The following is a 57,671-nucleotide window of genomic DNA, read 5'->3' on the forward strand; positions in this document are numbered from 1 at the left end:
TTCCATGTACCGGCAACCACACATGTACTGCATGATGTATCACTGTCAGTATATAAAGGTGAATTTGTTACCATAATGGGAAAATCCGGCTGCGGTAAGTCGACTTTGTTGTACCTGTTATCCACCCTGGATACTGACTATGAAGGTACCGTCACAATAAATGGTGTGCAGGTAACCGGATTGAATGAGAACGCAATGGCCGTCTTCAGGAACGCACATATCGGCTTTGTTTTCCAGTTCCATTTTCTCCTCCCGGAATTTACCGCCCTTGAAAATGTGATGTTGCCTGCATTGAAACTCGGAAAATCAGATGAAGAAACGGTCTGTGAACGTGCCATGCACAGGTTGCGGCAAATGGATATGCATGAACACGCAAATAAATTGTCGGGCAGGTTATCCGGAGGTCAGCAACAAAGGGTGGCAATTGCGAGGGCTTTGATCAATGATCCAATGATTATAATGGCTGATGAACCGACAGGCAACCTGGATTCTGCCAACACAGGTATCATCTTCGATATCTTTAGTCAATTGGTGCAGGAGGGCAACACAATAATTACAGTTACCCACGATCATGATTTTGCGAAGAAAAGTAATCGGATTCTCCAGATGGCTGATGGCAGGATCCTGTCTTAAAAAAGTGGTCCCGTCCAAACACGCGACGGGACCATGACCAGACCAACAACAACTATTTGACTGAAATCTGCTTTGTCAAACCTGTCTTTTTGGCCACTTCGGTTTTAGGCAGTGTTATCCGTAACACGCCATCATCATAGACTGCTTCAATTTTGTCTTTGATCACTTCTTCCGGCAATGTGAAGCTGCGACTGAAGGATGTATAGCTGTACTCTTTACGGGTATAACGTTCATCTCTGTCTTCTTTCTTTTCTTCTTTTTCGCAACTTATTGTCAGCATATTATCTTCAACGCTGATGTTGAAGTCACTTTTCTTCAGACCGGGCGCTGCCACTGACACTTCAAAATGATTTTTATTTTCCACAATATTAACCGCAGGGGTTGTTATTGATTTACCCAAGCCTGGCCAATCATTCCAGGGTCTGAAAAAATCATCAAAAAATGCGGGGAACAGTTCTCCACGCCTGATTAATTCTTTTGGTGTCATATGAATTTCAATTTTAAGGTTGTGGATATTATGTCATCCCGAATATAGTTACACAATAAGCCCCCGGCTATGTCCAGTATCAACCCGGGAAATGAGATTGATCAATAAAAAATATTCTTTTCTTTTTTACATTTTTCTATTTGATTTTTCGATTTTCACTAGATTTGTATAAGCGCTTATATAAATAAAACCAATCCCTTGTCATTTTACCAGAATACCGGCGTCCTCGTGTTTGGCAGTCGTCTGCGCCGGCTTAGTGAATCCTTTCTCGCCGATGTAAACCGTACCTATCGCCATCTTGGTATCCGGTTTGATGCCGCCTGGTTCCCAATCTTTTATATGCTTTCCCGCAAAGTGGCCGTTTCCATCCGGGAGATCTCGGAGGAACTGGAAGTATCGCATTCCGCAGCCAGCCAGCTCATCAGCAAACTGCAGGAAAAAGGCCTGATCCGGTCGGTTACCGATAAATCGGACGCACGCAAGAAAAAAGTAACGTTTACATCAAAAGGCCAGAAGCTGCTCGAGCAGGTGCTGCCGGTTTGGGAGGCTTTGCAGAAGGCTATGGATGAAATGTTCCGTGACCTGCCGCAGGGAAAACTACTGATGGGAGCCATCAGCGAAACAGAACAGGCGTTCCTGGACTCAAGTATTTTCAACAGAATAGAAAAACATCTTAAATGAGCTATATTTTCCAATATGGAATTGACCACCTGACTGTGGGAACTGCACTGGATATCTGCACCGGTCGCATAAAGGCGGAACTGGGTAAAGAATCCACTGTGAAAGTATTAGCTAGTGAAGCTGCTGTTGCAAAGATAGTCGCCGATAATCGAACCGTCTATGGTGTGAATACCGGCTTCGGTATTCTCGCAAATACGTCCATTTCAGAAGAAGATACCCGCACGCTTCAATATAAGATCCTCCAGAGCCATAGTGTAGGCGTGGGTGATCCCATTTCGCCTGAACTCTCTAAGCTTATGCTCATTACAAAAGTTCATGCGCTGGCCCGGGGTTATTCAGGTGTGCAGTTGTCAACCCTGCAACGGCTTTGCTGGCACATTGACAATAATGTGATTCCGGTTGTCCCCGAAAAAGGAAGTGTTGGCGCAAGCGGTGATCTTGCACCTTTATCACACCTGTGCCTGCCATTAATCGGGTTGGGAGAGGTTTACCTCCATGGCCGCAGGGTACCCACCGCTGAGGCACATCTTGAATATGGAATTGAACCGGTAATGCTCGGGCCAAAAGAAGGCCTCGCATTAATCAACGGAACACAGTTCATCCTGGCACATGCGGTGAAAGCCGTCGAGAGGCTGCTAAATTGTCTCGACGCCGCCGATATCATCGGTGCAATGAGCCTGGAAGCACTGACTGGTACCAAAGCCCCCTTTGATGCACGGCTCCATTCACTAAGGCCCTTTGTGGGTAACAGTCTCGTCGCCCAACGCCTCAGGCTCTTACTTGAGAACTCAGCGATTATGCAGAGCCATATCGACTGTGGTCGCGTGCAGGATCCCTATTCTCTCCGTTGTATGCCGCAGGTACATGGGGCATCCCGGAATGCGTGGCTTCACCTGAAAGAACTGACAGAAACGGAACTCAATTCAGTTACTGATAACCCCATCGTATTTGACGCCGATTATACGGTGAGCGGGGGAAACTTCCATGGTCAGCCGCTTGCACTGCCACTCGATTACAATTGTTTCGCCGCTGCGGAAATTGGAAATATTTCAGATCGTCGCTGTTACCTGTTGCTGGAAGGGAAATGGGGACTGCCATTGTTACTAATGAACAATGTTGGCCTCAACAGCGGATTCATGATCCCTCAATACACGACTGCAGCGCTGGTTACGGAAAACAAGACATTGTGTTTCCCTGCGAGTGCAGACAGCATTCCCACCTCGCTGGGACAGGAGGATCATGTCAGCATGGGCAGTATCAGCGGACGGAAATTGAACAGGGTTATCGACAACCTGGAATATATTCTCGGCATAGAACTGATGAGTGCAAGCCAGGCAATTGAATTCAGGCGGCCATTGAGAAGCAGCCCGATCCTCGAATTTGCACATGAGCATGTACGTAAACATGTCGGCTTTGCTAATGAAGACCGCATTTTTGCCCGTGATATCGACATGCTCACAGCCATCATCCGCGACGGATCGCTGGTGAAAAATGTCCGGAACTTTGCCAGCGGATCCGGGATAAAACTCAATGAAGGATTTGAAAATTTTCAACTATAAAGTAATCAATTATTAACATGGAAACCATTACCAACAGGCGTTATGATGCCGTGAAGTACAAGACACCGGTGGGACCGGAGCGCAGTTGTAAAGGCTGGGTGCAGGAGGCCGCGCTTCGCATGCTGCTCAATAACCTGAATCCTGATGTAGCGGAAAGGCCGGACGACCTGATCGTATATGGAGGAAGGGGCAAAGCGGTCCGCAACTTTGAGTCGCTGGACCTCATCATCAAAGCACTGAAGAATCTTGAAAATAATGAATCGCTGCTCATCCAGAGCGGGAAGCCGGTTGGTATTCTGCGGACGCACGAAGATGCGCCGCGCATCCTGATCTCCAATTCGCAGCTCGTGCCGAAATGGGCCACCTGGGAACATTTTGACGAGCTGGAGAAAAAAGGCCTGATGATGTATGGTCAGATGACCGCGGGATCGTGGATTTATATAGGATCACAGGGTATTGTGCAGGGCACCTACGAAACATATGCTGCCGCTGCTGATAAACACTTCAATGGTACACTGAAAGGAACGCTCAATGTTACAGCTGGTCTCGGTGGAATGGGCGGCGCACAACCGTTGGCAATCACCATGAATGAGGGCGTTGCACTGATCGCAGAAGTGGAGGAATGGCGGATCGACAAACGACTGGAGACCCGTTACCTCGATGAGAAGATGACAGATATTGATGCTGCCATCGACCGCGCACTCGAAGCACGTGCGAAAGGCGAGGTGCTGAGTATTGGGGTTTTATGTAATGCTGTTCACCTGCTTGAACGGCTCATTTCCCGCAACGTGGTTCCGGACACGCTGACTGACCAGACCTCGGCACACGACCCGCTGATCGGTTATATTCCTCATACATTAACTGTCGGACAGGCGAATGTGTTGCGTCATGATCATCCTGATCAGTATCTCAAACACAGTTATAACAGTATGACCCTGCATGTAGAGCACATGCTTACACTGCAGAAAATGGGTGCGATAACATTTGACTACGGGAATAATATCCGTGCCCGCGCCCAGGAACATGGCTTACAGAATGCATTTGATTTTCCGGGCTTTGTTCCGGCGTATATTCGTCCACTCTTTTGCGAAGGCAAAGGGCCATTCCGCTGGGCGGCACTTAGCGGTGATCCGGCAGATATCGCAGTAACAGACGAACTCATTGCAGGTATGTTCCCGGAGAATAAGAGCCTGCAACGCTGGCTGAAACTGGCGAAAGAGAAAATTGCGTTCCAGGGACTGCCGGCTAGGATCTGCTGGCTTGGACAGGGTGAACGGGAGAAAGCCGGACTCGCTTTCAATGAATTGGTGCGTACGGGGAAAGTGAAAGCGCCGATTGTAATTGGCCGTGATCACCTCGACACCGGGTCAGTTGCGAGCCCGAACCGCGAAACGGAAGCAATGCTCGACGGCAGCGATGCTGTCGCTGACTGGCCCTTGCTGAACGCCCTGGTGAATACGGCAGGCGGCGCTTCGTGGGTAAGCCTGCATCATGGAGGTGGTGTAGGTATGGGATATAGTATTCATGCAGGAATGGTGATCGTCGCCGACGGAACGGAAGCAGCCGAAGCCAGGCTGGCACGGGTGTTGCGCAATGATCCCGGTATGGGCGTAATCCGCCATGCAGACGCGGGTTACGATATTGCAAAGGATACAGCCCGCCAACATCGTTTAGACCTGACCGATAGGTTGGGTAAGTAGAATAATAAAGCAGTCTGAAACAATGATCAATAGCATCAACGACTTTCACAGGATTTTTTTTATCGGAATCGCAGGTACCGGGATGAGTGCCATTGCACAATACCTCAACGGCACAGGCAAATCCGTTAGCGGGAGTGACCGTTATTTCAAAAATGGTGAGCCCAATGAGACCCGGCAGAAGCTGGAAGTGGAGGGCATCCTTTGCTTTGAGCAGGACGGAACCGGGATCAATGAAAAAACAAACCTGGTCGTTGTGTCTGCAGCTGTTGAGGAAACAGTACCGGAAGTGCAGAAAGCCAGGCAGCTGAATATTCCCATTATAAAAAGGAGTGAATTGCTGGCGCTGATTGCGAAAAGCCGCAAAACGATCGCTGTTGGCGGAACATCCGGTAAGTCGACAACCAGCGCCATGCTGTTTGATATACTACAGTTTGCCGGCATGGAGCCGAGCATTATCAGCGGTGCCGGGCTTGTAAGCATCATCAGGGAAGGAAAGATCGGGAATGCAAAAGTCGGGAACGGCGAGTTGCTGGTAATAGAAGCGGATGAAAGCGATGGATCGATAGTTCAGTACTATCCCGAGACGGGCTTGCTACTGAATGTTGACAAAGACCATAAGGAGATCGATGTGTTGATGGATGTGTTCCAAACTTTTAAAAATAACAGCAGCCGGTTTGTTGTAAACCAGTCCCACCCGCTTGCTGCCTCATTGTCACAGGAGCTTACGCAGGACTTCTGTCACCACGACCATTGTGCCGCAGGATATGTAGCACGTGATTTCCGGCAGTCAGGACTTGCTATAACCTTTTCCATCAATCACGTTCCTTTTGAACTGAGCGTGGTGGGACGACACAATATGGAGAATGCACTTGCAGCCAGTACTATTGCGAACCAGGTGGGAGTAGACCTTGCAACATGTGCGGATGCCCTGCAGCGTTATGAGGGAATTTATCGTCGCCACCAGGTAATGGGAAATAAAAATGGTGTATGGCTGATTGATGATTATGCACACAACCCGGCCAAATGTGCGGCCAGTATCGAAGCTTGCCAGCCGATAGCACCGAAAGTGATCGCCTGGTTCCAGCCGCACGGGTATGGCCCGACCCGATTCCTGAGGAATGATTTCGTTGAAGAGATCAGCCGTGTGTTGCGCCCGCAGGATGAGATCTGGATGAGCGAAATATTTTATGCCGGCGGTACTGCAACAAAAGATATTTCGGCGAATGACTTGATCCAGGACATAAGGGCAAAAGGTAAGAATGCATTCTTCGTTGAAAACAGGAACGAATTATTACAACACTTGCGGTCACACCTGACCGAAAACTGCGTTTTGCTGCTGATGGGAGCACGTGATCCTGGTCTTGAGGCATTTGCAACCAGTGTCTGGAATGAATTATAACTATGGCCACTCTTTTTACCAATATTTCGGCGCTGGCAGGGACTTACGATGCCGGTGAAGGTCTCGGGGGACCGCTTCGCAGTGACGCACTGGCTACACTTCCCATAATGCAGAACGCATTCCTGCTTGTGGAATCCGGCCGCATTGTGTCCTTCGGCCCAATGGATTTAGTTCCAGTTGGCATTCCTGACCATGACATCATTGACGCCGATGGCCGGATCATTCTCCCGGCCTGGTGCGACAGTCATACCCACCTGGTATTCGGTGCCAGCCGTGAGAACGAATTCATTGATAAAATCAAGGGCCTCAGCTATGCGGAGATTGCTGCCAAAGGTGGCGGGATCCTGAACTCGGCTGCCCGGTTAAATGGCATGTCGGAAGACGAGTTGTTCCGGTTGGCTGTTGAAAGATTGCATGAAGCTGCCCGCCTTGGTACCGGGGCAATTGAGATCAAAAGCGGATATGGGTTAACGGTAGAAGGTGAGCTGAAGATGCTGCGGGTGATTAAAAAACTGAAACAAAAATCGGCACTTTCAATAAAAGCAACTTTTCTTGGAGCCCACGCATTTCCGCCGGAATACCGCGACAACCACGAAGGCTACCTGCGACTGATAGAAGAGGACATGCTACCTGTGATCGCCCGGGAACAACTGGCAGACTATATCGATGTTTTTTGTGAGCACGGATTTTTTTCACCCCAGGAAACTGAGCGGATCTGCCTGGCAGGTGCCCGGTATGGATTACGACCGAAGATCCATGCCAACCAACTAAATCTTTCGGGCGGTGTGCAAACCGGCGTAAAAATGAATGCGCTTTCCGTAGATCACCTGGAGACTATGGATGAGGATGCCATCCGTAGCCTGGCTGGTTCAAATACTATCGGCACATTGTTGCCAACAGCCGCATTTTTCCTGCGGATGCCCTTCCAGCCTGCACGTCAACTGATCGACGCTGGCTGTGCGATCGCGATTGCAACCGATTTCAATCCCGGTTCGTCACCGAGCTTCAATATGAATCTTGTTATGGCCATGAGTTGTATCCAGATGAAAATGCTACCGGAAGAAGCGATAAACGCTGCTACGATCAATGGCGCCTATGCGATGGGACTTGAAGCCGAGCATGGCTGTATCCGTGTAGGCAATCATGCAAATCTCATCCTGACCCACCGGATTCCTTCGCTGGCCTACCTGCCATATGCGTTCGGAACAAACCTCGTGGAAACCGTAATGATCAAAGGTGAATTTATCTGAATTGGTTATATTCATTCTTAAATTCAACGATCGTGGCCATACCCCATTTCAGGTTTTATAATAAGCAGGACATACTTTACTTAACCCGTTTACGCCGGTTTGAAACCAAACTGGGCGAGCGGGTAGAGGTACTGACAGGACCCGACCAGTTCGAGGAAGAATTGCGAAATTCGCCTGTACAGTTTGTTTTATTCGGCATCCCGGAAGATATTGGTATAAAGGCAAACTATGGTAAAGGTGGTGCAGACTCTGCCTGGCTTCCATTTCTTTCCGCATTCCTGAATCTCCAGAGCAGTGATTTTCTTACAGGAGAAGAGGTGATGTTACTGGGGCACTTCGATTTCGGCGACCTGCAGTACCTGATAGAAAACCACGCCCAGGGCGAAGAGGAAAAAATAGAAGCGTACCGGCACGCCGTTCAGCAAATAGACGAGGAAGTGGAGTTTGTTGCCAAGCAGATCGTTGCCGCGGGTAAAATTCCCATTGCCATCGGCGGTGGTCACAACAATGCCTACCCGCTGATCAAAGGCAGCGCAAAAGGCCTGCTCAAAAACGGCAAGATCCCGATCGCCCAGATTAATGCCATCAACCTGGATGCCCACACTGATTTTCGTCCTGTCGAAGGGCGACACAGCGGTAACGGCTTCCGCTATGCAGAAGAGGATGGCTATCTTCAGAAATATTGTGTGATCGGCGTTCAGGAAAACTACCTGCAACAGAATGTTTGGTTGGATTTTGTCAACAATCCATTCCTCGACATGATCACTTTTGAAGACATCTTTATTCACGAAAAACGCAACTTCATACAGGCAGTATCCCATGCCACCAGCTTTACAGAGGATGGTTATTGCGGGATCGAGCTGGATCTCGATGTTGTGGAAAATGTACTGACCAGTGCTGTTACGCCGTCGGGTATCTCAACCCTCCAGGCACGCCAGTATATTACCATGGCCGCCAACCACACCCAACCGGCATACCTGCACATCTGCGAAGGCGCTGCCCAACTTTCCGATGGCCGCAAATGCGATACGACGGGAAAACTGATCAGCTACCTCGTAACTGATTTCCTGAAGATGGAAACATTCGCAAAATGATAGAGAGATAAATGATTGGGATGCTGACTATCTTCCACAGTGAAAGGGAATTACTCAGCTCTGCATGAACTGGCATAGTTTTCACGCGTTAACAAACTAAAGGAGGTCAATATGCCGAAAATTGAAAAGTTTGCGGAAGAGGCCCACCGGTTTTATAACAAGGTAGCCAAAGAGTGTGGCACCCCACAGGATGTAAAACACGCAAGCCGGGTAACGAGAGCCGTCCTGCATACTTTGCGGGACCGGATTTCAATCGAAGAATCCATGCACGTAATTGCTAACCTGCCCATGATCCTCAAAGGAGTTTATGTAGACGGTTGGAAGATCAACAGGAAGGATAACCGCATTGAAACATTAGATCAGTTCCTTGACCAGGTACGCGAACACACCAGCGGTGATCCCAGCCGCGATTTCGGCAGCCAGCAGAAGGCCCGGAACACAGTGAAGGCGGTTCTCCATGTCTTACGAAAATATATCGATGATGGCGAACTTCGGCACATCCAACAGCAACTGCCTCCCGGCGTTGCAATTCTTTTTGACGAGTCTTAATTTTCCCGGGTCCTTAAAATTGGCCACGTGAAAACCGGAATCCCAGGTTTACATAATTTTTCAGCACATTACTTTGATCCGAATACATGAACGAGAATTCCAGCGGACCGATAGGAGAGTCGATCCCTAACGTTAAGCCATACCCGCTGAGCAGGTTGTTGTTGAAATCGTCAAACTCTTCCTTAAGAAAAGAATGGTACATCAGGTTGAAAGTGGCTGCGGCATAAAGGCTGCCGGTGAACTGGTAACGGTAATTGATACCTCCCTTGAGGAGGCTGTTGGCGCGGACAGATGCATCCTGCAACCCGGTAAATGATACCTGGTTACGCATGATGGGTAACATGCCTCCAACGAGAAAGTCATGGAAAAGAAATTGCGTCGTGTTGAAATTTGCGGCGCCTTCGCCCGTGATGGTAAGGTGATGACGCGGGTGTAATTGGACAACCTTCCGCGCCTGAATGCGAAGGCGGAAGAATGATTTGAAGTCAATTCCCAGCGAATCAATGTTGAGTATGGGAACCCCGCCGGATTTAAAGACCGCATCGGGGTTCTGGCCGAAGATATATGATGGTTCAATCATTACATATGAGCCTCTGCGAGGGAGGAAGAGCCGGTCATGTGAATTGTATTCATATTTCGCGTATGCCTGGAAATACAGGTTGCGGCCGTCAATGTCCTGTACTGAAATTGTCCTTGGCTTGAGAGAGACCCGCTCTATATGAATCCCTGCAGACGTAGCAGACCTTCGCTTAAAAGCAAATTGCAGCCTGGAATCAAGATAATAGCTGCTTTCACGATACACGCCGAAGGGCCTGTAATCCTGAGACAGGGAAAATTCCTGTCTTTCAAGATACATTTCGGAGATCCAGGCCAGTGGCACCTTGTTCATGCCGAAAAGCTGTGTATGCTCCAGCCGTAGCCGCGGATTTTCTGAGAGGCCCACTGTCACTGACGTCCGGGTTGCCTTGCCAATGAAATCACGGGCACTGATATTCGCGATCAGCATGAAGTTGCTGAGCGTGTTGTAATTGATTGCAAACTTCGCGGCAACCGGTGCATTTTCAATCGCGACAAGTTTCATGTCTGCTTCACCTGGAGATACTGGTTCAAGCTGGTAATAGATCCGGTTGAAATAACGAGTTCCATATGCCTGGCGGATCGCTTCTTCCATCTCCTTTACTGAATACGCTTCACCTTCCTTTAGTCCAAGCATCTTTCTTAAAAACGCATTGCTTATAAACTTCAGGCTGTCGCTCAGGATGTTCCTGATCGTGATCTTCTTTTCAATGGCGGGAAACGTTAACTGTTTGGATGGCCCGTAAATAGCGTTAAGCGAATCAGCCAGTCGTTTGAAATAAGGGTAGTATTCCTGTCCCTTAGCCAGGCCAATTTCGATCAGTGAATCGCTGTTGCTGAAGCTCCCCGCAGAATAATTGTCAACGGGGTGATTGATATAGTAATCGCAGAGTGCGATCTCCTGTTTATTTAACTCAGCTTCTTTGAAGAATGCGATCTGCGTAAGAATCTGGATAGGGGAAGTGATCTTTTCTGCCGCAAGCAAACCCGAACTTACACTGCTGCCGATGACAATGTCCGCGCCCATATTTCTTACATCGCTCACCGGGAAGTTACGAATGAGTCCACCATCAACAAGCTTGCGGTTGCCCGAACTAACTGCCGTGAACACGGATGGAATTGCCATACTCGCCCGTACAGCAGAAACCAGGTCACCTTTATCAAGCACTACCGCTTCACCTGTTGCCAGGTCCGTTGCGATACATTTAAAGGGCCGGCTGAGTTTGGAGAAATCGGTGATGCCATACGCGGGAATATACAGCTCGTTGAACTTGAGCCAGAGTTCCTCGGCTTCCAGCAGTCCAAGCGGCAGCGAGAATTTGCGGTTTAGCATGGGCAACTCAAGGGCGTAGCGACCATATTCCGGCTTTTCTTCCATAATGAACGCCTGCAGGGAAGAACGATTACTCAGTAGCTGGTTCCAGTCGAGGCTCCTTGCGATCTGAAGAATGGAATCGCCTGAATATCCCACGGCATACAGGCTGCCGACGATAGCGCCCATGGACGTACCGGTAACATAATCGACATGTAAACCTGCAGAATCAATAGCTTTCAGGATCCCGATATGGGCGAGGCCCTTTGCACCGCCTCCACTTAAAGTGAGCCCGATCTTTGGCCGCGGATTTTGTTGCGGGTAAGCGGTTATAGCGGTCAAAAGGAGTAGGATAAGTAAACCAGGGGTAACTATTTTCCAACCATTCATACCCGATGAAGTTACTCTATTTCGCTTTCCATTTCCATTATCTTTTCAAAAACGGTCTCATACTGCTTGTTGAGTTCGGCCAGTTCTGAAGCCTGTTTCTTATAGGCGGATTCAGCTTCAGTAAAGCGCGACTTGTCAGAATATGTCGCCGGATCTGCAAGTGACGCTTCGAGGGCAGCAGCTTTTTCTTTTGCTTTCGCTATCTTTTCTTCGATCTGGCTGAACTGTTTTTGCAGGCGCTGCAGTTCCTTCCTCAACTCTTTATTGATCGGCTGGTTATTCGCAGGTTTTTGTTCTGGTGCAGGGGCTGGAGCTGCGGGAACAGGTGTTGCTGCCGGTGAAGGGCTCGCCTGGGATGCCGCCTGAGTTGTTACCTGCTTTTCAGCCTTTGCCGCCTGTTTTGCCATCCTTTCTTTCCAGGCAACCCACTCTGCATATGTGCCTTTGAATTCCTTTATTTTATGATCCTCAATTTCCCAGATCTTGTTCGCTGCTTTCGAAATGAAATACCTGTCGTGACTTACAAGGATAAAACTTCCTTCGTACTTATTCAGCGCTTCCACCAGCAGCTCAACTGAGTGCATGTCCAGGTGGTTCGTAGGTTCGTCCAGCATCAGGAAGTTGGCTTTGCTTACTATAGTCTTCGCCAGTGCCACACGGGCTTTTTCCCCTCCGCTGAGAACCTTGATCTTTTTGTCTGTATCATCACCGCTGAAAAGGAAACAACCCAGTAACGTACGTAACTCCTGCTCTGTCTTCTGGCTGCCGGCGGTTTTCATTTCATCGAGCAAAGTATTGTTTACGTTCAGCGCTTCGAGCTGGTGCTGGGCGTAGAAACTTTCTTCAACGTTATGTCCCCACTTCCTGTCGCCATCAAATGACTCGACGTCGGCAATGATCCGGAGCAGGGTTGATTTTCCTTTGCCGTTTGCACCAATGAGAGCGATCTTATCACCGCGCTCAATTTCTGCAGAAGTGTGCTCAACAATAATATTATCGCCGAATTTTTTGGTGATATCTTTTAATTCTACCAGGATCTTTCCCGGTGTTTTATCAATCCTGAAATTGATCTTGATATTTGGTCGCTCGATTTCCACTTCTTCAATCCGGTCCAGCTTGTCGAGACGTTTCATGGCACTCTGTGCCTGTGCGGCCTTTGTGGCTTTGGCCCGGAACCTTTCAATGAAACGTTCCTGCTGGCGGATATAATCCTGCTGGTTCTCGAAGGCGCGCTGCTGCAATTCTACCCGCATTGCCTTCTCCGTTTCGTAAAACTCATAATTACCGTTGTAGAAGTGAAGTTGCTTCTGGTAAACTTCCACAACCTTAGTGATCATTCGATTCAGGAAAAACTTATCATGACTTACAATTACCACCGAGCCCTTGTAATGCTGCAGGTATTTTTCAAGCCATTCGATTGACGGCAGATCAAGGTGGTTGGTAGGTTCATCGAGCAGCAACAGGTCCGGCTGCTGCAGGATCATCTTTGCCAGCAGTACGCGCATCCGCCATCCGCCGCTGAATTCGCGGTAAGGACGGGAAAGATCCTGTTGCGCAAAGCCGAGTCCGTGAAGCACTTCTTCGGTGCGGTGATGGATTTCGTATCCGCCTAGTGTTTCCAGCTCGTGTAATTTGTCCGAATATTCGTGCAGGATCTTTTCATCCCCGGTGGCTTCCAGTTCCTTTCCCAGTTTTTCTATCTCAACTTCAAGCTGCTGTACCCTTTCAAAAGCACTGAGCGCCACTTCGAGAATGGAGTTATTGGTGTCAAAGCTGAGCAGGTCCTGATGCAGGTAGCCGATGCTCGTTCCACGGCTTTTTTCCACAGTTCCCGCAGAAGGCAGGTATTCTCCCACCAGCACTTTCAGGAGTGTGGATTTTCCTGTACCATTGTAACCGATCAGCCCGATCCTTTCATTGGGCTGAATATGCCAGGTCGCTTCGGACACAATGGTGCGGGCGCCAAACTCGAATGTAACGTTCTGTAATCCTACTAACATGGGGCGCAAAGTTAAATTAAAAGCGCGATTGATACGATATTTGCGAACCTGGCCGATACCTTTTTGTTAAAGGAATCCGAATGCTTATGATCATGCGAAAGTTGAAACGATCCTGGACGATGGTCTTCCTGCTGGGACTGGTTTTCGCAGGAAATGACCTGGAAGCACAACAACGATTCACATTAAGCGGATATATAAAAGACTCACTTTCAGGTGAAAACCTGATAGGGGCGAGCATAGCCGTGAACGGGAAGGGAAAAGGGGTATATAGCAATAATTACGGGTATTTTTCCATTACCCTGCCTGAAGGGCCTTATGATATCACCATTACATACACAGGCTATGAAACCATGAAATATTCGGTTGCACTCGACCGTGATCTTGTCAGCAACCAGTTCCTGCGCCCTAGAATGACCACCAACGAAGAAGTAGTAGTGTATGCCAAACGCAAGGATGGCAATGTCCGTAATGCCCAGATGGGCAAGTTTGACCTGAGTATCAGCCAGGTAAAATCGTTGCCTGTCGTTTTCGGGGAAGTGGACATCCTGAAGACGCTTCAGCTCCTTCCCGGTGTCCGCAATGCCGGTGAAGGAAATGCCGGCTTTTACGTGCGTGGTGGCGGCCCCGATCAGAACCTGATCATGCTCGATGATGCCGTGGTGTATAACACAGGGCACCTGTTTGGTTTCTTTTCCATTTTCAATTCGGATGCCATTAAAAATGTGTCACTGATCAAGGGAGGAATGCCGGCGCAATACGGCGGTCGCGTATCTTCTGTGCTGGACATTGCCATGAAGGATGGAAATTCAAATAAGTTCGAAGCGGAAGGAGGGATTGGCACTATTTCATCACGACTTTCAATACAGGGACCGATTAAAAAGGACAAAGCTTCATTTATTGTCTCGGCACGCCGTACCTACATTGATGTGCTCATGAAACCTTTCGTTCCGAAATCCAGTTCCTTTTACGGTTCCGGTTATTATTTTTACGATCTTAATACAAAGGTCAACTATAAATTTTCCGATAAAGACAGGATCTACCTCAGCGGTTATTTTGGACGCGACGTATTTACCTTCAAAAATAACCAGCGCTCTTTCAGTGCCAATATCCCCTGGGGCAATGCTACGGCGACATTACGCTGGAACCACCTCTTTCATCGCAAGCTTTTCTCCAATACAACGCTCGTCTTCAATAACTATAACTTTGCATTCAATGGAACACAGAATAACCTGAGCTTCAACGTTAGTTCGGGGATCAAAGACCTTACGGCGAAATTTGATATGGATTATTATCCCGCTCCACGCCACAAAATCCGTTTTGGTGCTCTTTATACCTATCATACATTTAAGCCGAACCTTGTTTCGGGAGGCTCTGATTCAATCGATTTCAAGCCCAACAATGCCCAACGCAAATATGCCCGGGAGACCGGAATTTATATCCAGGACGACTGGGAGATCAGTGACAGGTTCCAACTGGGTGCTGGCTTACGCTACAGCGGTTTCACGCAGGTGGGCAGGTACACCGTATTTGAACGCGACGCAGACGGTAATAAGCTAGACAGCATCGTATATGATAAAGGGGAGAAAGTAAAACGATATGGCGGACTGGAACCGCGGGCGACCTTGCGGTTCAGCATTAATGAAAGCAGCTCACTGAAGGCATCGGTTACGCGCAATTACCAATACATCCATCTGGTTACCAATGCAGGATCAACATTACCTACTGACCTTTGGGAGCCAAGCACCCTGCGAGTAAAGCCCCAGGCTGCATGGCAGTATGCTGCGGGCTATTTCAGGAATTTCCATGATAACCAGTTTGAAACATCCATTGAGCTGTATTATAAAAAAATGGATAACCAGATCGAATATCGTGAGGGTTATACCCCTTCGTTGAAAGACCCTGAAGAAGAGTTTGTCTTTGGTGACGGCTGGAGTTACGGAACGGAGTTGTTTGTGCGGAAGAATACCGGTCGGCTGACCGGATGGATTGGATACACGCTCAGCTGGACCTGGCGCAAGTTTCCTGACCTCAACGACGGGGACCGTTACCCGGCGCGATACGACCGGCGCCACGACATGAGTGTAGTGGCCATGTATGAACTCAATCCCAAATGGAAGCTTTCCTCCGTTTTCGTGTATGGTACAGGAAATGCCATGACCCTCCCTGAAAGATTCTATATCGTTAACGGGGTCCTGACCCAGGAATACAGCCGGATCAATCATTACCGCATGCCTGCCTACCACCGGCTTGATTTCGCAGCCACCTACACGCCGGTTCCCAAAAAGCAACGCCGCCTGAAGAGCAGCTGGGTATTCAGCATTTACAACGTGTACAGCAGGATGAACCCTTATTTTATCTATTATGACCAGACGGGAAGTGCATACCAGGGAACTTTGAAAGTGGAAGCTCTGCAGGTTTCGTTATTCCCGATTATTCCAAGTGTGACGTGGAATTTTAAATTCTAGGGCAGTTTTAAATCTTTACTTACCTCTCGGCTCATACCTGAATCGCACAGCAGCGTTTTTCTTATCGGAAGCCGAAAGACGCAACTCGTGTCGCCTGCGACCCGCAGTAACAAGCAGGAGGGCGGTATTGGGCGGAATGCTACCCAGGTTATCGGCATACATGACGAGCTCATAATCGGTTTGCGGAAAGGCCTTCACTTCAAGAGTGAGCGGTTTATCGGTTAACCGCTGGCGGTACAGCAGCAGTTTATCATTAAGAAAAATGGTAACCGTATCATTGTCGATCTCGGCATTGTCATATATATCAAGCCGGATGGTGGATGTGTCGAGTGAAAGAGTTGTGACCACTTCTGTTTCGCGTTGGGCAAGTTTAAGGTTGTGCTGGATCCTCGCCAGTTCGGCTGGTTGCTCTATATCGATTGGGAAGTCGGTTGTTGGCACCCGGTAGAGGGTTATTTTGCCTGGCGGGCAGGTCTTCTTACTGTCGCTTTCAAAGCCCTTCCACTCACCGGTAAGGGCCTCACGGCCATTCTCCTTTGACCAGGTGAGATCGTAAGTCTTTGTACAGGGGACACAATCAGTCGGAATATTCACCTGCAATACCTGGTCTTCAATCAGGACCATTCTCCTGGTTTGCAGGTTATATCTTCCGTTGAAGTGGTGCTTTACGAATCGGCTTCGGTCATAGAAGTCGTATGAACTGCCCTGCATTGTGTTGCCGGAGCTGTTAAGCTGAATTTCCAGGTTATATATGGGAAAACAACCGCCCGTTTCCTGGGTAAGTGTTCCTCGCCAGATGCCAGTCAGATCCTGTGCCAGGCTAACCAGGTTCAGGAAAAGTGCGGCAGAAAAAAGAATGATCCTCATGCAATGGTTTATGAGATCAATTTACTGTATCACGGCAATACAAAACCGAAAAAGTGGTGAACGGCTATTTGGGCTTCTCGTATTTGAATACGACCACCGCGTTCTTTTGCTCATTTGATGTTATGCGGGCTTCAAATTGCTGGTTACCGGCTTTTACTACCATCAGCGAAGTATTCGGTGGAATCTCCCCGAGATTCTCTGCAACCATTACCAGCTCCTGGTAGTCATTATCATCATCCAGTTGGATGGTCAGGGTAATCGGTGACAGGGAAAGCATCTTCTTATATACGACCTGTTTTTTATTCAGGTAAACGGAAACAGTATCCTTATCAATAGTGCCATTGTCGTAAAGGCTTACAGTTATTTCGCGGGTATTGACCGTGAAAACTTTAACGATCTCATTTTCGCGGTTCTTTAATACCGGCGGTATGACCAGTGGCTGTGTGGGTCGTTTGATTTCGCGGTTGGAATCTTCAACCTTTGGCTTCTCAACTACTTTCGGCTCAATTGGACGGGTCGATTCTGCAACAGGGGAATCCGGCTTTTTGGCGGGGGGCTGGGTTTGTGGACTTTTTTTAACACCTGGTTTTGGAGTTGCAGGGGTACGTACCGGCGGTTTGCCGGAAGCAAGCGGTTTCTTCTTTTCCTTTTCGCGTTCCACGAGGAAAGGTTCTTTGAAGAAATCAGATGTAGGCACTTTGCGCAGGAAAACAGTTCCACGTCCGCAGTCGGAAGAGTCACTTGTGTTCATACTGATATATGTTCCTTCCAGGAATTCTTCGTTTCCGTTTTTCGCATACTGCAGGAAACAGGTCATAATACAGGCATCGCTACCCGCACGCATACGTACTTCGACGATTTTCAGTTCTTCAAGTATTACTTTTTTTGTTCCTGTATGGATTGTGCCGCGTGCATCGGCTTTCCCGAAGAACTCAGTAGTTTTATAAGAATAGGTGACCCCTTTGAATTCCTTACCCCGGTGGTCGATCTGTACCTCAAATTTATAACGGTCATCAATATTCATCAGTTGCATCATCCGGTTGTTGGAACGGAATTGTCCCCTCCAGATCCCGGTCAGGTCCTGGGCTTGGGTGTTCAAAGCCAGTATCGAAAGTAAAAGAAGTAAAGCCGTCCTCATGATCCGCAAGTTATCGATTCAATTTACAGAAAAAGGAATCGCAAATTCGTACCGCTCAACCAGTTATTCTGGCAATTGTTCGTTAATTTTGGCCCCCAGTTTAAAAACAACATGATCAAAATAAGTTTTCCAGACGGAGCACAGCGCGAATACGCGCCGGGTACCACAGCACTCGACATTGCAAAGTCCATCAGCGAAGGACTCGCCAGGAAAGTATTGGCGGCATCTGTAAACGGGCAGGTTTGGGATCTCACCCGCCCAATCTATGGAGATGCGCAGGTAAAGCTGCTGACGTGGGATCAGAAGGACGCCAAGTCAACTTTCTGGCATTCTACAGCCCACCTTATGGCAGAAGCCATCGAGTCATTGTTCCCCGGGGTGAAGTTCTGGGTCGGTCCCCCGGTTGAAAATGGCTTCTATTACGATATCGATCTCGGTGATAAACACATTTCCGAAGATGACCTGCGCAAGCTTGAAGTTAAGATGGCTGAGCTGGCGAAGCAGAATAATGCCTACGTAAGAAAAGAAGTGCCGAAGGCGGAAGCCATTTCCTACTTTAAGGAAAAAGGCGATGAATACAAACTTGACCTTCTTCAGAACCTTGAGGATGGCAACATCACTTTTTATACGCAGGGAGCTTTTACTGACCTGTGCCGCGGACCTCATATTCCACATACGGGTTTCATCAAGGCAATTAAGCTTACAAATATTGCCGGTGCATACTGGAAGGGTGATGAAAAAAATAAGATGCTCACCCGGGTCTACGGGGTAAGTTTTCCGTCACAAAAGGAGCTTGACGAATACCTTCAGATGCTGGAAGAGGCAAAGAAAAGGGATCACCGTAAACTTGGAAAGGAACTGGGTATTTACACTATGGACGATGATGTTGGCCAGGGCTTGATTTTGTGGATGCCCAATGGTACCGTCATTATCGAGGAACTCGAGAAACTGGCAAAGGAAACAGAAGAAGAAGCTGGTTATCATCGCGTGGTTACACCGCATATCGCCAAGGAGAGCATGTACCTTACGAGCGGTCACCTTCCTTACTATGCTGACAGCATGTACCCACCGATGGAACTGGAAGGAGAGAAGTATTACCTGCGGGCGATGAACTGTCCGCACCACCATAAGATCTTTGCAGCAGAACCAAAAAGTTATCGCGATCTTCCCTATCGGATCGCAGAGTATGGAACTGTTTATCGTTACGAACAGAGCGGGGAGTTGTTCGGATTGATGCGTGTCCGTTGCCTGCATATGAATGATGCCCACATCTACTGTACCCGCGAACAGTTTGAACAGGAATTCAGGGCTGTGAACGAAATGTACCTGAAGTATTTTAAAATCTTTGGGGTCGGCAAATATGTAATGCGCCTCAGCCTGCATTCCCCTGATAAACTTGGTAAAAAATACGTGAATGAGCCCGAGCTTTGGAAAGAGACGGAGGCCATGGTGCGCCAGGTGCTGATCGATTCTAATATCCCATACGTTGAGGTAATGGACGAAGCTGCATTTTATGGTCCGAAAATTGACGTTCAGATCTACAGCGTGATCGGCCGTGAATTTACACTGGCTACCAACCAGGTCGATTTTTCACAGGGAAGAAGCTTTAAGCTTCAGTATGCAACCGCGGATAACCAGTCCGAGACTCCACTGATCATTCACCGCGCTCCTTTGGGAACGCATGAACGCTTTATCGGGTTCCTGCTCGAACATTATGCAGGAAAGTTACCTGTATGGCTGGCGCCTCAGCAGGTGAAGATTTTACCGATAAGTGATAAATTCATGGACTATGCCCTGGACGTTCAGAAGAAGCTCAGGTCTGCCCGGGTCCGGGTTTCGATCGACGATCGGAATGAAAAAATCGGCAAGAAGATCAGGGATACCGAACTGCTGAAAGTGCCTTATATGCTGGTTGTGGGCGAAAAAGAGATGAATGAAGGTAAGATCGCCGTCCGCAGGCAGGGCAAGGGTGACCTTGGGGCAATACCCGTGGACGAGTTTGTACAGGTGATTTCACGGGAAATTACAGAACGCAGCAGCGGAGATTAAAATAATTTAATATTTTCGGGTTGTAATTGTATAATTAAAATAACTAAATGGCATTTCCACCAAGACCTCATAGAGGGGCTTTTAATCCAAGGTTCAGGAAAGAACAGCAACAGGAACACAGGACTAACCAAATGATCCGCGTACCCCAGGTACGATTGGTTGGCGACAATGTAGAAGTAGGTATTTATTCGATCCAGGAGGCGCAGAGAATGGCGCAGGATCAGGGATTGGATCTAGTGGAGATTTCTCCGAATGCAGATCCCCCGGTTTGTAAAATCATAGATTATAATAAATTCCTATACGAGAAGAAGAAGAAGGATAAGGAGATGAAGGCGAAAGCCAAGGCTTCCGAAGTAAAGGAAATCCGTTTCACTCCGAATACAGATGATCATGACTTTAACTTCAAGGCGAAACATGCCGAGGAGTTTTTGAGAGAAGGCAATAAAGTAAAAGCTTACGTTCAGTTCCGCGGAAGGGCGATCCAGTTCAAGGACAGGGGTGAGTTATTGTTGCTGAAATTTGCCGAGCGGCTTTCAGAATTCGGTGTCCTCGAGGGCATGCCGAAAATGGAAGGCAAAAGAATGCTGGCCATCTGGGCACCTAAAAGCCAGAAAAAGAAAAAGGAAAATTCTGCAGAATAATTTTAAACCCGCCGCATGGCGGGTTTTTTAATGCTGGTTTAGCCGTATAATTCCAGATTTTAATGTGGGTAATATATATTTGAACATTCAAATTATGAACAGCCCCAACAGCTTTGGAAGGGTGGTGCTGAACTTTATCCTGTTATTGCAGCTGATGCAACTGCAGGCCCAAACCACAAATCCTGAACCCGTACGTTTCAAAACTGCCGTGCCATTAAAAGCATTGCAGCTTAATCCTATTGGATCCCTAAACGCCGAACCGCTTAATGCGAGATCACAAGGCGAATCTGTTTATTTGTTTCTTCGCTTCCAGCGCATTCCCGGTTCCGGCCAGCGCAAGGCCCTGCTGGATCGTGGAATCAGGCTTTTAGAATATGTTCCCGAGAATACTTACCTGGCTTCGGTGACCGGATACTGGTCCATCGAGCAACTTCGTTCGGTTGGTATTTCTGCTACCATTCCATTAAACAGGTCTTTTAAGAGAGATGTTGAAGGTTCTCCATCCCATACAGTCATTTCAGCGAAACGTGCAACAACTGCACACCTAACTACTTATCATCTCAAACTTTCAATGACGGACTCTTTCCAGTCAAAAGCGGTTCTTACCCGTGCATTGAAATCGGTTCAGACAGGCTGGAGTATAAGGTCATTCGTTGCACCGCAAATTGTCGAAATAGACTTGTCACCGCAGGCCCTTGAAATATTACTCGATGAGCCATTCGTCCTGTATTCAATGGAAGTGCCGCCATTATTCGCACTGAACAGTGATTCGCGGGATATACATAATAGTGACATCCTTCAGACAGGATCCGCCGATATACCCGCATTAAGTGGGGAAGGAGTAGTGCTGGGTATCGGTGATGCCGGGACCATCTACCATATAGATCACGGGTATAACGGCGAAGGACAGTTGTATAACAGCGATTACCACGCCACCCATGTGGCCGGAACCCTTGCCGGAAAAGGGATCCGTAACCCCGTTAACCGTGGTCATGCATACAAGTCACCATTGTTGGTGGAAAGCTTCAATAACATTATTTATAGAACGCAGGAATACTATACGCAAAAAAGGATGGTGCTGACCAACAACTCATATGGCACCAGCAGTTCCTGTGTACCATATTCAGGTATTTATTCGTCGATGTGTTACCAGGCGGACTTCCAGTTGCTGCAATACCCCAACCTCATGCATGTATTTGCGGCAGGAAACAGCGGGGGACTAACCTGCGGGGACTTCCCACCGGGGTACCGGGCAATTAATAACGCCTACCAGGCGGCGAAAAACGTACTTACAGTCGGCGCTACTTCGAAAGATGGTACCAGCAATCCTTTTTCAAAAGGTCCTGTCCAGGATGGCAGGATCAAACCTGAAATAACCGCGATAGGAGTTGGCGTGATCTCAACTGTTCCCGGGAATAATTATGGCACCAACCAGGGAACCAGTATGTCGAGTCCCCAGGTAACCGGAGCAATGGCTTTGTTGTATGAAAGGTACAGGCAACTTAATAATGGCCAGGATATGCCTGGCGACCTGATAAAAGCGGTTGTCTGCAATACCGCGACAGATATCGGGAATAAAGGTGTCGATTTTGCCAACGGATTCGGATGGCTCAATTCACAGCGCGCCCTGGATTTGATAAACAGGCGTTCATGGTTCCAGGGTAACGTGGAGCAGGATAAGGAACAATCTTTTGAAATTATACTTGAAAGACAGGTGCATGATTTCAGGATCATGTTGTACTGGCATGATCAACCCGCATCATTTTATACTTACCAGAACCTGGTAAATGATCTTGATATTACCGTTGAATTGCCTGATGGGCGTATTTATGAACCCATGGTGCTCGATACCAGCGCGGCAGGGCTGCTGAACCCTGCACAAATGGGCAGGGACCGTATCAATAATATTGAACAGGTGGTAGTTGAAAATGGTCAGCCGGGCAAGTATAAAGTAAAAGTAAAAGGTTATAAGGTTCCATTTGGTCCCCAGGCTTTCCGCGTGGTTTACCATTGGCTTGAGCCAGGGTTGAAATTATTGCAGCCAACAGGAGGGGAGTTATGGAAACCTTCAGAAAAAAGAGGTATTACCTGGACAGATGCCGGTCGTGACGGGGATTCATACGAATTCAGCTATTCGGCAGACAATGGTACCAATTGGACCGCAATTCCTGGAGGTACCAGTTTAGCAAACAGGCAGGAGTGGACAGTTCCCAATATCTATACTACAGAGGGGCGGATCAGGATTAAAAACACGGGAACGGGAGAAGAAAAGATTTCAGGCACATTCAGCATCTTGCCTGAGATCGCATTTACCGTGTCGACGCCTTGTATGGAACGGGTTCAGGTTCGATGGCCTCGTCCAGCTTCGATCGACTCATTTGCCGTGCTGCGATATTTGAACGGGAAATATAATGTGGAAGCCATTACCAAAGACACATTCGCCCTTGTATCCGGCCTGGTGCGTGGACCTGATTACTGGTTCACAGTGCAACCCATCAAGAATGGGGTAACAGGTGAACGCAGTGTGGCGCGGGTTATTAAAACGTCAACCTCAGCATGTGCTGTCACCGGCCTGAACGGTGATCTTGCGATCCTGGCCCTGCCCTCACCGGTTTCCGGAAGGCAGTTCACCACAACTCAGATTTCAGGTCAGCAACAGGTATCTGTTCAGCTTCGGAATAACGGCGCTGTTTCATTCAATGATTCCATTTTCCTGGACCTCTTTAGAAATGGTGCCCTGGTTGGAAAGGATACATTACGCAGGACTTTTACCGCTCGCAGCCAGTTTGAGTGGAAAACAAAAATATTCCAGGCGCTTGAACCCGGTGAGGAAGCGTTACTGACAGTTTCTGTTTCAAAAAAGAATGATAATGTTGACAGCAACAATACCATCAGCTTTCTATGGCGAAATCTTGCGAATCCTCCTATCGCAATACCCTATACGCAGAACTTTGATCAGATAGTGGATACTGCTTATGGACGTTTGGGTTTCTGGGGCGTGAAAGGTGCAAGTGAGTGGGATATAAATCAACAAACGCCGCCGGTGCAGGTGACAGCAAAAAAAGAGAATGGAATTGCCGGTTTATTCCAATCAACCAATGTCAGGGGACAAAAAGCTGAGTTCATCGGAACGTTCAATCTGTCGGCTGTTGATCCTGACAGCATCTTGTATATGGATGTAAAAACGAACATGGGCAGCATGGTCCAGGTTGCCGTACGCGGAAACGATAGTACCGCAAATTGGATCCCACTCGGATTCACAGAGAATATTCCATTATACCTTTTCCTGATGTATTCGAGACAGGAAGCAGGACCCGGTTTCCAGGTCAGGTTACAATACAGTAACCTTGCGCCGGGGGAAGAAAATTGCCTGCTATCCGGGATAAGTTTTTACCGGAAACCTGCAGATGTAATGCTCGCGGACGCCGTTATGGACAAGGCGACTGTAACTGGTGGTGACAGTGTGGTGTTTATTCTCACCCCTGCCAACAACCTGAATGAAACAGTGAAGGATGTAAATGTAGGATTGAGCTTTTCAGATGGCAGGACAACCATCCACCGGTTAGATTCACTTGCCGCGTGGGATGCACAGGAAGTGCGCCTGGTAGTAAGTACCGAAGGATGGACCGAACACTTAAACACGGTTAAGGCTTGGGTAAGCGCACCAATGGACGATTATCATGGAGACGATTCGTTACTGCTTGGAGATATTGCCTATTCGCCCCGCGTGATGCAGTTTCCCTACCTGCAGGGATTTGAACAGGGTACCGGTGGATGGTATGCATCGCCTTTGCTCGCACTTGCATCGCAACTGGATAGCGCAAACAATCCATTTAAGCCGGCAAACGGAAAAGAGTTCTGGGGAGTCCGAAGATCGATCAGCAATGGCGAGTTTGTGGAAACGGCAAATACACATGGATTGGTAAGCCCGGTGTTTGAAACGGAGAAGCTCGATTCGCCCCACATTTCGATGAGCCTGAACAGGCAGCTCTGCACCGGCATGGATTCTGTCTACATCCTGGTTTCACCGGATACGGGCAGGAGTTGGCTGCCATATTTCCCGTTAAACAACACTACAAACTGGTACGATGCCAATGGTGGCGGTTATCCATGGATCGGATGTGTAAACAACGGATGGCAGGTGGTTTCAACCCCGCTACCTAAAGGGTGGCCCACAGTGCAGGTGATGATCATGACGATTCCGGTAAATCCGGGCTGGAATGAAGGTCCGCGGCCAGTTTCAGGAGTGCTGGTAGACGATATTCACATTTTTGATTACCAAAACCCTGTTTTTGAAGGCAACGTGGGATGGCAGTTATCCGGCACAACATTGGCCAATGACTGGACACCCCTGGTTTCGGGTAATCAGATTGCGGCCGCGATAAGCGGTAACCCGGGGCAGCCATTCGGGTTTACCGTAAATATGTTGTCACCAGGCTCAACTTTCAAGGGCAACCCAGTTTTGAATAAGAGTTATGTTTTTAACAGTAGTAATTCCTCTGCTTCGGGAACCGCAAGGCTGTATTTCACACACCGTGAAGCTATGGCGTTACTGCGGGCAAATATTTGCGATACCTGCCATTCCGCAATTACTCCATACGATTTTTCAGTTTTCCGGTATAAAGGAAAAAGCCGGACAGTGAATGGGACGCTGGCTGATAACCTGGCGGGTTCGGACGAAGTATGGACGCCCGAATCATTTGACCTGGTACCTTATGCATCGGGATATTATGCGGAAGTCCCGGTTACAGCCTACGGTGAGTTTTATATAGGGCTTGACCGGAATAGAGGTGGGTTTGAGTTTACAGCAACGAAGCAAACTGGTGCTGAAGCCGTCTACCTTGACTGGTCTGTATCCGATGCTGCTGGCGTTGCCATGTATTATATCGAAAGGGCTGTAGCTGCCGATGGTCAGCCACTTATGTTTGAAGAGATCGGAAGCCAGAAGTCGGAAAACGGGAAAGCGGGCTATCGCTTGCGGGATCAGCGAATTGTCACTGGTAAAACCTACCACTATCGTTTGCGGATTGTTTCTTTCAATGGTGATGTGACATTTTCGGCCATCCGTACGATAAGTTTTGCGGCTGAGATCCGGGTTATCGCTTATCCCAACCCCTCACTCTCAGGTCAGTTCCAGCTTGGGCTGGAAAATTTGCAGGGAAAAGCCGTGGATCTGCGACTGTTTGACCAGGCGGGAAGATTTGTCTGGGGACGGAAAGTGGATGCAGCCAGCCAGCGCCAGGAATTGACAGTGCCGACAGGCGGATCCAGGTTGTCAGCAGGGGTGTATTTGCTTCAAATTGAATCGGAAGGGCAAAAAAAGACGATCCGGTTGGTAGTTTCGGGAAACTGACATACCTTTGCGCTCCTTAAATTATCGAAAAGAAGTTTAGGGATTGCCCAAACGGCTCCATAAGTTCCCGCCTGTGCGGGGCGCCAGCAGGGCGTAACTATTGATAGTTATCAAAAATGCCAAAGGTTAAAACCAATTCAAGCGCGAAGAAGCGCTTCAAGGTGACCGCTACCGGTAAGATCACTCACCAGAAATCGTTCAAGCGTCACATCCTCACCAAGAAGTCAACCAAACGTAAACGAGCATTGCGCAAAGACGGCGTAGTTGCGGAAGCAAACATGCATTTCGTAAAACGCCTCCTGGGTCTTAAGTAATTCATTTCAAAACAACTTAAACTTATTTAGCATATGCCACGTTCAGTTAATGCCGTTGCTTCAAGGGCACGCAGAAAAAGAATCTTAAAACAGGCTAAAGGTTACTATGGCAAACGTAAAAACGTTTACACAGTAGCGAAGAATATTGTTGAAAAGGGTATGACCTACAGCTATGTAGGCCGTAAACTGAAAAAGCGCGAATACCGTGCGCTCTGGATCGCCCGTATCAACGCAGCAGTTCGCGAAGAAGGTCTGACATACTCCGTTTTCATTCACAAACTGAATGAGAAGGGAATCGGTCTGGATCGTAAAGTCCTGGCAGATCTGGCCATGAACAATCCTGCTTCTTTCAAAGCACTGGTTGCTTCAGTAAAATAATGACAACTACTGAAGGAAATATATATAGCCGGCCCCCATTTGTGGGCCGGCTTTTATTTTGATTTAAGTGTTGAAGCAGCGTCAAAATTCTTTGGCCTTAATTTCATGATTTTCTTATAGGTTTGTAAGATTTTATAAGATTATATAGCATCACCCAACTAACCACGTGTACAAATAGATGAACAATACGTACTACGACCTGGTAGACCAAACCTTCAATTTCCCACAGGAAGGTTTTGAGGTAAAAGACGGTTACCTTCAGTTTAATGGCCTGAACATAAAGGCACTGATCGACAAGTATGGAACCCCGATGAAGCTGACCTATTTACCTAAGATAGGAATGCAGATCAACAAGGCGAAACAGATGTTTGCCAATGCTTTTAAAAAGCACAAGTATGAGGGCGAATATTTCTACTGTTATTGTACAAAAAGCTCGCATTTCTCATTTGTAGTGGAAGAGGCCCTCAAGCACAACATCCACCTGGAGACTTCCTACGCATATGACATCGAGATCATCAAAAAGCTGTATGCGAAGAAGAAGATCAACAAAGAAACATTTATCATCTGTAACGGTTTCAAGCAGAAGCCCTATACCAAACGGATTGCGGGCCTGATTAACAACGGGTTTAAAAATGTAATCCCGGTACTCGACAATGTGAACGAACTGGACGACTACCGGAAATCCGTTCGTGCGCCTTTCAAACTCGGGATCCGTGTGGCTGCAGAAGAAGAACCAAGTTTTCCCTTCTATACATCACGACTGGGTATCAGGGCGAAAGATATACTCGAATTTTACGTAGACCAGATCGAAGGTTATGAGAATAAGTTCCAGCTTAAAATGCTGCACATCTTTCTCAACAAAGGTATTAAGGATGACATCTATTACTGGTCTGAGCTCAATAAGGTAATCAACCTTTACTGCCAGCTCAAGAAGATCTGCCCGGAACTTGATTCAATCAATATAGGTGGCGGATTCCCCATCAAGCATTCGCTTGGTTTTGAATATGACTACCAGTTCATGATCAACGAGATCGTTGGAAACATCAAAAGTGCATGTAAGAAAGCACGTGTACCTATGCCGAATATTTATACGGAATTCGGCTCGTACACTGTAGGTGAGAGCATGGCGCACATTTATTCTGTTATTGCACAGAAAACACAGAACGAAAGGGAGATCTGGTACATGATCGATTCATCATTCATTACCACCCTACCGGACACCTGGGGAATAGGTGAGCGATTCCTGCTTTTGCCAGTAAACAAATGGGATGAGGAGTACCAACGGGTTGTATTGGGTGGCATCACCTGCGACAGCCACGATTATTATGACTCCGAAGAGCACATCAATGAAGTATTCCTGCCAAAGGTGAATGGTGGTGTAGAGCCTCTATACCTCGGATTTTTTCACACTGGAGCCTACCAGGACCAGATCAGTGGCTATGGAGGCATAAAACACTGTATGATTCCCTCACCCAAACATATAATCGTGGGGCATGACAAGAACGGGAAACTGGTTGACTGGGTATATGCCAAAGAGCAGACAGCGCAGAGCATGCTGAAAATCCTTGGCTACCACTAACCGGGAAGCGAAATAGTTAATGAAAAGGCGGTCCTGGATACAGGGCCGCTTTAACTTTTTTATATGGTGGGAAATTGCTATTTTGATAATATTACCACATTTCGTCACCACTCCGGGGAATAAGTACTTATAATCTACTTCTACGCACAATAGCAAATAGGGCAAATATTCATCATACAGCTATGAAACACTTTGGCTTATTCTTTGCGTACCTTACACCAACAAAACGACTATGAGAAGGATTATTCTTCTGTCCCTGGCATTACTCCCTGTAACAGTGATGGCTCAACGCTGGCACATTACAGGATTTGGCGGCGTTTCGAACTACCAGGGCGACCTTCAGGAAAAAAGGCTTACCACACAACAGTCGCACGGTTCTTTTGGTCTTGGTGCACAATATGATTTCAGCGCGAGGTTTTCCGTGCGCGGCGGTTTTGTTTACGGACGAATCAGTGGCGATGATAAGGTGAATAATGACGAATTATTAAGACAGAGAAATCTCAACTTTTCTTCTCAATTGCTCGAAGGAAACTTACTGGCTGAATTCAGGCTTTTTGACCTTGATGAAAAATGGTTTACCCCATACGTCTTTGCAGGGATCGGGGTATTTGGATACGATCCGTATACATTTGATACAGCTGGACATAAAATTTACCTGCAGCCGCTTGGTACGGAAGGGCAGGGGCTGGATGCATATCCCGACCGTAAGCTATATAGCCGCGTGCAGGTGGCGTTACCGTTTGGTGCAGGAATCAAGTTCAGGGTTACAGAAAGGGTGACTCTCGGCTATGAAATTGGCCTGAGAAAAACATTTACGGATTACCTGGATGACCTTAGTACAACTTATGTGGATGAGGCGACCCTTCTCGCCGGCAGTGGAGCAAAAGCAGTGGAACTTGCCTTCCGTGGTGACGAATTAAAAGATGTCACACTTGCTTACCCTGAAGATGGAACCATCCGGGGCGGCGATAAAGTAAAAGACTGGTATTATTTCCAGGGAATCACCATAGGATTCAGGCTCTTTAATTCTTCCGGCCAGGAAGGAAGAATCCGTTCGGGAAGACAACTGGATTGTCCGAGGTTTTAAACAAGCATCCGCTAGTTCTGTTTTACATTTGTATTACAGAATCAGCATTATGGCATACAAAAACCAGCAGGAATTTATAGCAGCATTGGAAAAGGCGGGAGAACTGATCCGTATCACTTCTTATGTTGACCCTCACCTCGAAATAGCAGAAATTACAGATCGTATCAGCAAATCAGGCAATGGTGGAAAAGCATTGCTGTTTGAGAATACCGGCTATGCATTTCCCGTTCTCATGAATGCCTACGGCAGTGAGAAAAGAATGTGCATGGCATTGGGAGTAGAGAAACTGGATGACGTTTCGCGCGAAATTGAATCTCTTTTCAAAATGCTTACGCGACCGAAGGAAAGTATCCTTGACAAACTTAACATGTTGCCGAAGCTTGGTCAGTTTGCCAGCTGGATGCCCAAGGTACGAAGCGGTCGCGGCGAATGCCAGGAGATCATCCAGCGCGAGCCGGACATCACAAAATTACCTGTGATCACCTGTTGGCCCAAAGATGGCGGCCCGTTTGTAACCCTGCCTATTATCCACACCAAGGATCCAAATACCATGATCCGGAATGTAGGCATGTACAGGATGCAGGTTTTCGGTCCTGCTTTAACGGGAATGCACTGGCACAAGCACAAGGTTAGTGCGAAACACTTTGCCGAATACAAAAAAGCAGGAAAGCGCATGCCCGTTGCCGTGGCACTCGGCGGCGACCCCGTATATGCCTACTCCGCAACTGCACCGCTACCGGAAAATGTAGACGAATACATGCTCGCAGGTTTTTTGCGCAAGAAAAAAGTCGAACTGGTAAAATGTATCACGCAGCCTGACATTGAAGTGCCGGCCGATGCCGATTTTATCATTGAAGGATATGTTGAACCGTCAGATGAACTGATTTGGGAAGGCCCATTCGGTGACCACACGGGTTATTACTCCCTGCCTGACTGGTATCCCCGCTTTCACATCACCTGTATAACCCATAGAAAAAATCCCGTTTACCCTGCAACTATCGTTGGAATTCCGCCACAGGAAGATGCCTGGCTGGGTAAGGCTACTGAACGGATTTTCCTCGCACCGATTAAAATGACGATGGTCCCGGAGATCATTGACATGGACATGCCGGTGGAAGGCGTATTTCACAACCTGGTCATTACCCAGATCCGGAAAGATTATGCGGGCCAGGGACAAAAGGTAATGAATGCCATGTGGGGTGCGGGACAAATGATGTTTAACAAGATCCTGGTACTGGCAGATGAAGGAGTACGTATACAGGATTATGAATCACTGGCCAGGTACGTTTTCCACAACCTGGATGTTGCCAATGATGTAGTGTTCAGCACAGGACCGATGGATGTGCTGGATCACAGCTGCAGTAAGATGGGATTCGGTGGAAAGATGTTCATAGATGGATCAGCAAAGCTTGAAGAGGAGAAAGATGAAGCCAATCACTTTTCCGGACAGCCGGCTATCAATTTAGTTGAAGCGGATTTTTCCGGCTTCCCTGAAATTTCAAATGTAAACCTCTCGCTTCTCAGTAAAGAGATTCCCTGCATCATCATCGCGGTTAACAAAGACAGGGCTGGACATGTACGCAAGCTGCACCAGCAGGTTTGCCGTTCAGTACCCGGAATGGAAGGGGTGAAGATGGCACTTTATGTGGAGCATACTGTTGATCCCGGCAATTTACCGGTGGCCCTGTGGCGATTTTGTAACAACCTCGATCCGAAACGTGACCAGTTTCTCTTCAGTATGCCTTCCCGTTCAGAAAAAGGGAAGAACTTTAACTGCCTGGGACTGGACGGTACTATTAAAACGAAAGAGTTCGATAATTTCCATCGTGACTGGCCAAATATTATTGTAGCGGCCGATGAAACTATTGAAGCGGTTGATAATAAATGGGGAAACCTTGGACTGGGGCCTCTTATTCCATCACCCTCCCTATCATTTAAGGAACAGGTCTATGGCAATGAAGCTGTAGTGCAATAAATAATTTATGCGATTATACCTTACTGTTATAGTACTGACTTTTTGCTGCGGACTTAGTGCACAGCAACCAGACGAGTCCCACAGTTTATTGTGGGAAATTACTGGCAAGGGGCTAAAGCAGCCTTCTTACCTGTTTGGAACCATGCACATCCTTTGTGCGGAAGATGCGCAGTTGAGTGACAGCCTGCAATTCAGTATTGAACAGTCGGGACTGGTTTATTTTGAGGTGGACATGGATAACACAGCAGAATTGCTTGGGATTTTCAAGCACATCAGGATGAACAACAATAAAAAGCTCAGTGATCTGCTGACGACAGCAGAGTACCAGCGGGTGCAAAGGTATTTCATGGAGAACCGTTCAATTTTGCCACTGAGCATGATGGAAAGATTCAAGCCATACTTTATTGCCGCCATGCTGAGCGAATCGAAAATGCCTTGTGAAACCAGGAATGGCATGGAGGAAGTTATTATGAGGTTTGTAAAGAAGCAGCAGAAAGAAATACTTGGATTGGAAACGATCGCATTCCAGGCAAGTGTGTTTGACAGTATTCCCTATGAGGAACAGGCGAAGGAACTGCTAAAGGCTATCGACAGTGCAGGTAAGCAGGATACTATGACGGTGAAAATGCTTGAAGTGTACCGGCAGCAGGACCTTGAAGCAATTGAAAAACTGACACAGCAGGAGGATGGAGGCGTTGGTGCCTATCTTGATCTCTTCCTTTTCGGACGTAACGCAAAGTGGATTCCCGTTATTGACAGTGCTGTTCAGCACGGTACAGTACTGGTTGCGGTGGGGGCGGCACATTTGCCGGGAGAGAAAGGTGTGATTGCCTTGCTGCGACGATCAGGTTATACACTCCGGCCCATGAGGCATGAAGTCAATCGAAAGACCTTATAAGTTTTTCGGGTATAGGCGAGATTCAAAATTGAAGAACAAAAGTGCGTTCAACTGCGATATAATCGTAGCGCGACGCACTTTTGCCTTTGAAGTTGTGTTTTGAACTTCAGGTTATAGTTAGATTCTTTCCAGGGAGCTGAAGAAGAAATCGCCTTCGATAAGTGCGTTCTCATCGCTGTCGCTTCCATGTACAGCGTTCTCACCAACGGATGCAGCAAACTGTTTGCGGATAGTACCTTCGTCTGCTTTAGCCGGATCGGTTGCGCCGATCAGGGTGCGGAATGAGTTTACAGCATTTTCCTTTTCGAGAATGGCAGCAATAACCGGTCCGCTGCTCATGAATTCTACCAATTCACCATAGAAAGGACGCTCCTTGTGAACGGCATAGAATTCTCCCGCCTTGGTTTCACTTAACCGGGTCATTTTTAAAGCCACAATACGGTACCCTTCCTTGATAATACGGTCAAGAATGGCGCCTGCATGCCCGCTTTTCATGGCATCGGGTTTAATCATTGTAAATGTTCTGTTGCTCATATACTTGCTGTTTGGGGCGCAAAGGTATTCAAATTTTACTACATTTGCCACCGCCTTTATGCAGCCTATTCAACATATCTTCCCCCAGCTGGGTATTCCCAGGAAAGTGATCATTACCACCCATCAGAAACCTGATCCGGATGCCATGGGGTCATCCCTCGGCCTCTATCATCTGCTGGTGCGGCTTGGCCACAACGTTACCGTTATATCGCCTACAAACTGGGCCAACTTCCTTGACTGGATGCCAGGTTGTGAAAAAGTACTCAACTACGAGATTACACGGGAAAAATCAGAAGCGCTTATACGTGCCGCCGACTGGATCTTTTGCCTGGATTTCAATACGCTTATCCGGACTAAAAGCCTCGCACCAGTTATTAAGAAAGCGACAGCTACTAAAATACTTATCGACCACCACCAGGAGCCCGATGTGGACACCTTTGATTACGGTATCAGCATTACTGCTAAAAGCAGCACCTGCGAAATGGTGTATGATTTTATCAACGACAGCGGTCATGGCCATGATATCTGCGTCGATATGGCAGCCTGCCTTTATGCCGGGCTGATAGGAGATACCGGGTCATTCCGCTTTCCATCAGCTTCCGCAAACGTGCATAAAATGGCTGCGCGGTTAAAAGAAACTGGCATGAATCATACTAAGGTTCATGAGAATATATATGATAATTTCCTTGAAAACAGGCTGCGGTTTATCGGGCATGTACTGAGTAACAGGATGGAAGTTTTCTATGAATTCAATACTGCGTTGATATTCGTACCCAAATCTGACCTTCTTAAATATGACATTAAGACGGGTGATACAGAGGGACTGGTGAATTATCCCCTCAGTATCCAGGGCATAAAAATGGCTGCAATAGTTATTGATCGCGATGAGGAAAGAAAATGGAGCTTCCGGAGTAAAGGTAATGTGGATGTCAATACCTTTGCCCGTCGCTATTTTGAGGGTGGTGGCCACTTCAACGCAGCTGGTGGGCGCAGTAGTGCTTCACTGGAGGAAACGGTCCGCACTTTCCGTAAAGTATTAAAAGAAAACGCATCAGAATTTCAACTGGTATAAACAAATGACAAAGTCCACTTTATTTTCAACAGCAATTGCTGCCATCATGATGGCCGCCTGTGGTAGTGCCGACTACAGCAAGACCCCAAGCGGCATAACTTACAAAATAGTAGAAAAAGGCAGCGGCCCCCAGGTAAAACTCGGTCAGTTCCTCAAAGTTCACTATACGCAGAAAGTCAACGATTCTATCCTTGGAACCTCTCATGGAGGCGTACCTGCTTTTGCCCGGGTTGACAGTGTGGGTGCGGTTTATAACCCCGCAGAGGTTTTCCGGTTCGTTCACAAGGGTGACAGTGTTGTTGTGGTTCAGGAAGTGGACAGCTTGCTGAAGCAGAACCCGATGGGACTTCCTCCCTTCATGAAAAAAGGTGATAAACTGTACCTGACCTTCAGGGTTGTGGATGTACTGGAAAATGAGCAGCAGGTTCAGCAGGAGCAACAAAAGGAAATGGCTGGCCAGGAAGGTCGCGACCAGGCGGCACTCGATGCTTACCTGAAAAAGAACAACATCAAAGCTGAAAAGGTGGGTAAGGGAACTTATGTTTCTGTTCAAACTCCCGGCGAAGGTGTTGCAGCGGATTCAGGAAAATATGTGTCTGTTAAATACCGCGGTAAATTATTGTCTGGAAAAGAGTTCGAATCAACCATGGAGCCCGGAAAGGATCCTATAGGTTTTGTGCTCGGTCAGGGACAGGTAATTCCAGGCTGGGATGAGGGTCTGAAGAAATTTGCAAAAGGCGGAAAGGGAACTTTGTATATTCCAGGATTCCTGGCGTACGGAATGCGTCCTGGACCCGGCGGACAGCAGAACGAAGCCCTGGTCTTCGATATTGAAATGGTGGATATAGCTGATAAGGCACCGGAAGCTAAACAGAATCCAATGATGAAACCTGTGGATTCCGTGAGGGCACACCCGTCACACTAAGAGATTTACTAGTTTTACATACACACATGAGAAGAGCCGCTGGCAGCCGAAAGGCTGCCAGCTTTGTTTTATACCTGTTTATTTCAGTTTGTCCAGGAGCTTAATAGTATCTGCAGCCTCCTGCACGTCGTGAACCCGGAGTATATGTGCTCCGTGCATCAGTCCAACCGTATTGAGAACTGTTGTTCCGATCAATGCATCGGCCGACTGCCGGCCTAGTGTTTTAGTGATCATCGATTTCCGTGAAACACCCAGTAATACAGGGGTATCCAGTAGTTTCAGCAGTTCCAGTTGCTTTAAAACTTCAAAATTCTGATCTATAGTTTTAGCAAACCCGATGCCCGGATCAATGATCACATCACGGATGCCCGCTTTATTACAGGTGTCCAGTCTTTCCTTGAAATACTCTGCTAACTCTGTCATTATATCATTATAGGTAGTCATGGTATGCATGGTCTGTGGTGTTCCTTTCATATGCATACAGACGAAGGGTACGCCCAGTAGTGCGACCGTTGCGATCATTTTGTCGTCGAGCCAGCCACCGCTGATATCATTGACAATAGAAGCACCTTCGTGTACCGCGTTCAAAGCTACCTGGTGATGAAAAGTGTCTATGGAAATGATTGCCTGGGGAAAGTGACCATGCAATGCGGGTAAGATGGTTGAAAGACGTGACCATTCCGCATCGGCATCAAGGTAGTCACTTCCGGGTCTCGTACTTTGCGCGCCTATGTCGAGTATCGTTGCACCGGCATCTAGCATCTGCCCGGCTTTAAGAATTACGTCATTTTCGTCCTGGTGCCTGCTCGAAGAATAAAAAGAATCGGGTGTAATATTGATAATGCCCATCACAACCGGTTGGGCAAGACTTAGCAGACGGCCTTTGCAATTCAGCGTGAACATACAGTTGAATCCTTATTTTTGAAGATTAAAGATGCTATTTTTCTGAAACAGTATGACGACAACCATTCAGCAATACGAGAAAACGATCGGGTTTTGCAGGGAAATTTTTTTGAACAAGACAAAGGATTATGGCACATCCTGGCGGGTATACCGTCCCATCTCAATTGCAGACCAGATATATATTAAAGCCAAAAGGATCCGGACCATCCAGGAAAACCGGAAACAATTGATCGGCGACAGTATCCAGTCCGAATTCATGGGGATCCTTAATTACGCTGTTATCGGGCTTATCCAGCTTGAACTTCCGGCTGGTGCCCCGGATGAGCTGGATTTTGAAACCGTACGTGAGTGGTATGACCGGGAAGTCAATGTGACAAGAGAGCTGATGCTGCAGAAGAACCACGATTATGGCGAAGCCTGGCGCGACCTTAGCCAGGAAAGTTTCACGGACCTTATTCTTTCAAAACTCATGCGTATCAGGCAGATCCTGGCAAATGAAGGGAAAACCCTGGTAAGCGAAGGCATTGATGCGAATTACAGGGATATTTTCAACTATGCTGCGTTTGCGCTTATCATGATTAAAGAGCGGGAAGCCGCCTGATTGTGACAGCAAGTATTTTAAAGTAAATATACAAATGTGAAAACACTATTAGTAGCATGCAGGTGGGTCGTTGGACTGCTGTTTATTTTTTCCGGCCTGGTTAAAGCAAATGATCCGCTTGGCCTTAGTTATAAAATGCAGGAGTTTTTCGAAGTGTGGGGATGGCATGCCCTGAATGACTATACCCTTGCGTTTTCAATCCTGATGATCGCATTTGAAATAATTGCTGGTGTGGCAGTAATAATCGGGTGGCAGATGCGATTATTCAGCTGGCTGTTGCTGGGGTTGATCGTTTTCTTCACCTTCCTAACAGGATATGCGCTTCTTTCCGGGAAAATTAAAGCCTGTGGCTGCTTTGGCGATTGTATTCCGTTAACACCCACGCATTCGTTTATTAAAGATCTCGTATTGCTTGGCCTGATCCTGCTTTTGTTTGCCAATCGAAACAGGATGCAAACGGCGACGGCCAGCCGAACCAGCATTTTATTGCTTGCCGCTTCTATTTTATTCAGCTTTGGGTTTCAATGGTACGTCCTGCGTCATCTTCCGGTAGTGGATTGTCTTCCTTATAAGAAAGGTAAACTGATTTCGGAACAGATGAAGATCCCGGCAGGTGCTATTCCCGACAGCTCAATCATTACATTCGTTTACAACAGGCAGGGACAGGATGTAGAATTTACTGCAGACAAATTCCCTGATGATTTCGATGATGCTACTTACAAATTTGTAAAACGGTACGACAAGCTTATCAGGAAAGGAAATGCCGAACCACCGATCAAGGATTTTGTATTGCTCTCGCCCGGTGGCTCCGATACAACGCAGGCCATACTGGCGCAGAAGGGTGAACAGGTATGGGTTTTTATCCGGGATCTTCCAGGCAACGAAACCGATGATGTTAAAAAGGTCTTGTCGCAACTCAAGGCCGTTTCCGGTAACAGGAATATTCCACTTTACGTGATTACACCGGTTGCCGAAAAAGTTATGACATCACTGAGCGCCGATCTGTCGGGTACAACAGTATTCCGTAGCGATGCAGTTGCTGTAAAAACAGCTGCGCGGCATGATGTTACTATTTACCACATCAGCAATGGTGCGGTTGAAGATAAATGGTCATTGCCCGATGCTTCCGGTGCACTCCGGGAATTATCAAGATAAAACCTAACTGCTTGTTTCGTTTTTTCATCCAAAAATTTATTTACAGCATTCTCGTGCTATTGGGAGTTGTTGTACTGGTCTTTGTGTTGTTTCAGGGGTTTGGTGATCCGTCCCGGCTCGTGATGGGACAGAGAGCTGACCAGGCTACGCAGGAAAACATCCGTCGCGACCTTCACCTCGACCAACCGCGATGGAAGCAGTTTGTGTTATACCTGAATGATATTTCCCCGATCGCTATACATTCCGCTGAAGAGATCAGGAGCAAAAAATTGAAAGGAGTTTTTTTTGGAACAGCGAAGGTGAAAGCGGGGTTGAAGCTTCCATATTTGCGGCGATCCTATCAGAGCAGGAGGGATGTGGGAACGGTCATAATGGAAGCCCTGCCCGGTACACTGATGCTTGCATTTGCAGCAATGGTACTTGCAACAGTCGCAGGAATCCTGCTTGGAATTCTTGCCGCTCTATATAAAGGAACCTGGGTCGATACGAGTGCCATCTTCGGAAGTATTTTGGGGATCTCGGCACCCTCTTTTTTTATGGCAATTGCTATAGCCTACCTTTTTGGCTTCGTGTGGAGCAATTATACAGGGTTGCATATGACCGGTAGCTGGTTCGATCTGTCAACTACTACGGGCAAACCTTATCTCACCCTATCTAACCTGGTTCTGCCTGCCATTACACTGGGTATTCGTCCGCTTGCCATTATCGCCCAGCTTACAAGGGCTTCTTTACTTGATGTTGTCGGGCAGGATTATATCCGGACTGCAATCGCAAAAGGACTTCCATCACACAAAGTGATTGGCAAGCATGCCCTCCGGAATGCCCTTAATCCTGTAGTTACTGCTATTACCGGCTGGTTTGCAGAGCTCCTGGCAGGAGCATTTTTTGTCGAATATATTTTTGGCTGGAAAGGCATTGGTAAACTTACAGTCGACGCGCTTGAAAAACTTGATTTCCCCGTTGTAATGGGTTCTGTTCTTGTTTCAGCCTGTTTCTTTGTGCTGGTCAACTTCCTGGCAGACATGCTATACGGCATTATTGATCCTCGTGCCAGGCGTGCCTGAAATCATTTATTTTCAAACCAGGCAACCCTGCTGACACCCTCAACGTATATTATTTCAGTACGATTACCCAGCTGAAAATTAAGCGTTTGTATTAAGCGGGAAAAAATGTTTGAAACAAATAATTCTTTTGTTGGACACGAGTCCCGGGCTGCCTTTAAACAGCTCTACCTGCAGTTACGACAACAGGAGCAAAGATTGTATTCCGACGATGAGCTAAGGGAACTGCCAGATATCCATAGCGGACACATACATTACCATGAATGGAAAATCCGCCGGCAATCATCATTAAGGCTGGCTAAATACCTCATGCGAAAAAAATCTCCCATACAGATTCTCGAGATCGGTTGCGGTAACGGATGGCTTGCCGCCAGGCTCGCAGGCATTGAAGGAAGTACAGTTACAGCCATTGATATAAATGGAGAAGAGATCAGGCAGGCGAAACGGGTATTCCATAAGACAAATCTCGATTTCCGCGAAATGGATTTTGACCCCGAGGGGTTTCCCGGTACAGCTTTCGATATAGTGGTGTTTGCTGCTTCACTACAGTATTTTTCCCCATTGAAATCAATCCTGGACAACGTGCTGAAATGCATGGCGGACGACGGAGAAATTCATATTCTCGACACCCATTTCTACAAAGCGTCGGAATTAGCTGATGCTGCAAACCGGTCATGTAATTACTATACCGGGCGGGGTTATCCTGCCATGGCTGAATACTACTTTCACCACCAGATACAAGAACTGGATGGACTCAATTATAAGATAATGTACAACCCGCAAAATCTGTTAAACAGGTTGTTTGTCAGGAATCCGTTTTATTGGATCTGCGTTTATCAATGACCCATGAAGAAAATATTATTTACTCATTCATACTCATTGTGGTTTGATCCCAAACAAATGGCGATCGGCCATCCGTACCCGCCTCTCGGTACACTATATGCTGCAGCTCTGATGAGGCAAAATGGGTATGGAGTTTCCTTGTATGACGTTATGTTCGCCCGGGATACGGAAGATCTGGTTCACCAGGTAAGGGATTATCAACCCGACTTCTTTGTGATTTACGACGATGGGTTTAATTACCTGACAAAAATGTGTCTCACCAACATGCGTGAGCTGGCTTTCCGGATGATCAAACTGGCACGGCTCAATAACTGCACAGTAATTGTATGCAGCTCCGATTCTACTGACCACTATGCCGAATACCTTGCAGAAGGGGCTGATTTTATTATTTTGGGGGAAGGGGAGCTGACGTTATTGGAACTGGTTAATGAACTTGCCGGTTTCAATGCGGAACCCGGTACGATTAATGGGATTGCACACAGGTTCAATGGCCGAGTAACGACAACGCCAAAGCGCCCGGTTTTACGTGAACTGGATAGATTACCGCTTCCGGCGTGGGACCTCGTCCAAATGGAAAGATACCGTGAGACCTGGATAAAGAGCAGTGGCTATTTCTCCCTGAATATGAATACTACACGTGGCTGTCCATATAAATGCAACTGGTGTGCGAAACCAATTTATGGTAACCGGTACAACTCGCGGAGTCCGCAACATGTGGTATGGGAAATGAAAATGCTCCGGGAGATGTATGGGGTTGAGCACATATGGTTCTGCGATGATATCTTCGGACTCAAGCCCGGATGGGTTAAGGAATTCTCGATACTGTTACGGGAAGAACAATTGCGTATCCCATTTAAAATCCAGGCACGTGCAGATCTGATGATTGACGAGGAAATGGTAAGAGCACTAGCTTCTGCAGGTTGTGATAACGTCTGGATCGGAGCTGAAAGTGGTTCACAGAAAGTGCTTGATGCGATGGATAAAGGAATTACAATCGATCAGATCCGGACGGCAACCCCACTCATGAAGAAATATGGGATAAAGCCTTCGTTCTTCATACAATTCGGGTATCCGGGTGAAACAAAAGAGGACATCTGGTTGACCATCGACCTGATCAACGAACTTCTTCCTGCTGAAATCGGGATTTCTGTTTCTTATCCACTGCCGGGAACCGGATTTTATGAAAGGGTAAGGGAGGAATTAAAGTTAAAGGCTAACTGGACTGACTCAGATGAAATGGCGCTGATGTTCACAAATACATATCCGCCGGCCTATTATAAACAGCTGCATACTTATGTTCACCAGAATTACCATACCCACCTGGCTAAGAACAGCATTCGCAACCTGCTAAGGAATCCGCTGCGTGCTTCTGCCGTCAAATTGAAATCGGCATGCTCATTCCTGTATTATGCACCTCTCACTTACATGCAAAAAATTAAACTGAACCGGCTGGAAAAGGCCATTTGAATGAAAGCAGAAACAAATACATACGAGCAACTTGCAGCCGCAGCATTCGACAACCAGTCGGAAGTTTTTGATCAGATTTATGGAAGGGATAAAATCATCGCATACAAAAGGCAAAGAGTACATAATCACCTGTTACAATACCTGCAACCCGGTAGTACCGTACTGGAACTTAATTGTGGAACTGGCGAAGATGCGATCTTCCTGGGGCAACTTGGTTGTAAGGTACATGCGACAGATATAGCCCCGGGTATGTTACGCCGCCTTCAGCAGAAGGTCGACGCGTTAAACCTGAATGAAACCGTTACCAGTGAAACCTGTTCATTCGGTCAATTACAGCAGTTAAACAACGAAGGACCATATGATCATATCTTTTCAAACTTTGCGGGTCTGAATTGTACGTCCGACCTGGACAAAGTGCTTGGTTCATTCTCCGGGCTCCTGAAGCCCGGTGGGAAAGTGACCCTTGTTTTACTTCCCCGTTTCTGTTTGTGGGAAAGCCTACTGGTATTCAAAGGAAAGTTCAGAACAGCATTCCGCAGATTTTTCAGTACCCGGGGGAGAGAAGCCCATGTGGAAGGAATACATTTCAGGTGCTGGTATTATAACCCTTCATATGTCCGGACCTGCCTGAAAGAAAACTTCGTCCATTTATCCACTGAAGGGTTGTGTACCCTAGTTCCTCCTTCCTATATACTGGGATTCGCTGACCATTACCCCCAACTGTTCGGCTTCCTCAAACAGGCGGAAAACAGGCTCAGGTATTTGTGGCCATGGAAGTTTGTCGGGGATTACTACATCATTTCATTTGTAAAGAAGGGAGGGTAGTCCCTTTGTCATGCCTGGACTGCTCAATTAAGGAAAAGACCTTTTCCTGATAGGCTTTTATGAACCTGACCTGGAAATTCATTGGATCAGGCTTTGCAACATGTTTGCTGGCAGCCATACTCATGATGTTCCCTTTTACATTCCGCTTTTTCTGAATGGTCTTCCGGTTCCACCGCTTCGCAGTTATGCGCATCAGTGATGCTTCCAGCCAGTTACCAAAAGCATTATTGAGCAGCCATTCCATGAGTTTTTTAAATACATGCCCACGAAGTTTTTTAGTTGCGGAAAGACCAATGAACTTATTTGGAAGATAGGCTTTAGCCCATGAATTTGCAGCATAGAATTCTTCGAATGCGTCGCGTCCCTGCAATGGGATCAGTGTGGCTACCTCAATTGCAGTATAAATGTTCTTTTCCACAATTTCAAGCTGATGTTCGTCAACATAGTAATTCATGCAGTAATAATGTTGCCTGTTAACAAGGAACGTCAGCTTCTTAAAGCAATGCATAAGAGTGCGCGCAATCCAGATCCTGTCTTTTTTTGTGATAATGAACAGGTCAATGTCGGAGTTGGCATCGGCGAAGTTTTTGGAGAGTGATCCAGAAATACCCACACCACGCACATATGGAAATAATATCAGCAATTTACCTACCCGCTTTGCAATCTTCAGCATTTCAATTGCTTTTCTATTTCCTTCCTTCCTGGTCGATGCTACCTCTGTATTGGCTCTGAGTGAATAATAATCGCCAATCCTGAAAATCAGCCTGCTTGTACAGAGCTGGTCAAGTTCTTCTGTAAATTCAGTAGAATCATATCTGTTTTCAAGGAAGGAAAAGACCTCGTTGGATGTCAGCGGGTATTCAAACATATCGAAATAGGCGAGGGTCGCCAGGATATTTTCCTTTAAGCGTATCATGAGGCAGGATTGGTGATTTTAAATTTGAGGTCTGAATAGATAAGCAATGAAAAAAAGATGCTATAGAAATAAATACCCTTATCCCTGTCAATTATGTTTTCGGAGAAGCAGACTGTTGCTATAATAAAAAGAAAGGCAAACAACAGGAGATCTTTCTCTTTTAATGACACTTTGAAACCATAATACAGTGTAGCAAGAAATATAAGCAATCCTGTAATGCCGAACTTTAGAAACATGCTTATAAACTGGTTGTGTGCATTTAAGTCTGACATATAGGAATGAAAGTATTTACTTCGGAAATAGCCTTCTTTTAATACTGTGATCTCAGAGCCTGAACCATAGCCTATAACAGGTGAATTTGCAGCAATTTTCAAAGCAAGGTTCCATCGTGCCAGCCTCGTGTCAGTTACCTCTGTAGAGGATTCCTTGCTTAGGTCTTTTTCCAGTTCAGTGACATATCGGTGTTTGAAATTGTTGAACCCGTAAATGACGCCAATTACCAGCAATGAAAGTGGGATGATAAAGAGTGCAAACCTGATGCGCCTGCTATAACTGAGTAAAAAGAACGGTACTCCCAGGTTTATGATCAGGAACAGGGCGATAAACACGGCCCTGGATCCCAACTGGATAATACCGGCAGTCAGAATAACACAGCAAATCAGATAGAAAAAGCGAAGCCGGGGCTTCTTTTCCTTAATTACGAGACCGAGAAGGAAGACCAGTCCCGCAGCGATCTGCATTGCCAGGTAAGTAGCATGCATACCAATTGGTTGGGAAAAGTTATGATTGATGAAAGAGGGCGTGAATAGGGTGTAAGGGCTGAGGTGGTAATAGATGATTACTACAATAGCGTACAGGTAGAGATAAGTTATTACCAGGACGCAGGCGAGAGAAAATGCCAGGAAGAAATGGTTTCGGTATTTTTTCAGGTCAAGCGGGTTCAGGCAAAAGGTCAAAGGTGCAAGCAGGATCGAGACCTGCATACCAACTTCCTTGAATGCTTCGGGTCTGTTTAATGAATACAGGGTTCCGAGCAGTGTGAGAAAGAATACTGAGGATAAGAATAGGTTGCTAATAGAAAATACGGGCCTGGAGTTACTTTTTTTCAGGTGGATGAGGGTATGTATAATCAGGCTTATGAATATAACATGACTATAAAACATGTCAAATGGCAGACTGAGTAACAGCAACAATACATGGTAATAACTTATTTTATTCGCCACGTTATCTTCTATGATTAGCAATGACTTCATTACGCTGGTTGTTATAGCATTCAAGGATGAAATTTTCATACTCGTTTATTACTTTTTCCCAATTGAACAGGAATTGGATCTTGTGAAGATTATTCTGTATCATCTTGCGTTCATTATCTTCACGACGCACTGTTTCCACTAGCCTACGCACATCAGAAGAATCGTCAAAGTAGAAGGCATCACTATTCAGCACGGATTTGTTGAAAGGGTTGTTGTGGGCAGCAATCAGTGCTTCACTGGCCATTGCTTCCAGCAGAGACGGGTTGGTACCGCCTACACTATGCCCGTGAAAATACAGGTATGAGTTATTCTGAAGGGCACGGACAACCGAGTTATCGAAGTTTGCGCCTTCAAATTGAATCCTTTCGTCATTCCTGAATTTATGTGTAATGAATTTGCCAAACCTGCTATCAGTGCTGCCCAGTACTTTGAATTTCTTGTCGCTAGTGCTGTTATTAAATCCATCCAAAATAACTTCTATATTGTTTTCCGGTTCCATTCTCGCCATCAGGAGAAAGTAATCTTTGTCGGGTACCGCGTTGGTAGCCGACTTTCTTTCCACATCGGAAAACAAGTCGGCTCCATAGGGGATATACCTGCTGTCTACATTGTATTTGTCTTTCAGGTATGACCTGATAACCAGCGAATCTGAAATAAAGTACTGGCTGTATTTCACGGCAAGTTTTTCTGCATACCTGAGAAACCTCTGAACTGGCATGGAATATTTGGCGCGTTTCCATTCCAGTCCATCCATGTTGTTAATCGTCACGCTTTTTTTGGGATACAATCTGCCCCAGACGGAACTGCTTGTATAACCCATAAGCAGGATTACGTCAAAGTCACGCTTCCTCGCATCCAAAAGGCAACACAGGTCATATACAAACTGGCCGGAGGAACCTACCAGGTATTCAGGATCAAAGCAGTGAACAATTTTCACGCCATGCCAATCATCAGCCTGGTATGGATGGTTGTGGGAGTTATAAACAGTAACGCTATATCCTTTATTTACCAGTCCGGCTGATACATATTCAGCGATATGTTCAAATCCGCCATAGTAGTTAGGAATTCCGCGCGTTCCTATTATTGCAACTTTAAGTTTCATAGTTCAGTTATTTGCCTGTAGTAAATCGTAGAACAGATCACTGCTGTTTTGCCAGTTATAATACTTATATACATATTTTGCCACTTCCCCGGTAAACTGATCGGAAGGAGGTGTGTCGAGCATCTGGGATAGTTTTTGTTCAAATTCAGTTTCGTTTGAAGGGTCAAAAGTGTAGGGGGCGAAAAAACTGAAATCCCGCATCGCTGTGGCTGACGAACATAGCACCGGGGCATAACAGGTTGCTGCTTCCAGTGGAGGAATACCAAATCCTTCAGCTTTCGATGGATACACAAACAGCCTGCAAGCCTGGTAAAGAGCTTTCAGGTCTGACTGGCTTGCTTGCGGTAACCAGTGGAAGTGTTTTCGCTGGTTATCATCCAGACGGCGAATCAGCTTATCCAATGCAGGCACATGCGCAGACTCTTTTCCAACAAAGACAAGTGAAATGTTACGTTTATCGAGATCAAGCTCCAGGTACTTACTGAGTAGCAACGCATGATTCTTCCGTGGCTCAAGCCTGCTGATGCATAAAATGAAATCGCTAAAGCCAAACTTCCTTCTTACAAATTCCTTCGCATCATTTTTTGTGTTTTCGAGTCCTGACGATACATCCATTGCACCATTATGTATCACGTGTACTTCGGCGGGAGGAACACCGTAATGCCAGCAGATCTGCTGTTTCGAATATGCCGAGACGGTAGTTTTAATATCTGCCTGTCGCAGGCTTCTTCCAAAAAGATAATTCCGGCTTATCCGGAAAATAAATCCGAAATCTTCCCTGAAATCATTGAACAATACATCGTGTAAGGTCACAATATACCTGCAGCCACTGATTGCTCGCGGAACTATATACTGAAAATGTGCAAATTGAAATTTATGCTTCCTGATCAATGCAGGAATATCAAAGAGGTAGCGGAATATACCGCTGCTTCTTTTACTATACCGGAGTATATTGCTCACGGCTAGTGAAGGAAAGATGGCTTTGATGTTATCAGTGTTTCTTGCCCCGAAATAGATATCGAGCTCCGGATGCCGGGCCATCAGTTGAGTGTACAATTCCCTCAGGAAGGTCTGTGCACCCTGGAACTCTTTATCGAAGACATGCGCATCAACAAATATTTTTATCCTTTCAGTTTCCATAACTTAATCTTTTTTACATCGGCCGACCATGATACACCAGGCGTTTCATAGTTATCCAGGTTGGTTTTGACAGAGTGGTAAAACAGGCTCAGGGCTTTTTCCGGGAGGAATGAGAACAGTAATAGTATATAGTACTTGATATGAAATGGGGCTAACCAAATAACTTTCCGCAGGTTTTTCCTCGCCATTACAGGCTGGTAGTTATTCCATAGGTACTTCTTTCCAAGCAGTGCATAGTAGGCGCCTTCCTTGATTTTTTTTCCTCCCTGCCGTTCACCAATTTTCCGGAGTCGTTTTCCCTCTGTGCTCGTGATATCCCCCTTTCTCAACGCATCCTGTTTTATGCTTCTAAAACGGCGAGTTCTCCATTTTTCATCAATAGTTATTGATTCGGGATTCAACCTTACTTGTATCAGCGCCTGTCCGAGGTTGCAGGCATTCTCTTTTCTAAGCAGGTTCTTCCAGAGCAGGTGGTCTTCAAAGGTGTATGCATGTTCATTGTATCCCCCAACGTTCAATACGACGTCTCTCCTGTATATAACGCTGGAATGAATAAACGGGCAGTTTTGGAAATCAGGCCGGATCAGCTCCTCATTGTTCTTTCCTGACGGGTAAAATGTAAATACATAGTTTCCTTCAACATCAACATAATCAACCGCTGATCCGACGATGCTGTAATAGGAGTGAGATGTGATAAAATCGTATTGTATCCGAAGGCGGTCGTGGTAACAAATGTCATCTGCATCAAATCGGGCGATCAGTGGTGCATTTGAGTGCTGTAGCCCATTGTTCAGGGCAGCAGCCACTCCCGCATTTTGCTGGTTGATTACCCGGATCCGTTCGTCCCTGAATGAATCAATCACGGATAAAGTATGATCTGTAGAACCATCATTTACAATGAGCAATTCAAAATCAGTGAATGACTGTTCCAATACGGAATTAATAGCTTCGCGTATATATTTTCCTGCATTAAACGCAGGCATTAAAACGGTAATTTTAGGGTTAGTCATGTTACGGCAGGTTTTTGTGAACCATCGACTCCTTTATATCGAGATACAGTAGTAATTCAAATAGTACCAGCACTGATAACTGCTCAAACCAATAGTCAATGAAGAATACTATCATGACCAGGAAGATCAGTGGTAAGCCATAAGTTAAAGTCCTGTAGTGCCTGAGGAAATAGCCGAAATAAAATACCAGCAACATAAGAAGGCCCAGCAAACCATATTCTGATAACATTTGGTCATAAACTGAAAATGGTGTGTTGGTCAGGGAATGGTACCCGGACTGCCGGCTGAAAAAGTCGATGTACAGATCCAGGTGATTTGACAGGAAATCATCGTTTATATACAGGTTACTATGAGGAAAGCCACCGGCTATACCCAGCCCGGTGGTTCGGAATGCGAGTTTGGATGAAAAATTGCCGATACCATCACCAGCCAGAGACTTTACCGGATGTCTTGAAAGGAACTCTGCTGTTTGTTTCAGTCCCATCGCTTTGCCCGGCAGATCGGGCATTTCTGTGGCTCCGGAAGAATAGGGTAAGGCTGATCTGTTGTTATGGATGAAGCGGACAATAGGGTGTTCTTGTGGCAGAGGATCCTTTATTGATTGGTACGACGCCGAATGGATGTCAGCTTTCGGGAGAGTCAGCTGTTGCGTTTGCGATTCTTCAGATTTGTCCTTTATACCCATCGCATAACGATTAAGGTTAAGGCTATCGAGGTATTCTTTCGCTATCTTTTCTTCCTGGACCAATGTATCCGGTTTCATGGCAACAGGTACCACTTTCGATTCCTGACGCATTTCATTATGTGATTCCGTATGGAAAGACTTTTTAAAGATCTTTCCAACATACTCAAGATTCTGGGGGGAGATTTTCGATACAAAAACGATCAGCATCATACAGTAGATAATTATGAAGCTTTTCTGCTCGCGTGTGCTCCTGAGTAAAAAAAGCAAAAGCATCAGGAATACCATGACGATGTTCATAAAGTTGCTCCCTGTAAGCAGGAAAGTAGTAATGCATAAAAGGAGCATCGTATAGTTCTTCCTTCCAAGGAAATAGAGGATGCCCATGGCGTTCAGAATTGCATTGGTCGTGGACGTATCAAATGTTAACCCTTTTATATAATCTCCGGTGCCGATAAAATATTTCTGGTTCTGGCCCTGGTACAGGTAGGGATTGATGTCCCTGATCTCCCAGATGATAAGCAGGAGATTTATCGCTGATACAACTGCGTTTATAATGAAGAAGAGAACCACGGTCTGGTGAATTTTGACCGTAGCCTGGCGGTCAACTGAAAGCTTTACCTGGTGTGTAGCCAGCAGGCAAAGCAGCCAGAAAATGATCCCTGTTATGAATACAACAGGATAATTTTTATCCAGGAAATCCCTGTTGATTAATAAGGCAGTGCAGGCTATAACGATGATGAACAGGTAAAAAAGCGGCAACCTCGGATTTTTCCAATTGAAACCAAACCTGAAGTCTGGTTGAAGAATATAAATGAGCAGTAAAGCCGGGATCTTGACGACGAGCTTCACATTTAAGAACAATATGAGTAGTATCAGCAACTTCCAGTCTACAAACCCATTCCATTTTTTTGGATTAAGACAGGTACCGATTGCCATGTTTTGCAGATATTATTAACTGGTAAAGGGATCTGTAAAACAATACGTTGAAAACACATCGCGGGTTGCCTGTATAATGTAAAAATGACGGTGATTACCTGCTGAAAAAGGAGGAGAATATGAATCTTTCCTGTTGCTGCCGGAGGTAATAGATAGTCTGTGTAATGTTTGCCGCCAGGAATGCTATAGCAGCTCCTTCGTTTTGAAGAATCGGAACAAGGATAATGTTTGAAAGGGCGTTCACGGCAAAGGTTATAATGAATCCGGTCAGGATCATCTTCGCCTGATTTCGGGAGAAATAAATTGTCCAGAGGAAATTATTCAGGTAAAGGAAAGGAATACAAAGTGACAGAAAAAAAATGGTATGCCTGTTTACAGCTCCATATTTGCCATCAGTAACGGCATCAACTACAGGCACCCAAAGGAAATTCATAACCAGCACCGTCAGTACAGCAATAGTAAGTTCAATCCGCAGGAGTGACTTGAATTTTCCCGCGTCAAATTCACCGTTCCCTGACAGACGGGTAAACCATGGAAGCAGGAGAGGAGCAATAGCAAGAAGCGGTAAGGTTGATAGTTCAAACACTTTGTAGGCGAAGCTATATTCCGCAAGTTTAACCGACGAAACCATTAACCCGATGAATATCCAGTCGAATCGTGCAATGGCGGATGTTATAATTACTACGCCCGTCTGGGGCAATGCTTCCCGGAGTAATTGAAGATAGCCGGACTTTGCACACCGGAAGGAAACAGGGATAGCTAATCTCCGTTTGAATAGGAAGTAGCACCACAATAACTCAATAAGATCACCCAGTATGAAGATCAAGATACATTCTTTAAGCGTGACCTGGTGAAAAAGTGCGAGTGTTGCGAGGGCAGCACTTCTGACCACATTGGAAACCACGAGCATAATTGCCACCAGTTTAAACCGTTCAAGGCCACTTGCGATCTGTTTAAAAGGCGTAGAGAAATAGATCATCAACTTCCCTGCACCAATAAATATCAAAAGTGGGGAAATACCGGAGCTCCGGTGATCAACTGCGAATAATATCAGGAGTAACAGGTAGAATATCACTCCCGACAGTATAACATGAAAAAAATACAGCGATGACAGACGGTTCACATCATAACCCAAAGCTACCTTTCTTACCACCACCTGGTCAATTCCGAATGAAAGCAGGTTGAACACCAGTAGCAGAATCGCCAGTACAAGATTCAGCCGGCCAAAATCTGGCTTGTTAAGATTGGTGGATAAGAGGTAAAAGATGACCAGTCCGCATAGTTGATTAACCAGCAGCTGTATTGAATTGGCGGAAAGGTTCTGAAATAATCTGTCGCGCAACTTGGTGTTTAAAATAATATTATTATTGCCCGTATAAAAGAAATACGGCTTTCGTTAGCTCTGGGTTGCCTTGGCGTAAAAAAAACGTGCTGATCATCAAAAGTGATTCATTATGGAAAGAACAAAACCAGAAAGTACCGACCAGTATATTGCAGGTTATCCGGATGATGTTCAAAAGCTCCTGAGCCAAATCCGGGCCGCTATAAGGAAAGCAGCGCCGGATGCCGAAGAAGTGATCAGCTACGGCATACCTGCATTCCATTATAAAGGCTATTACCTTATTTATTTTGCGGGATATAAAAATCATGTCAGCGTATATCCTGCACCAAGGGAAAATGTTGAGTTTAAAGAGCAGCTTTCCTTGTATAAAGGCGGAAAAGGAACTGTCCAGTTTCCTATCGACAAACCATTACCGCTTACCCTGATCACAAGAATTGTAAAATTCCGTATGAAGGAAAACGAAGCCAGGGCCGACAAAAAGAAGAAGTAATTGTTTTACCGGCGAAGACCGGTTGCGATAACAAACTCGCCACTTACAACATACCCATTTCCAGACTTAAACTGGCTGATGGAGTCCAGGTATTCCTGGTGAACTTCAAGTTTCACTTGTTCACTGAACCGGTTGTAAGCAAGTGCGACGGGTCCACCAGCAAATGCTGCACCATAGGCTTCTTCGGGGGTAGCGTAAACCAGGGATGTATTGATTCGGGATTCCTTTACTTCAAAAAATCCAGCCATTTCGAAATGGCGCTTAAGCATGCCTTCGTTTCCAAGTTGGAAAAAGAGGGGGCAGACTTCGGAACTCACCCGGCGATCAACAATCTCAAAAATATCCGCCCAACCGCAATGATTCCTCCGACCCCAGACGGCTGCAACTGATCGTCCACCGACCCTGGTAACCCTGAACATTTCCGTTAGTGCCTTTAACGGGTCCGGCACATACATCAGACCCAATGCGCACAATGACACGTCAAAACTATGGTCGGGAACTTCAAGGGCTTCAGCATCCATCCTGTCGAACCGCACATTCAGGTACTGTTTTGCAGCTGCGGTTTCGTTACCGATCGTCACCATTGCATCAGAAATATCGGTTGCCAATACTTGTCCATCCGGGCCAACCCTTTCCGCGGCAGGAAAACTAACCAGCCCTGTGCCACAAGCAATATCAATTACCAGGTTTCCGGGTTGAAGGTCTGCAAGCTCCAGTAATTTTTCCTGTGCCGGCTTTAATTGTTGCTGCCAGAAATTCTCATAGTACGCTGCAGCTTTATCCCAGCCGTATCGCTGTACCCTGCGTTGGAGTGCAGGGTCCATCAGGACTGTAGTTTTGGGGTGACTAGCTGAACTTCGCGACGGCATTTCTGGGCGCGGCTGAATACATCAAGGTAGGGACTGCGCTTATCTGCTTCATCCAGCAGATCCATGATCAAAACCTCGTCAGCGTCACTTTCAATCAGCACATTATAACGAACTTCCAGGTAGCCCGGAGCTTCGTCTGACGTGCCAAGTAAGGCACCGTCGTCATAGTCTGCCTGGATCTCCACTTCAAGACGCGAAACCTGGATACCTTTTTGTGCGGCCATCATCATGTACCCGATTGCCAGGCAACTGCCGAGGGCGGCACGACCGTAGATGCCAGGAGTGGGACCAGACCCTGTGCCGCCGACTGATGATGGCATATCTGCTTTGAATTTCCACTCACCTTCTTCAGTTTCGCAATGAAGACCATTTACTACTCTTGTGCGGGAAATGCCGGTGCCGAGAGCCAGTGACGGTTTCAAAGAGATCGCCTGGATGCTCCGCTCAATTGCAAGTTTGATCCGATCCTCTGTCATAAGAATAAAAGGTGGGTGGTAATAAAGATAACAAAATACTGTTATCCCAACTCTCGCAGCCAGTTGCGGCCGACCATTTTATAAACTGTAAAATTTACCTGTACCCTCGATTAAGGAAGACTCTATAAACTAGAAAACCTAAGGGGATTGGGAGTTGGAAGGTTGAAAGTGGTAAAATCAGCGAAATACCTATTGAACAATTACTTCTTTGATCACCTTTTCGCCCAAAGCCTGGTTAACCCGCTCGATAATCTTTTCTTTCTGGAAAAGAAGCTCCTGTTTAAGCGGCGCTACCGAGGTGGTGACATATAACTTATCGCCATATATCTTGATGCTGTCAGTATAGCGGGCAATGGTTTTTCCCATTATATCTTCCCAGACATCCTGGATCTGCAGTGCCTGTACAGAACCTTTAAGCCTGCTTTTTTTCAGAAATTGCTTGATTGCATCTCCTAGTGAGTATTCTCCCATAGGACAAAGATAAACCTGGAGCTGATAACAATTGCCTGATTCGGAGAGCGAAGTGACTGCAATGGCTATAATTCTTAAGAAAAGCGGCTTCATGCTGGTTGTTGTTGCAACCTTTGCCGATATTTGCAACTTCAAAAGGCGTTATTAGGTTTTAGTGAGGATTTAATCCGACGAACTGGTCCCGTTTTTATATCCAATCCTTTGTTCGACTGTTTAATCCGTTGACAGATAGACAAATGCGTACCCGCCCTATAGGAGCTATACCCAGAAAATCGTGTCCGTATTTATTTTAATTCGTACCCACCCTATGTTTTTATCAGCGGCTCGTCTCTATTGACTGATAGGGGAGTCCTAATGCTGAAAAGCTTTCACCAATACGGTCAGGATGGGTGTCAGTAACCAGAACCTGGCCATCGTTTAACACACACACTTCATACAACAGGTTTTGCATCCGTTGCTGGTCGAGTTTTTCGAAAACATCATCCAGCAAAAGAATGGGTGCGAAACCTTTTTTTTCCTTCAGCAACGAAAATTCCGCCAGCCGGAATGCAAAGAGCATGCTTTTCCGCTGTCCCTGCGAAGCGGTTTGCCGGAACATCTTGTCTTCCAGGGATATACTGATATCATCGCGGTGAATACCGGAGGTAGTGCGCTGTGAGGCGATGTCCCGGTCGCGGTTACGGCGAAGTAATGATTGCCAGTCGCCTTGCTGCATAGGGCTTTCGTATTGCATCCGGAGATCATACTGTTCCCCGGCAATTTTGATGTAACGGGTCGTTATTTCTTCCAGGAGTTGCCGGAGGTAAAGTGTACGTTTTTCAAATACATAACTGGCCGGAGAGTTCATCTGCTCGTCAATGATGCTGAGCAGCTCAAATTGCCTGGAGCGTTGTTCAGCCATCTGCTTTAACAGGCTGTTACGCTGCTGCAGCAGGCGGTTATATGTCATCAGGTGTACCAGGTAGTCGTGGTCGACCTGTGAAAACAGGGCATCCATAAAACGGCGTCTTTCTTCGCTTCCGCCGGTGATGATCTGGACATCATCGGGGGCTACCATAACAGCAGGAAACTGACCTATATGGTCGGCCATTTTCTCGCAGGGCATTTCGTTTACCCGGAACTCCTTTTTTCCATTTTCCCTTATTACCGCACTGACATCGTAGGTTTCTTCCTGCCGTACAAAGCGGCCTGAAATCCTCATGCCCTGGGCTCCGCCATAAACGAGTTGGGCATCGGATTTCTGGAAATAACTTTTGGTGAAACACAGGAAATAAATGGCGTCGAGGAGGTTGGTCTTTCCGGTACCGTTCCGGCCTGTAATTCCGGTAACCCTTTCCGGGAAAGTCCAGGATTGCCCGAGATAATTCTTATACTGAAAAACTGATATGTTTTGGAGAGATAACAAATTGGCTGCAATATATTTCCACATTTTCACATTATGCCTTTTCCCTTATCTTTGCCCGGCTCAAAACTAATCACGTGGCAACAAAATTTTCAAAGGAGACCTACCTGTACTGGTACGAACTGATGCTTTTGATCCGTCAGTTTGAACTTAAAGCAGAAGAGAAATACAAAATGGAAGGCAAGATCCGCGGTTTTTTCCATGCCTATGTTGGGCAGGAAGCTATTGCTGCGGGTTGTATGACCGCCACCAAACCCGAAGACGCTTTTATCACTGCTTACCGCGACCACGGTCTGGCACTTGCAAAAGGAATTAGTGCGAAGTCCTGTATGGCTGAACTGTATGGTAAAGCTACAGGTTGTGCAAAGGGTAAGGGTGGAAGCATGCACTTCTTCGGAGTAAAAGAGCGCTTTTTCGGTGGACATGGAATTGTAGGCGCTCAGATTGGTACCGGGGCAGGTATTGCCTTTGCTGAAAAATATAAAGGTACTGATGCTGTTTGCCTCACATATTTCGGTGATGGCGCTGCCCGGCAGGGTATGCTTCACGAAACTTTTAACCTGGCAATGCTCTGGAAACTGCCGGTTATCTTCATTTGTGAAAACAACAATTACGCCATGGGAACTTCCGTTGAGCGGACTTCCAATGTTGTAGATATTTATAAACTGGCCGACGCTTACGAAATGCCTGCAGATTCCATCGATGGTATGAGTGCGGAAGCTGTACATGAAAGCGTTGCCCGCGCGGTAAAACGTGCCCGCGAAGGTGATGGTCCGACCCTGATTGAAATCAAAACTTACCGTTATAAAGGCCACTCTATTTCTGACCCGCAGAAATATCGGACAAAAGAAGAAGTGGAAGAGTATAAGCAGCGTGACCCGATCGAACTGGTTCTCCAGACTATCCTGACTAATAAATTTGCTACCCAGGAAGAGATAGATGCAATCAATAAGCGTGTGGAAGCGGAAGTTGAAGAGTCTGTGAAATTCGCTGAGGAAAGTCCATGGCCTGATGATAGCGAAGTGCTCAAAGATATTTATATTGACCAGAATTACCCCTTTATCGTTGATTAATCAAATCGTACAAAATTATCATGGCTGATATCAAGAATACCCAAGCAGAACCGGTAGAATCAAATGAAGCAGTAGACAGAGTGACCGGCTTCTGGCAAAAGAACAGCAAAAACATACTTATCGGTCTTGCCATAATTGTAGTGGCAAGCGCCGGTATAGCAGGATACAAACATTTCGTTTCAGGGCCCAAACTGGAAAAAGCCAATGAGGCCATTTTTCGTGCAGAGAGTTATTTCCGAATGGATTCGCTGCAGGTTGCTTTGAATGGCGACGGAACCAATCCTGGTTTCCTGAAGATCATGGACAAGTACAGTGGTACTCCCGCGGCTAACCTTTCGCGTTTTTATGCCGGGGCCAGTTACCTTCGCCTTGGTGATTTCAAAAATGCAGAAAAGTATCTGAAAGACTTCTCAACTGACGCGGTTCAGGTGAATGCCAGGGCAAAAGGTCTTTTAGCGGATACCTATGCAGAACAGGGCAAAAAAGAGGAAGCAGCAAAATTGTATCTTGAAGCTGCACAAGCTTTTGAAAAAGACGAATTCAATTCTGCCGAATACCTGTTCCGTGCGGGCTATCTTTATGAGAGCCTCGGTAAGAACAAGGAAGCGATCGACGCATTCAGGCAGATTAAACAAAAATACCCCCGCACAGAAAGAGGATTTGAAATTGATAAGTACCTCGCCAGGTTGGGTGAAACAGAATAAATATTCTTTTGTATGGCGAATACAGGTAATATTAACTTATTACAACTCGATACAGGCATTCTTCCGAAGGATGCCTGTATTGTTATGGTCAAAACAGAATGGAACGCTGAGATAATTGATGAACTGGAAGCAGGTTGCCTCCGCGTATTTTCTGCAAACGGGCTGGATCGCATTACAACCCTTACAGTTCCCGGGGCGGTTGAGATTCCGTTCGCGGTCAAAAGCTATTGGGAAACAAAAAAATACCTTGACGACCGGCCGCATGCATTTATTGCACTCGGTTGTGTGATCAGGGGTGATACGCCGCATTTCGAATATGTGTGTCAGGCAGTAACTCATGGCATTTCCCAGCTTAACCTCACCCTGCCGATCCCTGTGATCTTTGGAGTTCTCACCGTCAATAACGATGAACAGGCAAAAGAAAGGATAGGAGGGAAACATGGTCATAAGGGTGAAGAAGCAGCCATAACCGCAATTAAGATGATCGCACTTCAGCGAAGTTTTAAAAAATAACCATTGAACGTACAGCTTTTCATACCCTGTTTTGTGGACCAGCTCTTTCCACAGACCGCCTTTAACATGATTAAAGTCCTGGAAAAAGCTGGCTGTACCGTTTCCTACAACCCTGAACAAACCTGTTGCGGTCAACCCGCGTACAATGCCGGGTTCTGGGAGGAAAGCAAAACGGTGTGCGAGAAGTTTGTCCGCGAGACCAAAGGAATCGACGACCTGGTGGTTGCACCTAGTGCTTCCTGTGCAGGTTTTATCAGGAACTACTATCCGAAAATATTTGACAATTCATCCCTGCACAACGATGTGAAGGATCTGCGGATGCGGACATATGAATTTTCGGAGTTCCTGGTGAACGTGTTGAAAGTGGAAAAGCTGGGCGCCCGACTTCAGGTTAAAGCAACTTATCACGATTCCTGTGCAGCGCTACGTGAATGCAGGATCAAGGAGGAACCCAGAAAATTGCTGGCTAATGTAGCAGGACTTGAAATTGTGGAAATGAATGACGTGGAGACCTGTTGCGGTTTTGGAGGTACTTTCGCAGTTAAATATGCACCTATTTCTGTCGGTATGGCTGATCAGAAAGTAAGTAATGCGCTTCAGACCGGTGCCACTCATATTGTTTCAACTGACCTGTCTTGCCTGATGCATCTCGAAGGGTACATCCGTCAAAACAACCTGCCGATTAAAACCATGCATATTGCTGACGTGCTGGCGACAGGGTGGTAGTTATTTCTAAACTGCTAAATCAACTCCATATCATTATGGCATATTGGCTTGTTAAATCGGAACCTTTCAAATACAGCTGGGAGCAGTTTGAAAAAGACAAGAAGACTATGTGGGACGGAGTAAGAAATTATGCCGCCCGCAACAACCTGCGCTCAATGAAGAAGGGCGACAAAGTCCTTTATTATCATAGTAACGAAGGTCTTGAAATCGTAGGCATTGCACAGGTAGCGAAAGAAGCATACCAGGATCCTACAACGACAGAAGATGCATGGGTTGTCGTTGACCTTAAACCTGTAAAACGTTTGGCCAAATCCGTTAGCCTTACTGAAGTAAAGTCAGACAAAAGACTGGAAAATATGGCGTTGATAAGACTTGGCAGACTCAGCGTTCAGCCGGTCACAGATGATGAATGGAAGATTATCATGCAACTGGCAGGCGAAAAATAGCCTGTGCTGCATGGTGCCCGGCAAATAACAGCTTCGTACATTTAAATATGAATAAGAAGAAGCTTGTTGTATTGACAGGAGCGGGCATCAGTGCGGAAAGCGGATTGAAAACATTCCGCGACAGTGATGGCCTCTGGGAAGGATATGATATTGAAGAAGTAGCTACTCCACGCGCGTGGAAACGCGATCCGGCATTGGTGCTTGACTTCTACAACATGCGACGTAAAAATGTGCTCGCGGCAGAACCTAACAAAGCCCACCAGATCCTTGCATCATTCCAGGACAAATTTGACGTTCACATTATTACCCAGAATATCGATGATCTGCATGAAAGGGCCGGTTCATACAGTGTGCTTC

The 57,671-nt window shown here is 46.5% G+C and carries 51 protein-coding genes (1 of these 51 running past the window's edge); 33 read left to right on the top strand and 18 right to left on the bottom strand.

The window, feature by feature from the left end:
• The coding region (locus OI18_RS15270) for an ABC transporter ATP-binding protein (protein WP_039141330.1) at positions 1 to 633 on the top strand (633 nt) is incomplete at its 5' end.
• A gap of 52 nt (positions 634 to 685) precedes the next feature.
• Here the strand turns inward: OI18_RS15270 and OI18_RS15275 are convergent.
• Positions 686 to 1,120, bottom strand: a complete 435-nt coding sequence (locus OI18_RS15275) for an Hsp20/alpha crystallin family protein (protein WP_039141332.1) — start codon at positions 1,118 to 1,120, stop codon at positions 686 to 688.
• A gap of 198 nt (positions 1,121 to 1,318) precedes the next feature.
• Here OI18_RS15275 and OI18_RS15280 point away from each other — a divergent pair, with 198 nt between their 5' ends.
• From OI18_RS15280 to OI18_RS15310, 7 genes are all read left to right on the top strand, one after another.
• Entirely contained in the window at positions 1,319 to 1,801 is a 483-nt protein-coding gene (locus OI18_RS15280; protein ID WP_039141334.1) for a MarR family winged helix-turn-helix transcriptional regulator, read from the top strand.
• Positions 1,798 to 3,360, top strand: coding sequence for a histidine ammonia-lyase (hutH, locus tag OI18_RS15285; protein ID WP_039141335.1), 1,563 nt, complete (start codon positions 1,798 to 1,800; stop codon positions 3,358 to 3,360). The genes OI18_RS15280 and hutH overlap by 4 nt, the downstream gene beginning before the upstream one ends.
• 17 nt (positions 3,361 to 3,377) lie before the next feature.
• Positions 3,378 to 5,060 carry a urocanate hydratase gene (gene hutU, locus OI18_RS15290; protein ID WP_052273273.1) on the top strand — a complete coding sequence of 561 codons (1,683 nt, stop codon included), beginning with the start codon at positions 3,378 to 3,380 and terminating at the stop codon, positions 5,058 to 5,060.
• Between the two features lie 22 nt (positions 5,061 to 5,082).
• A complete protein-coding gene (locus OI18_RS15295; protein WP_039141337.1) occupies positions 5,083 to 6,459 on the top strand; it encodes a UDP-N-acetylmuramate--L-alanine ligase in 1,377 nt (458 codons plus the stop codon).
• Between the two features lie 2 nt (positions 6,460 to 6,461).
• Positions 6,462 to 7,709 carry an imidazolonepropionase gene (gene hutI, locus OI18_RS15300; protein ID WP_039141339.1) on the top strand — a complete coding sequence of 416 codons (1,248 nt, stop codon included), beginning with the start codon at positions 6,462 to 6,464 and terminating at the stop codon, positions 7,707 to 7,709.
• Between the two features lie 32 nt (positions 7,710 to 7,741).
• Positions 7,742 to 8,803: a formimidoylglutamase gene (locus OI18_RS15305; RefSeq protein WP_039141341.1), complete on the top strand. Its 1,062-nt coding sequence runs from the start codon at positions 7,742 to 7,744 to the stop codon at positions 8,801 to 8,803.
• A 111-nt stretch (positions 8,804 to 8,914) separates the two neighbouring features.
• Positions 8,915 to 9,352 (top strand): DUF2267 domain-containing protein, encoded by a 438-nt coding sequence (locus OI18_RS15310; RefSeq protein ID WP_039141342.1) that lies wholly within the window; start codon positions 8,915 to 8,917, stop codon positions 9,350 to 9,352.
• A gap of 13 nt (positions 9,353 to 9,365) precedes the next feature.
• Here OI18_RS15310 and OI18_RS15315 read toward each other — a convergent pair whose 3' ends face one another.
• Entirely contained in the window at positions 9,366 to 11,582 is a 2,217-nt protein-coding gene (locus OI18_RS15315) for a patatin-like phospholipase family protein (protein ID WP_160290246.1), read from the bottom strand.
• Positions 11,583 to 11,641: 59 nt separating this feature from the next.
• Positions 11,642 to 13,630, bottom strand: coding sequence for a ribosomal protection-like ABC-F family protein (abc-f, locus tag OI18_RS15320; RefSeq protein WP_039141345.1), 1,989 nt, complete (start codon positions 13,628 to 13,630; stop codon positions 11,642 to 11,644).
• 86 nt (positions 13,631 to 13,716) lie between these two features.
• Between abc-f and OI18_RS15325 the strand changes: the two genes are divergently transcribed.
• Positions 13,717 to 16,095: a TonB-dependent receptor gene (locus OI18_RS15325; protein ID WP_240312781.1), complete on the top strand. Its 2,379-nt coding sequence runs from the start codon at positions 13,717 to 13,719 to the stop codon at positions 16,093 to 16,095.
• Positions 16,096 to 16,110: 15 nt separating this feature from the next.
• Here the strand turns inward: OI18_RS15325 and OI18_RS15330 are convergent, their stop codons facing one another.
• Both OI18_RS15330 and OI18_RS15335 read right to left on the bottom strand, forming a co-directional pair.
• Positions 16,111 to 16,962: a hypothetical protein gene (locus OI18_RS15330; RefSeq protein WP_039141347.1), complete on the bottom strand. Its 852-nt coding sequence runs from the start codon at positions 16,960 to 16,962 to the stop codon at positions 16,111 to 16,113.
• 64 nt (positions 16,963 to 17,026) lie between these two features.
• Entirely contained in the window at positions 17,027 to 18,100 is a 1,074-nt protein-coding gene (locus OI18_RS15335) for a hypothetical protein (protein WP_039141350.1), read from the bottom strand.
• Positions 18,101 to 18,211: 111 nt separating this feature from the next.
• Between OI18_RS15335 and thrS the strand changes: the two genes are divergently transcribed.
• The 9 genes from thrS to OI18_RS15380 all read left to right on the top strand — a co-directional run bounded on the left by thrS (position 18,212) and on the right by OI18_RS15380 (position 32,374).
• Positions 18,212 to 20,149: a threonine--tRNA ligase gene (thrS, locus tag OI18_RS15340; RefSeq protein WP_039141351.1), complete on the top strand. Its 1,938-nt coding sequence runs from the start codon at positions 18,212 to 18,214 to the stop codon at positions 20,147 to 20,149.
• 47 nt (positions 20,150 to 20,196) lie between these two features.
• A complete protein-coding gene (gene infC / locus OI18_RS15345; protein WP_039141353.1) occupies positions 20,197 to 20,790 on the top strand; it encodes a translation initiation factor IF-3 in 594 nt (197 codons plus the stop codon).
• A gap of 94 nt (positions 20,791 to 20,884) precedes the next feature.
• The gene (locus OI18_RS15350) at positions 20,885 to 26,143 is read left to right on the top strand and encodes a S8 family serine peptidase (RefSeq protein ID WP_039141355.1); all 5,259 of its coding nucleotides are present in this window, start codon (positions 20,885 to 20,887) and stop codon (positions 26,141 to 26,143) included.
• Between the two features lie 116 nt (positions 26,144 to 26,259).
• On the top strand, positions 26,260 to 26,457 hold the full coding sequence (gene rpmI / locus OI18_RS15355) for a 50S ribosomal protein L35 (RefSeq protein ID WP_039141358.1): 198 nt from the start codon (positions 26,260 to 26,262) through the stop codon (positions 26,455 to 26,457).
• A 33-nt stretch (positions 26,458 to 26,490) separates the two neighbouring features.
• Entirely contained in the window at positions 26,491 to 26,835 is a 345-nt protein-coding gene (gene rplT / locus OI18_RS15360) for a 50S ribosomal protein L20 (protein WP_039141360.1), read from the top strand.
• Between the two features lie 178 nt (positions 26,836 to 27,013).
• Entirely contained in the window at positions 27,014 to 28,414 is a 1,401-nt protein-coding gene (locus OI18_RS15365; protein WP_039141361.1) for a type III PLP-dependent enzyme domain-containing protein, read from the top strand.
• A gap of 232 nt (positions 28,415 to 28,646) precedes the next feature.
• Positions 28,647 to 29,501: a DUF6089 family protein gene (locus OI18_RS15370; RefSeq protein ID WP_039141365.1), complete on the top strand. Its 855-nt coding sequence runs from the start codon at positions 28,647 to 28,649 to the stop codon at positions 29,499 to 29,501.
• A 49-nt stretch (positions 29,502 to 29,550) separates the two neighbouring features.
• Complete coding sequence (locus OI18_RS15375; protein ID WP_039141367.1) at positions 29,551 to 31,476, top strand: menaquinone biosynthesis decarboxylase; 1,926 nt, start codon at positions 29,551 to 29,553, stop codon at positions 31,474 to 31,476.
• A gap of 7 nt (positions 31,477 to 31,483) precedes the next feature.
• The gene (locus tag OI18_RS15380; protein ID WP_082037996.1) at positions 31,484 to 32,374 is read left to right on the top strand and encodes a TraB/GumN family protein; all 891 of its coding nucleotides are present in this window, start codon (positions 31,484 to 31,486) and stop codon (positions 32,372 to 32,374) included.
• A 117-nt stretch (positions 32,375 to 32,491) separates the two neighbouring features.
• On the opposite strand, the gene OI18_RS15385 is transcribed toward OI18_RS15380, so the two are convergent.
• Positions 32,492 to 32,908 carry a nucleoside-diphosphate kinase gene (locus tag OI18_RS15385; protein WP_039141371.1) on the bottom strand — a complete coding sequence of 139 codons (417 nt, stop codon included), beginning with the start codon at positions 32,906 to 32,908 and terminating at the stop codon, positions 32,492 to 32,494.
• A 58-nt stretch (positions 32,909 to 32,966) separates the two neighbouring features.
• On the opposite strand from OI18_RS15385, the gene OI18_RS15390 reads away from it, so the two are divergent.
• Together OI18_RS15390 and OI18_RS23880 are read left to right on the top strand one after the other, a co-directional pair.
• Entirely contained in the window at positions 32,967 to 33,980 is a 1,014-nt protein-coding gene (locus OI18_RS15390) for a DHH family phosphoesterase (RefSeq protein WP_039141373.1), read from the top strand.
• A gap of 4 nt (positions 33,981 to 33,984) precedes the next feature.
• Positions 33,985 to 34,905: an FKBP-type peptidyl-prolyl cis-trans isomerase gene (locus OI18_RS23880; protein WP_052273274.1), complete on the top strand. Its 921-nt coding sequence runs from the start codon at positions 33,985 to 33,987 to the stop codon at positions 34,903 to 34,905.
• A 78-nt stretch (positions 34,906 to 34,983) separates the two neighbouring features.
• Here the strand turns inward: OI18_RS23880 and folP are convergent, their stop codons facing one another.
• A complete protein-coding gene (gene folP / locus OI18_RS15400; RefSeq protein WP_039141374.1) occupies positions 34,984 to 35,808 on the bottom strand; it encodes a dihydropteroate synthase in 825 nt (274 codons plus the stop codon).
• A 52-nt stretch (positions 35,809 to 35,860) separates the two neighbouring features.
• On the opposite strand from folP, the gene OI18_RS15405 reads away from it, so the two are divergent.
• The 6 genes from OI18_RS15405 to OI18_RS15430 all read left to right on the top strand — a co-directional run bounded on the left by OI18_RS15405 (position 35,861) and on the right by OI18_RS15430 (position 41,760).
• On the top strand, positions 35,861 to 36,409 hold the full coding sequence (locus OI18_RS15405) for a DUF1599 domain-containing protein (protein ID WP_039141377.1): 549 nt from the start codon (positions 35,861 to 35,863) through the stop codon (positions 36,407 to 36,409).
• Between the two features lie 36 nt (positions 36,410 to 36,445).
• Positions 36,446 to 37,564, top strand: a complete 1,119-nt coding sequence (locus OI18_RS15410) for a BT_3928 family protein (RefSeq protein WP_039141379.1) — start codon at positions 36,446 to 36,448, stop codon at positions 37,562 to 37,564.
• A gap of 11 nt (positions 37,565 to 37,575) precedes the next feature.
• Positions 37,576 to 38,628 carry an ABC transporter permease gene (locus OI18_RS15415; protein WP_039141380.1) on the top strand — a complete coding sequence of 351 codons (1,053 nt, stop codon included), beginning with the start codon at positions 37,576 to 37,578 and terminating at the stop codon, positions 38,626 to 38,628.
• A gap of 105 nt (positions 38,629 to 38,733) precedes the next feature.
• Positions 38,734 to 39,468 carry a class I SAM-dependent methyltransferase gene (locus OI18_RS15420; RefSeq protein WP_039141382.1) on the top strand — a complete coding sequence of 245 codons (735 nt, stop codon included), beginning with the start codon at positions 38,734 to 38,736 and terminating at the stop codon, positions 39,466 to 39,468.
• A 3-nt stretch (positions 39,469 to 39,471) separates the two neighbouring features.
• Positions 39,472 to 40,935: a B12-binding domain-containing radical SAM protein gene (locus tag OI18_RS15425; RefSeq protein WP_039141384.1), complete on the top strand. Its 1,464-nt coding sequence runs from the start codon at positions 39,472 to 39,474 to the stop codon at positions 40,933 to 40,935.
• Entirely contained in the window at positions 40,936 to 41,760 is an 825-nt protein-coding gene (locus OI18_RS15430; protein WP_039141386.1) for a class I SAM-dependent methyltransferase, read from the top strand. It begins immediately after the preceding gene.
• Here OI18_RS15430 and OI18_RS15435 read toward each other — a convergent pair.
• The 7 genes from OI18_RS15435 to OI18_RS15465 form a co-directional block, all read right to left on the bottom strand.
• Positions 41,732 to 42,676: a nucleotidyltransferase domain-containing protein gene (locus tag OI18_RS15435; RefSeq protein WP_039141389.1), complete on the bottom strand. Its 945-nt coding sequence runs from the start codon at positions 42,674 to 42,676 to the stop codon at positions 41,732 to 41,734. The two genes, OI18_RS15430 and OI18_RS15435, sit on opposite strands and share 29 nt — an antisense overlap.
• Positions 42,673 to 43,929, bottom strand: coding sequence for an O-antigen ligase family protein (locus OI18_RS15440; protein WP_039141390.1), 1,257 nt, complete (start codon positions 43,927 to 43,929; stop codon positions 42,673 to 42,675). The genes OI18_RS15435 and OI18_RS15440 overlap by 4 nt, the downstream gene beginning before the upstream one ends.
• Positions 43,901 to 45,031: a DUF1972 domain-containing protein gene (locus OI18_RS15445; protein ID WP_039141392.1), complete on the bottom strand. Its 1,131-nt coding sequence runs from the start codon at positions 45,029 to 45,031 to the stop codon at positions 43,901 to 43,903. Before OI18_RS15445 ends, OI18_RS15440 begins: the two co-directional genes overlap by 29 nt.
• 3 nt (positions 45,032 to 45,034) lie before the next feature.
• Positions 45,035 to 46,171 (bottom strand): glycosyltransferase family 4 protein, encoded by a 1,137-nt coding sequence (locus OI18_RS15450; RefSeq protein ID WP_039141394.1) that lies wholly within the window; start codon positions 46,169 to 46,171, stop codon positions 45,035 to 45,037.
• The gene (locus OI18_RS15455) at positions 46,153 to 47,181 is read right to left on the bottom strand and encodes a glycosyltransferase family 2 protein (protein ID WP_082037998.1); all 1,029 of its coding nucleotides are present in this window, start codon (positions 47,179 to 47,181) and stop codon (positions 46,153 to 46,155) included. Before OI18_RS15455 ends, OI18_RS15450 begins: the two co-directional genes overlap by 19 nt.
• A gap of 1 nt (position 47,182) precedes the next feature.
• Positions 47,183 to 48,802, bottom strand: coding sequence for a hypothetical protein (locus tag OI18_RS15460; protein ID WP_039141397.1), 1,620 nt, complete (start codon positions 48,800 to 48,802; stop codon positions 47,183 to 47,185).
• A gap of 94 nt (positions 48,803 to 48,896) precedes the next feature.
• A complete protein-coding gene (locus OI18_RS15465; RefSeq protein ID WP_039141399.1) occupies positions 48,897 to 50,144 on the bottom strand; it encodes a lipopolysaccharide biosynthesis protein in 1,248 nt (415 codons plus the stop codon).
• Positions 50,145 to 50,256: 112 nt separating this feature from the next.
• On the opposite strand from OI18_RS15465, the gene OI18_RS15470 reads away from it, so the two are divergent.
• Positions 50,257 to 50,634, top strand: coding sequence for an iron chaperone (locus OI18_RS15470; RefSeq protein WP_039141401.1), 378 nt, complete (start codon positions 50,257 to 50,259; stop codon positions 50,632 to 50,634).
• 5 nt (positions 50,635 to 50,639) lie between these two features.
• Here the strand turns inward: OI18_RS15470 and OI18_RS15475 are convergent, their stop codons facing one another.
• The 4 genes from OI18_RS15475 to recF form a co-directional block, all read right to left on the bottom strand.
• Positions 50,640 to 51,458, bottom strand: coding sequence for a class I SAM-dependent methyltransferase (locus OI18_RS15475; RefSeq protein ID WP_039141403.1), 819 nt, complete (start codon positions 51,456 to 51,458; stop codon positions 50,640 to 50,642).
• Positions 51,458 to 51,979, bottom strand: coding sequence for an OsmC family protein (locus OI18_RS15480; protein ID WP_039141404.1), 522 nt, complete (start codon positions 51,977 to 51,979; stop codon positions 51,458 to 51,460). The genes OI18_RS15475 and OI18_RS15480 overlap by 1 nt, the downstream gene beginning before the upstream one ends.
• A 189-nt stretch (positions 51,980 to 52,168) precedes the next feature.
• Entirely contained in the window at positions 52,169 to 52,585 is a 417-nt protein-coding gene (locus OI18_RS15485; RefSeq protein ID WP_240312782.1) for a DciA family protein, read from the bottom strand.
• Positions 52,586 to 52,766: 181 nt separating this feature from the next.
• Positions 52,767 to 53,879, bottom strand: coding sequence for a DNA replication/repair protein RecF (recF, locus tag OI18_RS15490; RefSeq protein WP_039141472.1), 1,113 nt, complete (start codon positions 53,877 to 53,879; stop codon positions 52,767 to 52,769).
• A gap of 50 nt (positions 53,880 to 53,929) precedes the next feature.
• On the opposite strand from recF, the gene pdhA reads away from it, so the two are divergent.
• The 6 genes in view from pdhA to OI18_RS15520 are tightly spaced (at most 47 nt apart) and all read left to right on the top strand, a layout consistent with a single transcriptional unit that may run on beyond the window.
• The gene (pdhA, locus tag OI18_RS15495) at positions 53,930 to 54,925 is read left to right on the top strand and encodes a pyruvate dehydrogenase (acetyl-transferring) E1 component subunit alpha (protein WP_039141408.1); all 996 of its coding nucleotides are present in this window, start codon (positions 53,930 to 53,932) and stop codon (positions 54,923 to 54,925) included.
• Positions 54,926 to 54,945: 20 nt separating this feature from the next.
• A complete protein-coding gene (locus tag OI18_RS15500) occupies positions 54,946 to 55,629 on the top strand; it encodes a YfgM family protein (RefSeq protein WP_039141410.1) in 684 nt (227 codons plus the stop codon).
• 12 nt (positions 55,630 to 55,641) lie between these two features.
• Complete coding sequence (gene ribH, locus OI18_RS15505; protein WP_039141412.1) at positions 55,642 to 56,142, top strand: 6,7-dimethyl-8-ribityllumazine synthase; 501 nt, start codon at positions 55,642 to 55,644, stop codon at positions 56,140 to 56,142.
• Positions 56,143 to 56,145: 3 nt separating this feature from the next.
• Positions 56,146 to 56,868, top strand: a complete 723-nt coding sequence (locus OI18_RS15510; RefSeq protein WP_039141414.1) for a (Fe-S)-binding protein — start codon at positions 56,146 to 56,148, stop codon at positions 56,866 to 56,868.
• A 35-nt stretch (positions 56,869 to 56,903) separates the two neighbouring features.
• On the top strand, positions 56,904 to 57,314 hold the full coding sequence (locus tag OI18_RS15515; protein ID WP_039141416.1) for an EVE domain-containing protein: 411 nt from the start codon (positions 56,904 to 56,906) through the stop codon (positions 57,312 to 57,314).
• A 47-nt stretch (positions 57,315 to 57,361) separates the two neighbouring features.
• A protein-coding gene (locus tag OI18_RS15520; protein ID WP_039141418.1) for an SIR2 family NAD-dependent protein deacylase crosses the window boundary here: on the top strand, positions 57,362 to 57,671 show its start. The gene runs 386 nt beyond the window's last position; the window shows 310 of its 696 coding nt (coding positions 1-310); it begins with the start codon at positions 57,362 to 57,364; the stop codon falls past the right edge of the window.

It is taken from the genome of Flavihumibacter solisilvae (assembly GCF_000814475.1).
Taxonomy (GTDB): domain Bacteria; phylum Bacteroidota; class Bacteroidia; order Chitinophagales; family Chitinophagaceae; genus Flavihumibacter; species Flavihumibacter solisilvae.

Coding starts and splice junctions, on each gene's coding strand:
- OI18_RS15460 (WP_039141397.1), bottom strand. CDS start 48,802: ATGGCAATCGGTACCTGTCTTAATCCAAAAAAATGGAATGGGTTTGTA.
- OI18_RS15295 (WP_039141337.1), top strand. CDS start 5,083: ATGATCAATAGCATCAACGACTTTCACAGGATTTTTTTTATCGGAATC.
- OI18_RS15375 (WP_039141367.1), top strand. CDS start 29,551: ATGGCATACAAAAACCAGCAGGAATTTATAGCAGCATTGGAAAAGGCG.
- OI18_RS15420 (WP_039141382.1), top strand. CDS start 38,734: ATGTTTGAAACAAATAATTCTTTTGTTGGACACGAGTCCCGGGCTGCC.
- OI18_RS15455 (WP_082037998.1), bottom strand. CDS start 47,181: ATGACTAACCCTAAAATTACCGTTTTAATGCCTGCGTTTAATGCAGGA.
- rpmI (WP_039141358.1), top strand. CDS start 26,260: ATGCCAAAGGTTAAAACCAATTCAAGCGCGAAGAAGCGCTTCAAGGTG.
- OI18_RS15435 (WP_039141389.1), bottom strand. CDS start 42,676: ATGATACGCTTAAAGGAAAATATCCTGGCGACCCTCGCCTATTTCGAT.
- OI18_RS15480 (WP_039141404.1), bottom strand. CDS start 51,979: ATGACAGAGGATCGGATCAAACTTGCAATTGAGCGGAGCATCCAGGCG.
- OI18_RS15380 (WP_082037996.1), top strand. CDS start 31,484: ATGCGATTATACCTTACTGTTATAGTACTGACTTTTTGCTGCGGACTT.
- OI18_RS15310 (WP_039141342.1), top strand. CDS start 8,915: ATGCCGAAAATTGAAAAGTTTGCGGAAGAGGCCCACCGGTTTTATAAC.
- OI18_RS15275 (WP_039141332.1), bottom strand. CDS start 1,120: ATGACACCAAAAGAATTAATCAGGCGTGGAGAACTGTTCCCCGCATTT.
- OI18_RS15515 (WP_039141416.1), top strand. CDS start 56,904: ATGGCATATTGGCTTGTTAAATCGGAACCTTTCAAATACAGCTGGGAG.
- infC (WP_039141353.1), top strand. CDS start 20,197: ATGGCATTTCCACCAAGACCTCATAGAGGGGCTTTTAATCCAAGGTTC.
- OI18_RS15445 (WP_039141392.1), bottom strand. CDS start 45,031: ATGAAACTTAAAGTTGCAATAATAGGAACGCGCGGAATTCCTAACTAC.
- OI18_RS15475 (WP_039141403.1), bottom strand. CDS start 51,458: ATGGACCCTGCACTCCAACGCAGGGTACAGCGATACGGCTGGGATAAA.
- OI18_RS15440 (WP_039141390.1), bottom strand. CDS start 43,929: ATGAAGTCATTGCTAATCATAGAAGATAACGTGGCGAATAAAATAAGT.
- folP (WP_039141374.1), bottom strand. CDS start 35,808: ATGTTCACGCTGAATTGCAAAGGCCGTCTGCTAAGTCTTGCCCAACCG.
- rplT (WP_039141360.1), top strand. CDS start 26,491: ATGCCACGTTCAGTTAATGCCGTTGCTTCAAGGGCACGCAGAAAAAGA.
- OI18_RS15405 (WP_039141377.1), top strand. CDS start 35,861: ATGACGACAACCATTCAGCAATACGAGAAAACGATCGGGTTTTGCAGG.
- abc-f (WP_039141345.1), bottom strand. CDS start 13,630: ATGTTAGTAGGATTACAGAACGTTACATTCGAGTTTGGCGCCCGCACC.
- OI18_RS15500 (WP_039141410.1), top strand. CDS start 54,946: ATGGCTGATATCAAGAATACCCAAGCAGAACCGGTAGAATCAAATGAA.
- OI18_RS15425 (WP_039141384.1), top strand. CDS start 39,472: ATGAAGAAAATATTATTTACTCATTCATACTCATTGTGGTTTGATCCC.
- OI18_RS15370 (WP_039141365.1), top strand. CDS start 28,647: ATGAGAAGGATTATTCTTCTGTCCCTGGCATTACTCCCTGTAACAGTG.
- OI18_RS15350 (WP_039141355.1), top strand. CDS start 20,885: ATGAACAGCCCCAACAGCTTTGGAAGGGTGGTGCTGAACTTTATCCTG.
- OI18_RS15325 (WP_240312781.1), top strand. CDS start 13,717: ATGATCATGCGAAAGTTGAAACGATCCTGGACGATGGTCTTCCTGCTG.
- OI18_RS15385 (WP_039141371.1), bottom strand. CDS start 32,908: ATGAGCAACAGAACATTTACAATGATTAAACCCGATGCCATGAAAAGC.
- ribH (WP_039141412.1), top strand. CDS start 55,642: ATGGCGAATACAGGTAATATTAACTTATTACAACTCGATACAGGCATT.
- OI18_RS15430 (WP_039141386.1), top strand. CDS start 40,936: ATGAAAGCAGAAACAAATACATACGAGCAACTTGCAGCCGCAGCATTC.
- OI18_RS15365 (WP_039141361.1), top strand. CDS start 27,014: ATGAACAATACGTACTACGACCTGGTAGACCAAACCTTCAATTTCCCA.
- OI18_RS15390 (WP_039141373.1), top strand. CDS start 32,967: ATGCAGCCTATTCAACATATCTTCCCCCAGCTGGGTATTCCCAGGAAA.
- OI18_RS23880 (WP_052273274.1), top strand. CDS start 33,985: ATGACAAAGTCCACTTTATTTTCAACAGCAATTGCTGCCATCATGATG.
- OI18_RS15330 (WP_039141347.1), bottom strand. CDS start 16,962: ATGAGGATCATTCTTTTTTCTGCCGCACTTTTCCTGAACCTGGTTAGC.
- OI18_RS15450 (WP_039141394.1), bottom strand. CDS start 46,171: ATGGAAACTGAAAGGATAAAAATATTTGTTGATGCGCATGTCTTCGAT.
- recF (WP_039141472.1), bottom strand. CDS start 53,879: ATGTGGAAATATATTGCAGCCAATTTGTTATCTCTCCAAAACATATCA.
- OI18_RS15470 (WP_039141401.1), top strand. CDS start 50,257: ATGGAAAGAACAAAACCAGAAAGTACCGACCAGTATATTGCAGGTTAT.
- OI18_RS15335 (WP_039141350.1), bottom strand. CDS start 18,100: ATGAGGACGGCTTTACTTCTTTTACTTTCGATACTGGCTTTGAACACC.
- thrS (WP_039141351.1), top strand. CDS start 18,212: ATGATCAAAATAAGTTTTCCAGACGGAGCACAGCGCGAATACGCGCCG.
- hutH (WP_039141335.1), top strand. CDS start 1,798: ATGAGCTATATTTTCCAATATGGAATTGACCACCTGACTGTGGGAACT.
- hutI (WP_039141339.1), top strand. CDS start 6,462: ATGGCCACTCTTTTTACCAATATTTCGGCGCTGGCAGGGACTTACGAT.
- hutU (WP_052273273.1), top strand. CDS start 3,378: ATGGAAACCATTACCAACAGGCGTTATGATGCCGTGAAGTACAAGACA.